A 55,691-nucleotide genomic window follows, 5' to 3' on the forward strand; every position below is an offset into this window, starting at 1 on the left:
TTCGAGGATGGGCAGGTACTCATTGATGGTTTCAACCAGTACCAGAACGGTTACAGGCATGCTTGGCTACCTGTGGGAGCGAGCTTGCTCGCGATGGGGCCAGCACTAACACCAAAAAACTCAACCCGGCGTCAGACACTCCGGCCCATTGAGCTTCGGATCATTCACCATGTTCGCCAACACCCGCTCACGCAACGCGGCGGGTTCACTGGCCAGCAAGGCTTGCAAGGCATGTAGCGGCGTGTCCGGATCCAGCCATGCCGCCTGCCCCGCCTCATCGAGAATCAACGGTCGGCGCTGACTGGCGGCTGGCTGGGTAATGACCGCCGTGCTCAGCCACACCTGCTCCTGTACCGGATACGCCTCCCAGATCGCAGCAAAAAATAATGACGAGCCCTCCCCTGGTGTCAGCCAATACGGGCGCTTGCGCGTCGTGCCGCGCCATTCGTAGAAACCATTGGCCGGCAACAGGCAGCGGCGCTCGCGCAAGGCTTGGCGAAACATTGGCTGCTCGGCAACGGTTTCGGCGCGGGCGTGGGCCGGGGTGCGGGACAGATCGGTCAGCCAGGGTGGCGTCAGGCCCCAGCGGGCGCGGGCCAGCGTGCGCTGGCCGTCTGGCTCGGCCCGTAGCATCAACACCGAATCATTGGGGGAAATGTTCCACTGCGCCTGCTGGTCGGCGGGAAAACCGGGCAGCGCCGCGAAGGCGGGGTTCCAGCGAAACAGGGCATAACGTCCACACATGGGGCAACACGACTCTTGATCAAACGAACGCCAGCCTAACAGACCAGCGTGCCGGGGAAGCTGTCCGGTTCATCGCCGGACAGCGGCAGCGCGGCATTGTACGCGGTGATCAACTCGCGGGCGTATTCGGCCTGGTCGTTATCCACTGCCAAACCCAGCAAACCGAAAATCGGCAACTCACCGGTGGCTCCCACCAGATCGCGTCCCACCAGATGCGCCTCGATGCCCTCGCTGGCGAGCATGCCTTGCAGCAACTCGCCTTCCATCAGGTTTTCCGGGTCGTAGATGCGCTGCATACACGCTCCTCACTCGTTTTCGCTGAACACTTCGAGATGCCATTCCTCTTCATGAACCTGCAACACGAAGGTTATTGGCCGACAGCACACCTGGCAGTCCTCAATATAGGTCTGATCGCCACCGGACAAATCCAGCGTCGTCTCGACTTCCTCACCACAATACGGACATTCATACAGCGCAGTTTCCAGCATCGCGGTCTCCCAAGTGACTTGTGCGTATAATCGCCGGTCTATTTGCAGGGCTATTTTTGTCTGGCTACTTTTTCAGACCGTGCCCCGCCGGTTTTCGATCAAAACCTTTACTTACCCTAGCCGTTTCTAACAAGAGAGCATGATGGGCGAATTCGATGCCATCCGACCTTACGACGACAGCGAAGTCCCAGCGGTGCTGGACCGGCTGCTCGGCGACAAGGCGTTTCTAGATATCCTCACCCACTTCCGCTTCCCGCGTTTCGCCGGCGCTTTAGGCTGGGCACTCAAACCACTTATAGCCCATCGGCTGCGCCGTGAGTTTGCCGGCATTACCTCAGTGGCCACGCTGCAGGATAAAGTCGAGGTTTACGTCGACCACACCATTGAGCGTGCCACCGACGGTGTCACCTATACAGGAGTGGAGCAATTCAAGTCCGGCAGTGCCTATCTGTTCATCGCCAACCACCGCGACATCGTGATGGACCCGGCCTTCGTCAACTATGCCGTGTACCACGCCGGCCTGCCGACGCCACGCATCGCCATTGGCGATAACCTGCTGCAAAAGCCTTTCGTCAGCGACCTGATGCGCCTGAACAAGAGCTTCATCGTGCACCGCTCGATCAGCGGACGTCGGGAAAAAATGGCGGCTTATCAGCTGTTGTCGGCGTACATCAATCATTCGATCCGCAACGATTGCGCCTCGATCTGGATCGCCCAGGCCGAAGGACGAGCCAAGGACGGTGACGACCGTACCGAATCGGCAATCCTCAAGATGTTCCACATGAGCCGCAAGGACGAGCCGTTCGGCGAAGTCATTAAATCGCTGAACCTGACCCCGGTGTCGATCAGCTACGAGTACGACCCCTGCGATCAGGCCAAGGCCCGCGAGCTTTACATCCGCGCCACCACCGGCAGCTACACCAAGGTGCCAGGTGAGGATGACGTGAGCATCGCCAAGGGCATCACCGGCTACAAGGGCCGGGTGCATGTGAACTTTGCCGCGCCGATCACCGAACTGTTCGAAGACACCAAGCAATTGGCGGTCGAGATGGACCGGCAAATCCTCAGCGGATACCGCTTGTTCCCTGTGCACTACCTGGCTTACGCGCAGTGGAAGGACACCGATCCGCAGTTGCAGGTGCCAAAAGCCGCCGAAGTGTTCCCGGCCGAGGAACTGGCCAAGGCCCAGGAAGAATGGCAACGCCGCCTGGACGCCTGCCCTGAAGAGCATCGTCCATTCCTGGTGCTGCAATATGCGACGCCGGTGCGCAATCAGTACCGGGTCAAGGCAGGGTTGCCGCTGTAAGCGGTATCGGCCTGACGGCGCTTTTGTGGCGAGGGGCTTGCCCCCTCGCCACAGGGTTTACTTCAGCCTCAGACCTGCGTGCTTATCCACGACACCAGCAGTGCCATCCCCATGCAGGCAAAGCCGAAGATGTAGAAAAACCGGTTCTTGCGCAACGTCGCCCAGTCCAGCGTGGGCTCTACGTTGGGGCTGCTCTGGCGCTGCGCCTGCAAACTGGCCATCGCGCGCAGTTCGCGACGACGGGTGGCGTGCAACAACCAGCCGCCCGGGAAGGCAAAGAACAAGGCCAGCAGATTGATCAATTTGGCGGGATGGGCGGTAAACAGCGTCATCAAGTGCAGCGACATCACAAACCTCAAGTAACACAGGTGGCAGGTGCCGGACCGGCGACCGCGGCGCGGATTCTACCGAAAGCCTGCGCGCCTGCCCTCTGTTTCCGACAAACAACGGAGCTTTTGGATCAATAGCTGTCCTGAGTCACGGCTTCGTCATCTGTATCGGCGAACATGCGCACCTTGAAACCGACAGGGACCACGTCATGCTCCACGCCGAAAACCAGGATCGTCTTTACCTCATCACCCCCAGCGAAGAACAACAAGCCCTCGTCGGCAGCCTCGCCTTCAACGTTCAGGACCGCCACTGGCTGGTGTATTGCGCACTCGGTGGCCACCAGCATGCGGACTTGCCGGAGGCGGATTTGCTGACGGGCGTGAGCGTTCTGGATTTTTACTCGCAAGCCGCGTGATACCGGTCTGTAGGAGCGAGCTTGCTCGCGATGGACTTTAGGGTGCCGCGGGGAATCGGATTTCCCGCGTAATCGTTAACGACCATCGCGAGCAGGCTCGCTCCTACAGTGGGCTCGCATTACTCGCCGAGAACCTGCCCCACAGTCGGGTCTTTGAACAGGCGGGTCAACGCATCACTGAGCACATCGCTGACCAGCTTGGTGTTGGTTTCCTGGTTTGGCGCCATACCGAAGCGCTGGTCCAGGGAAGCACCATAACGGCCGCTGTAGCGACGGTTGGCGTTCTGCACATCCGAGCGGAAGGTCGCGCCGATGGTCGCTTCGGTCACGTACATGCCTTCTTTAGGCGACTGATACTTCAGCTCGGCCAGGGTCACAGTGATTTGCGGTGCGTTCGCCGCATTGGCGGTCGGGGTGAAACCCAACAGACGCACGGCAGCTTCGGCCTGAGCCTGCAGTTTCGGCAGGATCTGCGCGCCTTGTACGGTAATCGCGCTGGTCTCCGGGTACAGGCCACCACGGGTGCCGAGGGTTGGCGACGGACGTCCATCCACCACACGCACCACAACAGGCTGACCGTGGCCGACGGGCGCCAGTTGAGCCGTCAGCTTGGGTTCCGGGCTCAGTTGTTGCGGGCTGTGGGCGCAGCCAACCAGGGTCAAACTGGTCACAGTGATCAAACCGAACAACAGGCGTTGCAACATGCTCTTCTCTCCAGAATCAGGCACAAACAGGCCGGCAGTATAGCGGTGCGCCACTGCGGGTAACCAGCACCTCACAGTGTTTGATGAAATCTCTGACAAGCCCTTGGCAACGCGGTTCCTGTCATGCAGATGTCACCCCCCATACACTTGCACGTAATGGCCTGCAGGCAATCTTCTCGGCAGACACCCAAACGGTATATCGCCATGCGCCATCTGATCTCTCTGTTCGCGCCACGCCCACTGCATCGCTGCTTCGCCCTGCTCGACCGCAACGGCCGTTGCCAGGCCTTCAAACAGTGCAGCCTCCAGCCCATGGGCGATGGCTGGGTTGAAATCGAAGAGATCCGCTTGAACTGGCTGAATCAGCCGCTGCCTGCAGGGGCCCGCGTCGTTTCGCAGCAGCACCAGCCACGCTCGCGTGCACAGCAAATGATAACGACCTGACCAAACACCTAATAAAAGTCATTAAACACGACCATTTCCCTGCGTTTCTTAGATACAATCTCCCCCCGATTATAAGGACGTCTCCTGATCGGGCCTCGCAGCATCGTCAATGCGCTTGTATTGACACCCCCGCACCGCCCACAGAGAGCCGCCCACACAGATCGAGTGAAGCTGGCGCGCTTGCTGTTTTGTTGAGCAAAACCTCCACTTTTCGCGAATCTGCAGAGCTGTCATTACGCTCGGTCACTGAGCTGTTTGCCCGTTTTGCCTGCCCTGTATCCCATGGCGGCAATCCATCCGGGCACGGTGCCAGGCTGGGACAGCCCTTTTTGAGGTTCACGTCTTCAAAAGAGCGTGAAAAAAACGGGTTTTCACAACTTCACAAGAGTGTGGCGAGCAAATGAATAGTTTTGCGTCTGAACATGCACCATTAGCGTCTACAACAGCCCAACGACACAGGACCGAGTATTCCTCGAACACCGGAGCCTGAAGCCTGTCCGCTACGGATTTGGTTGCACAAACGGATGTATCGACCATAAGTCGAATTGCCTCCCGCGCGCTGAAATGAGTTCATATGGCTCATTAGGCCTGGCAGGTAGCGTCCGTCGAAGTTGCGATAAATTGCGAAGATTCGGACATGGCGATCCTGCCATGGGTACCTGGGGCAACACTGACACGCCCCGGAACGCCTGGCAGCCATGCCGACAATTTGGTGCTGCAGATTTTGGAGACGCGTTAAATGGCGCATAACGAAGCAGTCGACGTAGTACTGGTTGGGGCCGGCATCATGAGTGCCACCCTTGCAGTACTGCTCAAAGAGCTCGACCCCGCGATCAAGCTGGAAGTCGTCGAGCTGATGGATTCCGGTGCCGCGGAGAGTTCCAACCCGTGGAACAACGCCGGTACCGGTCACGCCGGGCTGTGTGAGCTCAACTACACGCCGCAGGCCGCCGATGGCGCCGTCGACATCAAGAAAGCCGTGCACATCAACACCCAGTTCGAGGTGTCGAAGCAATTCTGGTCGTATCTGACCAAAAAAGGCACGTTCGGCTCGTGCAAATCGTTTATCAGCCCGGTGCCACACCTGAGTTTCGTACAGGGCGACAGCGGCGTGTCCTTCCTCAAGGAACGCTTCAAGGTGCTGAGCAAGCACCACGCCTTCGCCGACATGGAGTACACCGAAGACAAGGCCAAAATGGCCGAGTGGATGCCGCTGATGATGCCTGGTCGCGATCCTGGTGAAACCCTCGCCGCGACCCGCGTGATCAATGGCACCGACGTCAACTTCGGCGCCCTGACCAACCAGTTGCTCAAGCACCTGACCAGCGCACCCGATGCCCAGGTCAAGTACTGCAAGCGCGTGACCGGCCTCAAGCGCAACAACGGCGGCTGGACTGTCAGCATCAAGGACGTCAATAACGGCAACACCCGCGAAGTCGACGCCAAGTTCGTTTTCCTCGGCGCGGGCGGTGCGGCATTGCCGCTGCTGCAGGCCTCGGGCATCGAAGAGAGCAAAGGCTTCGGCGGCTTCCCGATCAGCGGCCAATGGCTGCGTTGCGACAACCCGGAAGTGGTCAAGCACCACCAGGCCAAGGTCTACAGCCAGGCTGCCGTGGGTTCCCCGCCAATGTCCGTTCCGCACCTGGACACCCGCGTCGTTGAAGGCAAAAAATCCCTGCTGTTCGGACCGTACGCCGGCTTCACCACCAAGTTCCTCAAGCACGGCTCCTTCATGGACCTGCCGATGTCGGTTCGCGCCGGCAACATCGGGCCGATGCTGTCCGTGGCAAAAAACAACATGGACCTGACCAAGTACCTGGTCAGCGAAGTGATGCAGTCGATGGAGCAGCGCCTGGAGTCCCTGCGTCGCTTCTACCCTGAGGCGAAAGCTGAAGACTGGCGCCTGGAAGTGGCCGGTCAACGGGTGCAGATCATCAAGAAAGACCCGAAAAAAGGCGGCATCCTGCAATTCGGTACCGAACTGGTCGCGGCCAAGGACGGTTCCCTGGCAGCACTGCTCGGCGCTTCGCCAGGTGCCTCGGTGACCGTTTCGATCATGCTTGAGCTGATCGAAAAATGCTTCCCGAGCAAAGCCAAGGGCGAATGGGCCACCAAACTGGCCGAAATTTTCCCGGCCCGCGAAAAGGTCCTGGAAACCGACGCTGCGCTGTATCGCAAGATCAACACGCAGAACAACGTTGCCCTGGAACTGGTTGAAGCCAGCAGCGAGACCGAAAGCTACGCTTGATTCGGCCTTACAAAAAACGCCCCGTTCTCACTGAGAGCGGGGCGTTTTTTTATGGCTGAAATTTACTCAGCCGCGAACTTTTTCGATCAGCTCAATGTAGTCCTGCGCGTTGCGCTGATCCTTGATCAGGGCGACAAAGTCATTGCCGTGCTCATCCTTGCCATTCACGTCGTAACCCGCTTCGACGAAGAACGTCAGGAAACGCTCAAAATCGTCGATGCGCAGGCCACGGTAGGCCTTGACCAGTTTGTGCAGGGACGGAGAAGTCGCGTCGACCGGCTCGAAATCGAGGAACAACTTGATCTGCTCATCGCCGATCTCGTCACCAATCACTTGTTTTTTATCTTTACGCATTGCCGACTCCAGCTCGCAGACATTTCACGGGGCGGGCAGTTTACCCCTGCGCGGGCTAAAGGCTCAACGCGGACGAGTGCTGCCGGTGTGCAGATCGGCCCAGACATGACCATTGCCGTAGCTGAGAAACTGGCAATACACCGTGTCGTTGCGCAACAAGTCGATCACCACCCGGTATTGAGCGAGCGGGTAATAGAGGGTCAGGGTTTTGCTCTTATCGTCGTAGACCGGCTTCTTCAGGCTTTTGCTTTCACCATCGAAGTTGACCAGCACCTGACTGATGGTGGCGCCTTTGTTCAGGGATTTGCCCTTGAGCCGAATCATCAGCGACGAAGTGACCGGAATCGGCTGTTGATTGGATTGACGCTGAGCGCCGACCACCACCGAATAATCGGTGACCTGCATCAGTTGCTGCTGCTCGGGATCGCTATCACGCAGGGTCAAGTCATCGGGAGGCAGGAACTGTGCGTGCATGGGCGCCGGCGCGGCGGCCAGAGGCAGGCTGAGGGTCAACAACAGGGCGGCGCAACTGCGGATCAAAAGGCTCATGACAGGCTCCGGAGGGCGGGTGTAGGAGCGAGCTTGCTCGCGATGGTGTGTCAGAGCACGCCAATGTACCTGACCAACCATCGCGAGCAAGCTCGCTCCTACAAAAAGCGCATCAGTCGAACTGAGCGCGCATCCAGGCCTGATATTCGGCAACACCCGGCTCGCCTTCGCGCGGCGCCCAATGCGCCAGCTCACCCTCACCGACCGGGCGGTAAGGACCGGCCTTGCATTCGAACATCAGGCTGTCGGCCTCCAGCACCACCAAACCGTGGAACACACCGGTTGGCAGGTCCACGCCAACACAGTCCCCACCGGCCTGCAGCACTGTCTTGCTCAACACCACACCGGCCTCATCAAAGATCAACACACCCAGCCGCCCCTTGAGGACCAACAGGGTTTCGGCCTTGTTGTCACCCAAATGCCGATGAGGCGGGATATACGTGGACGGCTGCAGCCCCACCGCCATGCGATGACAGGCGTCTTCCATCTGATGGAAATTGTGGTGCTGGCGCCCACGAGGATTGGCCGCGGCTTTCCCGGCCAGTTCGGCGAACAAGGTCTGATCCAGAAAGCGAGGCGTATCCATGTCTTACATTCCTTTAACGGCGAAAATCCCGTTGGCGTTACGCCAGTAACCTTTGTAGTCCATGCCATAACCGAAGATGTAGCGGTCAACGCACGGCAAACCGACGAAATCGGCCTTGAGGTCCGGGCGGGCCTTGCGGTCGTGGTCTTTGTCGATCAGTACAGCGGTGTGCACTTTGCGGGCACCGGCGTGCTTGCAGAAGTCGATGATCGCGCCCAGGGTGTGACCTTCGTCGAGGATGTCGTCGATGATCAGTACGTCACGGTCGATGAAAGAAACTTCCGGCTTGGCTTTCCAGAACAGATCGCCGCCGCTGGTTTCGTTGCGATAGCGGGTGGCGTGCAGGTAGGACGCTTCCAGCGGGAAGTGCAGATAGGTCAGCAGCTTGCCGGAGAAAATCAGTCCGCCGTTCATCACGCAGAACACCACTGGGTTGGAATCCGCCAGTTGATCGTTGATTTGTGCACCGACGCGGGCGATGGCCGCCTCGACTTCAGCTTCGGTGTACAGGCAGTCAGCCTCTCGCATGATTTGACGGATATGCTCGAGATCAGCAGACATGGCGCTCTCCAAAGGGGTGGCGGAATCAGGAAAAGCGGGCAAAGGTACGCATCAAGCGAGGCCAGATCAAGCGTTTGTGGACTAACGTACTGTATGTCTATAGGACAACACCCTCGGATAGATTAATCTAGGCCGGTTTTTTTGCCCGCCGCCGGAGCCTTTCCCCATGCCCATCCATGAGATCCGCCACCCGCTGATCCGTCATAAACTTGGCCTTATGCGCCGCGCAGACATCAGCACCAAGAATTTCCGTGAGCTCGCTCAGGAAGTCGGCGCGCTGCTGACCTATGAAGCCACCAAAGACCTGCCGCTGGAATCCTACGATATCGAAGGCTGGTGCGGCACAGTGTCGGTCGAGAAAATCGCCGGCAAGAAGATTACCGTCGTCCCGATCCTGCGCGCCGGCATAGGCATGCTTGAGGGGGTGCTCAGCCTGATCCCGGGCGCCAAGGTCAGCGCCGTCGGCGTGGCCCGCAACGAAGAAACCCTCGAAGCCCACACCTACCTGGAAAAACTGGTACCGGAAATCGACGAACGCCTGGCGATGATCATCGACCCGATGCTCGCCACCGGTGGCTCGATGGTTGCCACCATCGACCTGCTGAAAAAAGCCGGCTGCAAGGACATCCGCGCCATGGTGCTGGTCGCCGCGCCAGAAGGCATCGCTGTGGTCGAGAAAGCTCACCCGGACGTGATCATCTACACCGCTTCCATTGATCAAAAATTGAACGAACATGGCTACATCATCCCAGGGCTGGGCGATGCCGGTGACAAGATCTTCGGCACCAAGCAGAAGGACGCGTGACCATGCAGCAAGAGTTCAACGATCCGCTCTGGCGCACGGTGCTGTCGGGTGCACAGATGCTGTTCGTGGCCTTCGGCGCCCTGGTGTTGATGCCGCTGATTACTGGTCTCGACCCGAACGTAGCGCTGTTCACGGCCGGCCTGGGGACGATCCTGTTCCAGATCGTCACCGGGCGTCAGGTGCCGGTGTTCCTGGCATCGAGTTTTGCGTTCATCACCCCGATCATTCTCGCCAAGGGCCAATTCGGCCTGGCCGCGACCATGGGCGGCGTGATGGCGGCAGGTTTCGTCTACACCTTCCTCGGCCTCGCGGTGAAGATCAAAGGCACCGGTTTCATCGACCGCCTGCTGCCACCGGTGGTGATCGGGCCGGTGATCATTTCGATCGGCCTGGCCATGGCGCCGATTGCCGCCAACATGGCCATGGGCAAGGCCGGCGACGGCAGTGAGTTGATTCATTACCAGACGGCAATGATGATTTCGATGCCCGCACTGCTGACCACACTGATCGTCGCGGTTTTCGGCAAGGGTATCTTTCGCCTGGTGCCAATCATCTCCGGCGTGCTGGTGGGTTTTGGCATGGCGTTCTACTTCGGTGTGGTCGACACCGCAAAGATTGCGGCGGCACCGTGGTTCGCCATCCCGCACTTCACCGCACCGGAATTCAACTGGCAGGCGATTCTGTTCATCGTTCCGGTGGCCCTGGCCCCGGCCATCGAACACATCGGCGGCGTGATTGCCGTGGGTAGCGTGACCGGTCGCGATTACCTGAAGAAGCCCGGCCTGCACCGCACCCTGCTCGGCGACGGCATCGCCACTACGGCAGCCGGCTTGTTCGGCGGCCCGCCCAACACCACCTACGCCGAAGTGACCGGCGCGGTCATGCTGACCAAGAACTACAACCCGAAAATCATGACCTGGGCGGCTATCTTCGCCATCAGCCTGGCGTTCATCGGTAAATTCGGCGCACTGCTGCAAAGCATTCCGGTGCCGGTGATGGGCGGGATTCTGTGCCTGCTGTTCGGTTCGATTGCGGCGGTGGGGATGAATACGCTGATCCGCCACAAGATCGATCTGGGCGAGGCGCGCAATCTGGTGATTGTTTCGGTGACCCTGGTGTTCGGGATCGGCGGCGTGTTGATCGGCACCGGTACCGGGCCGGACGACTTCGGCCTCAAGGGTATCGCGCTGTGCGCGGTGGTGGCGATCGGCTTGAACCTGATCCTGCCGGGCAATGACAGCTGGAAGCACAAGAAGGCGAATGAGCCGCTGATCTGACAGCTTGAGATATTTGTAGTCTGCCAGACAGCTATCGCGAGCAAGCTCGCTCCCACAATTTGGAATGCATTTCCCTGTGGGAGCGAGCTTGCTCGCGAAGCTTTTAAAGCGCCAGAGGCGCTCGCTCGCACAACACACTCAACGCCCGCGCCCAGTGCGGATCATCGTTGAGGCACGGCACCAGCACCAGGTCCTCTCCCCCCGCTGCGCGGAATTGTTCCTTGCCGCGATCACCGATCTCTTCCAGGGTCTCGATGCAATCGGCTACGAACGCCGGGCACATCACCAGAATCTTTTTCACGCCGCTTTTGGCCAACTCATCGAGGCGCGCTTCGGTGTAGGGTTCGATCCATTTGGCGCGCCCCAGACGCGACTGAAACGACACCGACCACTTGCCTTCCGGCAAACCCATGCGCTTGGCAAACTCTGCCGCTGTACGCAGGCACTGGCCGCGATAACAAGTGGCGACCACCTCCGGCGGCGCCCCGGCGCAGCAATCACCGCCCCCCTCGAAACTGTGACCGGGGTTGAGCTTCTTCAGATGCCGTTCCGGCAAGCCATGAAAGCTCATCAGCAAGTGATCGAAATCCTGCTGCAAATGCGGCCGGGTCGTGGCCACCAGCGCATCGAGGTATTCCGGTTGGTCGTAGAACGGCTGGAGCACCGACAACTGCACGTCGAGGTTTTTCTCGCGTACCACGCGTTTGGCCTCTTCTATGACCGTAGTCGTGGTGCTGTCGGCAAACTGTGGATAAAGCGGCGCCAGGGTGATTCGCTTGTGTCCCGCCGCGACCAGCCGCACCAGCGTCGATTCGATCGATGGCTCACCATAACGCATCGCCAGTTCGACCGGGCCGTGTTGCCACTGACTGGTCATCGCTTGTTGCAGGCGACGGCTGAGCACCACCAGTGGCGAGCCCTCGTCCCACCAGATCGAGGCATAAGCATGGGCCGACTGCTCGGGACGCTTGATCAGGATCAGCGATACCAGCAGCCGTCGAACCGGCCATGGCAGGTCGATCACGTACGGGTCCATCAGAAATTGATTGAGGTAACTGCGCACATCCGCCACCGAGGTGGAGGCAGGTGAACCCAGGTTGACCAGAAGCAACGCGTGATCGGTCATGCAACGTCCTATTTCAAAGGCGACTGGACAGATCGTCCAAAGCCGCGCGCAAATCCGTGAACTTAAAAGTGAAACCAGCCTGCAACAAACGCACTGGAGTGGCGCGCTGCCCCCCCAGCAACAACGAAGACAATTCGCCCAGACCTGCTTTCAAGACAAGGGTCGGTATCGGCATGAAAGCCGGGCGATGCAGCACGCTACCCAGTGTTTTGGCAAACTCGCGATTACGCACGGGTTCGGGCGCGCACGCATTATAGGGACCGCTGGCCTCGTTGCGATGCAGAAGAAAATCAATCAGAGCGATTTGATCGTCGATATGAATCCACGGCATCCACTGCCGGCCGCTGCCTATCGGCCCTCCCAGGCCCAGTTTGAACGGCAGTAACAGCCGCGACAAAAAGCCGCCCTCTGCCGACAGCACCAACCCGGTTCGAATAAGGATGACGCGAATACCCAGCACCTCAGCTCGCTGTGCGGTCTCTTCCCAGGCGATGCATAACTGACTGGCAAAATCATCGATGACCGGTGGCGACTCTTCGGTCAACTCACGTTCGCCACCATCGCCATACCATCCGATTGCTGAACCGGAGATCAGCACCTGCGGTTTCTGTACGCGCCCTTCAAGCCAGGCCAGAAGGGTTTCAGTCAGCGTGATGCGGCTACTCCACAACAGGGCTTTGCGTTTGTGCGTCCAGAGTCGGTCGGCAATCGGTGCCCCGGCAAGATTGATAATCGCATCGACAGGTTCTTGCCCCAGATCCTCCAGCCGTGCAATTCCACGCACTTGGGCACCACATATTTTCGCGACATTTTCAGGTTGGCGACTCCAGACCGTCAGGCGATATCCCTGACCCGCCCAGTGCCGGCAAAGCTGACGTCCTATCAAACCAGTACCGCCGGTCAGCAATATGTGCATGACTTCTTCCTCGCGTGGCGTTTTACCTTGTCCATTAGTCTATTTTTATAAACAGGGATCTTTGGCATCAAGCAGGCTCTATGTTTAACAATAGGCCAAGCTGTCAGATCGAGAACGCTAAAAGTTATACTAAAAAACAATATTGTACAGGTTTGAACCCCGGCGTAGTCTGTACAGAAAGGTAAACGAGGCCCCTATGACTGTACCTATCGCAATCATCGGCACCGGCATTGCCGGACTCTCCGCCGCCCAGGCCCTGACGGACTTCGGGCACGTGGTTCAACTATTCGATAAAAGCCGCGGCAGTGGCGGGCGCATGTCGAGCAAGCGCAGTGATGCGGGTGCTCTGGACATGGGCACGCAATACTTCACCGCCCGCGACCGCCGCTTTGTCACGGAAGTCCAACGCTGGCAGGCCAAGGGCTGGGTCGCCGAGTGGACGCCGCAGCTGTACACCTACCATGGTGGCCAACTCAACCTGTCGCCGGACGAGCAGACCCGCTGGGTCGGCACGCCTCACATGAGCGCCATCACCCGCGCCCTGCTCGGTGACCTCGAAGTGCATTTCGCCTGCCGGATCACTGAGGTCTATCGCGGTGAAGAACACTGGCACCTGCAGGATGCCGAAGGCTTCACACACGGACCGTTCAGCCACGTGGTCATCGCTACGCCGGCCCCACAGGCCACGGCGCTGCTGGCATCGGCGCCGAAACTCGCCGGGGCCGCCGCCGGGGTGAAAATGGACCCGACCTGGGCTATCGCCCTGGCCTTCGAAACGCCGCTGGAAACGCCCATGGAAGGCTGCTTCGTACAGGACAGCCCCCTCGACTGGCTGGCCCGAAACCGCAGCAAACCCGGACGCGACAACTCCCTCGACACCTGGGTCTTGCATGCCACCAGCGCCTGGAGTCGCCAGCATATCGACCTGTCCAAGGAAGCGGTGATCGAACAGTTGCACGGCGCATTTGCCGAACTGCTGCACGATTCAATGCCCGCGCCGAGCTTCAGCCTCGCCCACCGCTGGCTCTACGCCCGCCCCGCCAGCACTCACGAATGGGGCACCTTGGCCGATGCTGACCTGGGGCTGTACGCCTGTGGCGACTGGTGCCTGTCCGGACGCGTCGAAGGGGCCTGGCTCAGCGGTCAGGAGGCCGCCCGCCGCTTGCATGAGCACCTGCAGTAAAGAGCATCAATCCGAGCAAATCGCTGCTGTCGCCCTGACAGCAGCCCGCCAAAAACCTATACAAAAAATTTGACTTGTACAACTTTGAATCTATGATGAAGTTATCTTGTACAGACCCGAATGTTTGTACAGGTTCAGATTCGAGGTGCTCCGATGTTCCAATCCCCCGCCAAACCGAAAATCGCCATCAGTGCCTGCCTGATGGGGCTCGACGTTCGCTACAACGGCGGACACAAGGAATCGCGGTTGTGCAGCCGCACCCTCACTGACTACTTCGATTTCATCCCGGTCTGCCCGGAAGTGGCCATCGGCCTGGGTGTTCCCCGCCAACCGATTCGGCTGGTGGGCAGTGCAGTTCAACCCGAAGCCGTGGGCACCCTCGATCACACCCTTAACGTGACACAACCGCTGACCACCTACGGCCAGGAAATGGCAGCGCAGCTGGGGGAAATTTGCGGCTACATTTTCATGCAAAACTCTCCGTCCTGTGGCTTGGAGCGGGTCAAGGTCTACCACGCCAACGGCGCACGGGCGGACAGTGGCGGGCGCGGGATCTACGCTCGGGCTTTCTGCCTGCGGCATCCGGACTTGCCGGTGGAGGAAGACGGCCGGCTCAACGATCCGGTGCTACGGGAAAACTTCCTCACCCGGGTGTTCGCCTACAGCGCCTGGCAGCAGCTACGCCAAGAAGGATTGACCCGGCGCAGTCTCACGGACTTTCATTCGCGCTACAAATACCTGCTGATGGCCCACAACCCGGTGCAATACAAAACCCTGGGCAACCTGCTGGGCAACATGGGCAATAGCGATCCGCAGGAACTGGGTCCCCGATATTTCAGCGAACTGATGGCGGCGCTGAAAAAATGCGCCACACGCAGCACTCACACCAACGTCCTGCAACACCTCAGTGGCTACCTGAAACAAGCCATCAGCGGCGAAGACAAGCGGGAAGTGCAGCATGTGATCGGCCAGTACCGTCTGGGCATCGTGCCGCTGGTGGTGCCGCTGACACTGCTCAAGCATCACTTTCGCCAACACCCCGATCCGTACATCGCACAGCAGGTTTACCTGCAACCGCACCCGGAAAACCTCAGCCTGCGAAACGCCATTTGATGAAAAAAGCACTCGACACCAGCGCCCGCGAAGACCTCGGCGATGACTTTAAAAAGGCGCTGGACGAAGGCTGGCTGCCGATCCGTGAAGTAGCGCGGCAAACCGGAGTCAATGCCGTGACCTTGCGTGCCTGGGAGCGGCGCTACGGTCTGATCGTGCCGCTACGCACGCCCAAGGGCCATCGATTGTTCTCGGCCGACCACGTACAACGCATCCAGACCATCCTCACCTGGCTCAACCGTGGCGTTGCCGTCAGCCAGGTCAAACCATTGCTCGACACGCCGCAAGCCTTCAGCGAGTCCGTCGACAACGATTGGCACACCTTGCTGCAAACGTTGCTGCAGGCAGTCAGCCGATTGCAGGAACGCGCCCTGGATGACAGCGTCAATCAAGCGATGGCGCTGTATCCGCCGCGAACCCTGTGCGAGCAATTGCTGATGCCCTTGCTGGCCGCGCTGGAGCAACGCTGGCAAGGCCAGTTCGGGGCGCAGATGGAGCGGGGATTTTTTTGTGCCTGGCTGCGCAGCAAGTTCGGTGCGCGCATCTACCATAACAATCGTCAGTTGCGCACCGCGCCGCTGCTGCTGGTCAACCACTCGGACCTGCCCGTGGAACCGCACCTGTGGCTTACGGCCTGGCTGATCAGCAGCTCGGATTGCCCGGTGGAGGTCTTCGACTGGCCGCTGCCTGTCGGAGAATTGGCATTGGCGGTCGAACTTCTGCAACCCCGAGGGATTGTGCTGTACTCAAGCAAAGCCCTGAATCCGGCGCAGCTGCCGAAACTTTTCAAAGGCGTCAGTTGCCCAAAAATGATTGCCGGACCAACGGTATGCATCCACCACGCCGAGTTGTCCGCAAATACTGCCGAGATCGCTGATTTGTACCTGGCCGAAGATCCGTTGTTGGCACATCAGGTACTCGTTCAGCGAGGACTGATTTAAATGAATCCCGTGGATACCAAAATGCAATTGATCTGGCTGCGCAGCGACTTGCGCCAACATGACAACACCGCCCTCTCGGCCGCCGCGGCTCGCGGCCCCTGCGTGGCGGTGTACCTGCTGAGTCCGGAGCAATGGCTGGAACACGACGATGCGCCCTGCAAAGTGGACTTCTGGCTGCGTAACCTGCGCGAGTTGAGCCGCGAACTCGGTCAACTGAACATTCCCCTGCTGATCCGCCAGGCCCCTCACTGGGATGACGCACCCAGCGTATTGCTGAACCTGTGCCGACAGTTGCAGGTCGATGCGTTGCACCTCAACGAGGAATACGGCATCCACGAGTCACGTCGCGATGCAGCGGTCGCCCGGACGCTACAGACTGAAGGGATCGAAGTTCACCGCTACCTCGATCAATTGCTGTTCAAGCCCGGGAGCGTACTGACCCGCACCGGCACTTACTTTCAGGTCTTCAGCCAGTTCCGCAAAGTCTGCTACGAACGACTGCACCACTCGCTGCCCAGCCTGGTACGCGCGCCGCACCAACAAGCGCCGCTGAACATTGCCAGCGATGCGATCCCCTTGAATGTCGACGGCTTCGCAACACCCGCTGATAACCTGCGCAACCTGTGGCCGGCGGGCGAAGCCGAAGCCCGGCGTCGCCTAGACAGCTTTAGCGATGTGCAGATCGAGCACTATCAAAGCGAACGGGATTTCCCGGCGAAGCCCGGCACCAGTCAGCTCTCGGCCTACCTTGCCGCCGGGGTGATTTCTGCGCGCCAATGCCTGCACGCCGCCTTGAACAGCAATCAAGGTGAATTCGAAAGCGGCAAGATCGGCGCCGTCACCTGGATCAACGAACTGCTATGGCGCGAGTTCTACAAACACATCCTGGTAGGCTACCCACGGGTTTCCCGGCACCGCGCGTTTCGTCCGGAAACCGAAGCGCTGGCCTGGCGCAACGCCCCCGAAGAACTAGCTGCCTGGCAACAGGCACGCACCGGCTTGCCGATCATCGACGCCGCCATGCGCCAACTGCTGGCAACCGGTTGGATGCACAACCGCCTGCGTATGGTGGTGGCGATGTTCCTGACCAAAAACCTGCTGATCGACTGGCGCGAAGGCGAACGCTTTTTCATGCGTCACCTGATTGATGGCGACCTGGCGGCGAACAATGGTGGCTGGCAGTGGAGTTCCTCCACCGGCACCGACTCGGCGCCTTACTTCCGGATTTTCAACCCGTTGAGCCAGTCTGAAAAATTCGACCCCGAAGGCGTGTTCATCAAGCAGTGGTTGCCAGAACTGGTCGGGCTGAATAAAAAAGACGTGCACAACCCCGCCAATCTCGGCGGCCTTTTCGGTGTTGTGGATTACCCCTCCCCGATCGTCGAGCTGGGTACTTCCCGTAAGCGTGCGTTGACGGCATTCAAAAATCTGCCCTCGCGGCAATACGCCGCCGTTGTGTCATGAATTACCGCCACCGGGATTACTTCGATTCCGAAGCTCTGCTTTATGAACGCTTACCCGTATTGAGCCGGGCAATTGCCTGGTTGAAAAGGAGATTGGGATGAGTCGCACACTCGCACGACGATACTGGCTGACCGGTACAAGCAGCGGTATCGGTGCCGCCCTGGCCGAAGAAATCCTGAAAACCGGTGCGCACCTGGCCGTCAGTTCGCGCACCGTGGCGCCCCTGAAAGAATTGTCGCTACGTTTTCCGGGACAAGTGCTAGTGGTCCCCGGAGACCTGACCAACAGCCAGACCGTACGCGAGATCGGCGAGCAGATTGCCGAGGACTGGGGTTCGCTGGACACCGTGATACTGAACGCTGGCACCTGCGAGTACGTGGATGCCAAGCAGTTCGATGCGTCGATTGTCGAGCATGTGGTGCGCACTAACCTGTTGGCCAGCAGCTATTGCATCGACGCCGCCCTGCCATTGCTGCGTGCCGGCACCGCACCGCATATGGTGGCCATGGCCAGTACGGTGACCTACCTGCCGCTGCCCAAGGCAGAGGCCTACGGCACTTCGAAGGCCGGGCTACGTTATCTGTTCGAATCCCTGCGCATCGAACTGGCCCCGGAAGGCATAGAACTCACGGTAATCAGCCCCGGGTTTGTCGAGACGCCGCTGACGGCAAAAAACGACTCGCCCATGGCCTTGAGCTGGCCGGTGGAGAAAGCCGCGCGGCACATCTTCGAAAAACTCAAGGACCGCCCGTTGGAAATCGCTTTCCCCGCAGCGTTCATGGCCGCCCTCTGGCCACTCTCCAAACGACCGGACCAAGTAAAACTGGAGATCGGCAAACGCATGGTGCGCAGCCAGCCACCGATCAAGGATAAACCCTGAAAGTCGTCATCAATGGCGGCGGTGTCTCGGACGCTCCGATATTTGAGCGTCCGTCAGACCTTTCACACAGTACCCGTTGACTGCCTTACACTGCGCGCCATGAAAACCATCCCCCATACGCAAATCGCGGAGCCCGCGGTCACCTGCTCGACCTGCGCAGCCTGCTGCTGCCAGCTCGAAGTCATGCTGATCACAGATACGGGCGTGCCTGAACGGTTCATCGATACCGATGACTGGGGCGGGGAAGTGATGTTGCGCCTGGATGACGGTTGGTGTGCCGCACTGGATCGCAACACGATGATGTGCACGATCTACGAAAAACGCCCGCTGATCTGCCGGGAGTTCGAGATGGGCGCTCCGGAGTGCATCGACGAACGCCAGGGGATTTCAACGGCGTATCGCTGAACTGGAAAACAACGTGCCCCTCTGTGGGAGCGAGCTTGCTCGCCCCCACAGAGGGATTTACAGCCCGCTGAAACCGTGGTGATTACAACGGCATCGTGTAATGCAATGCGTAACTTTCTACACCATCGTTCGGAGTGGTGATCCCGGCGTTGGAATAGTGCGTCGCACGAACCCCGACTTCATGTCCGCCGGCAAAGCGCAAACCGAAACCAAAGCGGTCTTCGAACTGGAGGGCGCTGCCCAGATCGTTGCTTTCGACTTCGGTGCTGGCAAACGCCGCCACGCCAACCCCAAACTCAATGTAGGGTTTGACATTCTGGCCGGCAAATTCATAAACAAGCACGGGTGAGAACGACAGGCTGTGGTTACTGGATTTCTCGTCACCCTCCCAATAGGTATAGGCGCCGTCCCAGTAACCGGTCAGACGACCAACGTCGCTCTGCCACCAGCTCTGGTCCCAATCGAATTGCATCCCCAATCGATAGGTCATGGTCGACTCGCCGGTTTGCCCCACGGCAAATTCCACACCTGCCGCCTGCGCGGTAAAAGTGTGCCCCAAAAGTGCGGTCGCAATCGCGGCCAAGCAGAATAGTCGCTTCACTTGAAACTTCCTTTTCCGAACGATTTCGTATGGTTTTTTTGTTACCAAGCCCTGCAAAACTATAGAAGTCAGCGATTTATCAGAAGTTTACCCCGACTCTTCGTATCCCCCCGGACAGCCATCTACCTGTTGAAGCTTCGCACAACACCAGAGGTATTCCACAGTATCGGCAAGATATTTCTGAAATGAAGCGGATCGGCGCTGGTCCAGAACTGTGCCTCACGGGCAGGCCCCTGGGCGAGCAGCTCGCCTTCGGCCAGCAGACGCTGAAGTTGTCGCGCGACGGCGGCGCCGGTGTCGATCAGGCTGATGTCCTCGGGGATCATCTGCCGCAGCATCGGCTTGAGAAAGGGGTAATGGGTGCAGCCGAGAATCAGAGTGTCCGCGCCGGCAGCCAGCAGTGGCTCGACATACCCGGCCAACAGCTGGCGCAACTCGGGGCTGCGCAGGTCGCCGTTTTCAATCAGCTCCACAAGCCCTGGACAGGGCTGGGTGATCACCTTCACGTCCGTGGCGAAGCGGTCGAGCAACGCGGCGAACTTGGCGCTCTGCAAAGTGCCTGTGGTGGCCAGCACTCCCACCACGCCGGAACGGGTTGCGGCGGCGGCCGGCTTGACTGCCGGCTCCATGCCAACGATGGGCCATTCCGGATAGTCGCGACGCAGGTCGGCGACCCCGGCAACCGTCGCCGTGTTGCACGCCAGCACCAAAGCCTTGGCGCCCTGCTGCCGAAAGAAGTCGGCCATCACGCTGCAACGTTGCTGGATAAATGCCGGGGATTTTTCGCCGTAGGGAACATTTCCGCAGTCGGCGACGTACAACAGAGACTCATTGGGCAGCAAACGCTGGATCTCGGCCAGTACCGAGAGCCCACCGACACCGGAGTCGAACACGCCAATCGGCGCTTCACGCATGTTTCGGCCCACAGACGCTGCAGCCCGGATCGCGCTTGACCCGCAGTTCACGGAAGCGCGTGCCCAAGGCATCGATCAACAGCAGGCGCCCCATCAGCGGTTCGCCGAATCCGGCCAGCAACTTCAACGCTTCAAGCGCTTGCAAACTGCCGACCAGCCCCACCAGCGGACCGACCACGCCGGCCTCGCTACAGGTCAATTCGGCTTCGCTGCCGTGCCCGTATAAACAGTGGTAGCACGGACTCTCCGGTCGACGCGGATCGAACACCGACAGCTGCCCCTCGAGGCGAATCGCCGCGCCGCTGACCAGCGGTTTGCCGGCCGCCACGCAAGCGGCGTTGACCGCTTCACGGGTGGAAAAATTGTCAGAACAATCGAGGACCAGATCCACTCTGGCCACTACGGCGGCCAGGGAGTCTTCGTCCAGCGCCGCACGATGGGCGATCAGTTGAATCTCGGGGTTGATCGCCGTCAGGCGCTTCATTGCCGAATCGACCTTGGTCATGCCGACGCTGTCGGTGTCGTGAATGATCTGGCGTTGCAGGTTGGTCAGGTCGACCGTATCGAAGTCCGCCAGGTGCAACTCACCAACGCCGGCGGCCGCCAGATACAGCGCCACTGGTGCGCCAAGGCCGCCAAGACCAACGATCAATACGCGGCTTTCCTTGAGCCGCAACTGGCCGTCTATATCGATGTGTTGCAGCAGAATCTGCCGGCTGTAGCGCAGCAATTCCCGATCATTCAGCACGGCAGGCGCCCCAGACTGATGCGTTGATGACCGCCCAGATCGGTGCGGCTGTGGACTTCTTCAAAACCCCGGGTCAGCAGCAAATCGCGAACCGACTCGGCCTGATCATAGCCGTGTTCGAGCATCAGCCAACCGCCGGCGTCCAGATGGTCCGGTGCCTGGGCAACGATCAAGCGCAGATCGTCGAGCCCGTCGCCCCCCGCCACCAGGGCGCTGGCAGGTTCAAAGCGCACATCGCCCTCGACCAGATGCGGATCGGACGCTGCGATGTAGGGTGGATTGCTGATGATCAGTTGAAAACGCTGACCTTCCAGGGCGCTGAACCAATGGCTGCTCAGCACGGTGGCGTTGTCCAGGTGCAGGCGCTGGCGATTGCGTTCGGCCAGGGCTACGGCTTCCAGGACACGATCCACGGCAGTGACGCTCCAGACCGGACGCTCGCTGGCCAAGGCCAGGGCAATCGCGCCGCTGCCCGTGCCTAGGTCAAGTACCTTGGCCGGTGTGGCCGGCAACAGTTCCAGCGCGGTTTCCACCAGCAGTTCGGTGTCGGGACGCGGGATCAGCGTGTGCGGTGCCACTTCCAGGTCCAGCTTCCAGAAACCCTGCTGGCCGAGGATATAGGCCACCGGTTCACCGCTGCGGCGGCGCTGCAAATACTCGGCGAACGTCAGCGCCGCTTCGCTCGGCACGATGCGCTCCGGCCAGGTGTGCAGGAAGCTGCGGGACTTGCCCAACGCCGCCGCCAGCAACAATTCGGCATCCAGACGCGCCGTCGGCGAGTCGGGTAAATCGGCAGCTCGCAACAAACTGGCAATGATCGTCATTTACTCACCTATCGCTGCCAGTTGATCGGCCTGGTACTCGGCCAGCAACGGCTCGATCACCGCCTCAACGCCACCGGCAAGGATCTCGTCGAGGGAATACAGGGTCAGGTTGACCCGGTGGTCGGTGACCCGGCCCTGGGCAAAGTTATAGGTGCGGATGCGTTCGGAGCGATCACCGGAACCGACCAGCAACTTGCGCTCGCTGGCGATGGCGTTGGCTGCGGCGGAGGTCTGCTGATCGTTCAGCTTGGCCGACAACCAGGACATCGCCCGGGCACGGTTCTTGTGCTGTGAGCGTTCTTCCTGGCACTCGACCACGATGCCGGACGGCAAGTGCGTGATACGGATCGCCGAGTCGGTCTTGTTGACGTGCTGGCCACCGGCGCCGGAGGAGCGATAGGTATCGATGCGCAGATCGGCCGGGTTGATCTCGATGGCTTCCTGCTCGTCCGGCTCGGGCAATACCGCCACGGTGCAGGCCGACGTGTGAATGCGGCCTTGGGACTCGGTCGCCGGAACCCGCTGCACGCGGTGCGCGCCGGACTCGAACTTCAGCTTGCCGTAGACGTTGTCGCCCTCGACCCGGGCAATTACCTCTTTATAGCCGCCGTGTTCACCCTCGTTCTCCGAAAGGATCTCCACCCGCCAGCCACGACGCTCGGCGTAACGCGAATACATGCGGAACAGGTCGCCGGAGAAAATCGCCGCTTCGTCACCACCGGTACCGGCACGGATCTCGAGGAACACGTTGCGGCCGTCATTCGGATCCTTGGGCAGCAGCATGCGCTGCAGATCGGCTTCGAGCGTGACCAGGCGTTCCTTGGCCTCGCGAACTTCTTCCACGGCCATTTCCCGCATGTCCGGGTCGCTGTCCTTGAGCAGTGCCTGGGCGCCTTCGAGGTCGTCCTGCACTTTCAGCAGTTCTTTATAGGCGCCCACGATCGGTTCAACTTCCGCGTACTCCTTGGAATAGGTGCGGAACTTGTTCTGATCGGAAATGACCTCGCCGTCGCCCAGCAGGGCGGTCAATTCCTCGAAACGGTCCTGGAGGATATCCAGCTTATTGAGCAGTGACGCTTTCATTGCGGTTTTTTATCCGAAAAGCTATCCGATGAGCCCTCACCGAGGGCAAAGAGTTCCTGGGCCATCGCCAGCGCATCCAGGCGACCTTCGGCAGAAAGCTTTTTCAACTGCACGCTTGGTGCGTGCAACAGTTTGTTGGTCAGCCCGCGAGCCAGTTGCACCAGCACCTCTTCGGCACTGGTGCCGTTGGCCAGCAGGCGCTGGGCCTTTTGCAATTCTTCGTCGCGCAGGCGTTCACTCTGTTGACGATAGGCCTTAAGCACGTCCACCGCCGCCAACTCGCGCAGGCGGACCATGAAATCTTCGGCACCGATCGAGACCATTTCTTCGGCGGCCTGGGCTGCGCCCTGGCGGCTCTTGAGGTTCTCGGCAACCACTTCGTGGAGGTCGTCGACGCTATAAAGGTAAACGTCGTCCAGTTCGCCGACTTCTGGCTCGATGTCGCGGGGAACAGCGATATCCACCATGAAAATCGGTTTGTGCTTGCGCAGTTTCAAGGCACTTTCCACCGCACCCTTGCCCAGAATCGGCAACTGGCTGGCGGTGGAACTGATGACGATATCGCTGCGCACAAGCTCTGCCGGAATATCCGACAGCAGCACCGCATGGGCACCAAACTGTTCAGCCAGGATGCTCGCGCGCTCCAGGGTGCGGTTGGCGACCACTATGCGCTTTACACCCAGATCATGCAGATGGCGGGCAACCAGGGTGATGGTCTCACCGGCGCCGATCAACAAGGCCTGGCTGCGTTGCAGGTCGCTGAAAATCTGCTTGGCAAGGCTCACCGCGGCAAACGCTACCGACACCGGGTTCTCGCCGATGGCCGTGTCGGTGCGCACCTGCTTGGCCGCATTGAACGTGGCCTGGAACAGCCTACCGAGCAAAGGCCCGATGGTGCCGGCCTCGCGGGCCACGGCATAGGCCGATTTCATCTGGCCAAGAATCTGCGGTTCGCCCAGCACCAGCGAGTCGAGCCCGGAAGCCACCCGCATCATGTGACGAACTGCCGCATCATCTTCATGCACATAGGCGCTTTCGCACAGCTCGTCGTAGCTCAAATGATGATATTCGGCAAGCCAGCGCAGCACGACGTCCGCCGACAGGTGATCCTGTTCTATATAGAGTTCACTGCGATTGCAGGTGGAGAGGATCGCAGCTTCGCGGCTGTCGGTGAGTCGGCAGAGCTGCTGCAAGGCCTCAACCAGCTGTTCAGGGGTAAAAGCCACGCGCTCGCGGACGTCTACTGAAGCAGTCTTGTGGTTAATACCGAGTGCAAGGAAGGCCATTCAAAGTCGCTGATGGTGACGTGAAGCCGGCAATTGTCCTACTTCGACGGAATCAGAACAACTACTCGATATCTATCGCGCCATCAGGCGCTGCCGCGGGTTGCGAGCAGTTCTCGTTTACACAAGCATCAGAGCGATGCGAATCGGGTTGGCAGGTAAATTGCCGGGCCGGTTATGTTTGGTCGAAAGCTTGTGTCATGATGAGCCGACCGCAGGTTAGTCGTCCTCTTCCTATATGAATAGATCCTCCGCGTTGCTCCTCGCTCTTGTCTTCCTCAGCGGCTGCCAGGCCTTGGCACCCGTCTCGTCGGACGGTGCGCCGCCGGTTGAAGACAGCACCCCGGCCCCTGAAAAGCCCAAGGTCTACAGCCCATTCAGCGAGGAAACCATCTTCAGCCTGTTGAGCGCCGAACTGGCTGGCCAGCGCAATCGTTTTGACATTGCCTTGGACAACTATGTGACCCAGGCCATCAACACCCAGGATCCGGGCATCTCCGAGCGGGCATTTCGTATCGCCGAATATCTGGGCGCCGACCAGGCAGCCCTCGATACTGCGCTGATCTGGGCCAGGAACGCCCCCGACGACCTCGAAGCGCAACGCGCCGCCGCCGTGCAACTGGCACGCGCCGGGCGTTATGACGACTCCATGGCCTATATGGAGAAAGTCCTGCAAGGCAAAGGCGACACCCATTTCGACTTCCTTGCGCTGTCCGCGGCCGACACCGACCAGGACACCCGCAACGGCTTGATGAAAAGCTTCGACCGTTTGTTGCAGCGACATCCGGACAACGGCCAGCTGATTTTCGGCAAGGCCTTGCTGATGCAACAGGATGGCGACGCCAAGGGCGCGCTGAAGCTGCTGGAAGACAATCCACCGGACGAAGGCGAAGTTGCGCCGATCCTGCTGCGCGCACGCCTGCTGCAAACCTTGAATCGCGGTGACGAAGCCCTGCCGCTGCTGCAGAAAAGCATCAAGAAATACCCGGACGACAAGCGCCTGCGCCTGACTTACGCGCGGATGCTGGTTGAACAGGACCGCATGGACGACGCCAAGGCCGAGTTCTCGAGCCTGGTCCAGCAATACCCGGAAGACGACGAACTGCGTTACTCCCTGGCGCTGGTGTGCCTGGAAGCCAAGGACTGGAACGAGGCCAAGGGTCATCTTGAAGACCTGATCGCCCGGGAAAGCCATGTCGACTCGGCGCACCTGAACCTCGGCCGCATCGCCGAAGAACAAAACGACCCGCAAGGCGCATTGATCGAATACGCCAAGGTTGGCCCGGGCAACGACTTCCTGCCGGCGCAATTGCGTCAGGCCGACATCCTGATCAACAACGGCAAGACCGCCGAAGCGCAACGCAAGCTGGCGGCAGAGCGCGATGAGCAGCCGGATTACGCCATCCAGTTGTACCTGATCGAAGTCGAAACCCTGTCCGCCAACAATCAGGGCGACAAGGCCTGGAATGCTCTGCAACAGGCCTTGCAGAAATATCCGGACGACCTGAACCTGCTCTACACCCGCGCCATGCAGGCGGAAAAACGCAATGACCTGGCGCAGATGGAAAAAGACCTTCGTACGATCATCAAGCGCGACCCGAACAATGCCATGGCGTTGAATGCCTTGGGCTACACACTGTCCGACCGCACCACGCGCTACGCCGAAGCCAAGGCCCTGATCGAACAGGCGCACCAGATCAGTCCGGAAGACCCGGCGGTACTCGACAGCCTTGGCTGGGTGAATTACCGCTTGGGCAATCTCGACGAAGCCGAGCGCCTGCTGCGCCAGGCCCTGGATCGCTTCCCCGATCAGGAAGTCGCCGCTCACCTGGGTGAAGTCCTGTGGGCCAACGGCAAACAGCGTGAAGCGAAACAAGTCTGGGGCAAGTTCCTCAAGGAACAGCCTGACAGCCCGACCCTGCGCGGCACCATCAAACGCCTGACCGGATCAGAGACTCTTTAAGATTATGTTTTTTCGCCACTTCATCGTTTTCAGCTTTATCGCCCTGCTCGCCGGTTGCGCGGGCCTGGGTCCCCGTGAGTCGGTCGAGGGCCATGGCAACGCCGCCCAATGGCGCGAGCACAAACAGCAACTGACCGGCCTCGATGGCTGGCAGATCGACGGCAAGATCGGCATCCGCGCCCCGAAAGACTCGGGCAGCGGCACGCTGTTCTGGTTGCAGCGCCAGGATTATTACGACATTCGCCTGTCGGGACCACTGGGCCGCGGTGCGGCTCGCCTGACCGGACGCCCGGGCAAGGTGTCACTGGAAGTCGCCAATCAGGGACGTTACGACGCGCCGAATCCGGAAGTGCTGCTCGAAGAACAGCTTGGCTGGAAGCTGCCCGTGTCCAACCTGGCCTGGTGGGTGCGCGGGCTCCCGGCTCCCGACAGCAAAAGTCGCCTGACCCTGGACGGCGACAGCCGCCTGGCGAGCCTTGAACAGGATGGCTGGAAGGTCGACTACACCGCCTACACCCAGCAAAACGGTTTCTGGTTACCCGAGCGCATCAAACTCAGCGGCACCGACCTTGATGTCACGCTGGTGATCAAGATCTGGCAACCGCGCAAACTGGGGTCATGACATGCCAGCCAATCGCCTGACACTGCCCTCGCCAGCCAAACTCAATTTGATGCTGCACATCCTGGGTCGCCGCGAAGACGGCTACCACGAACTGCAGACGATGTTTCAGTTTCTCGATTACGGTGACGAAATCACCTACGCCCTGCGCGATGACGGTGTCATTCATCTGCACACTGAGTTCGAAGGTGTTCCCCACGACAGCAACCTGATCGTCAAGGCCGCCAGAAAACTTCAGGAGCAATCTGCTTGCTCGCTGGGCGCCGATATCTGGATCGACAAGATCCTGCCCATGGGTGGCGGCATCGGTGGCGGCAGCTCGAATGCCGCAACAACATTGCTGGGTTTGAATCATCTGTGGCAATTGGGCTGGGATGAAGATCGCCTGGCCGGGCTGGGGTTGACGCTGGGCGCCGACGTCCCGGTTTTCGTACGTGGCCACGCGGCTTTCGCCGAGGGCGTGGGGGAGAAACTGACCCCTGTCGACCCGGAAGAACCGTGGTATCTGGTGCTGGTGCCGCAAGTCTCTGTTAGTACGGCAGAAATTTTTTCAGATCCGTTGTTGACACGTAACACTCCTCCCATTAAAGTGCGCCCCGTTCCCAAGGGAAACAGTCGAAATGACTGCTTGCCGGTGGTAACAAGGCGTTATCCAGAGGTACGTAACGCTTTGAATTTGTTAGGTAAATTTACCGAAGCAAAACTCACCGGAACTGGAAGTTGTGTGTTTGGGGGCTTCCCAAGCAAAGCTGAAGCTGATAAAGTCTCGGCCCTTCTGACAGAGACCCTTACAGGATTTGTAGCAAAAGGAAGCAACGTTTCGATGTTGCATCGCAAGCTGCAAAGTCTGCTCTAAAGGAACCGATTACTGGGTAATCGTTGCAACAGATACAGGGGCGTCGCCAAGCGGTAAGGCAGCAGGTTTTGATCCTGCCATGCGTTGGTTCGAATCCAGCCGCCCCTGCCATTTTCCTATACTCATCCAGGTTACCCTCAGCCTTCAGGTACTGCGCGTGTCCAAGATGATGGTCTTTACGGGGAACGCTAACCCCGATCTGGCTCGGCGTGTCGTACGTCAGCTGCATATCCCTCTCGGTGACATCTCTGTCGGTAAATTCTCCGACGGCGAAATTACAGCCGAGATCAATGAAAACGTTCGCGGTAAAGACGTCTTCATTATTCAGCCGACTTGCGCTCCGACCAACGATAACCTGATGGAACTGGTAGTGATGGCTGATGCCTTCCGCCGCTCCTCGGCTACTCGTATCACTGCTGTTATTCCTTACTTTGGTTATGCCCGTCAGGATCGCCGTCCGCGTTCCGCACGTGTGGCTATCAGCGCGAAAGTCGTGGCTGACATGCTTACCGTAGTCGGCATCGACCGTGTTCTCACGGTTGATCTGCATGCTGACCAAATCCAGGGTTTCTTCGATATTCCGGTAGATAACATCTACGGCTCCCCGGTTCTGGTGGATGACATCGAAGATCAGCGCTTCGAAAACCTGATGATCGTGTCCCCGGACATTGGCGGCGTCGTGCGTGCACGTGCCGTTGCCAAATCCCTGGGCGTGGATCTCGGGATCATCGACAAACGCCGTGAGAAAGCCAATCACTCTGAAGTGATGCATATCATCGGTGATGTCGAAGGGCGTACCTGTATTCTGGTCGATGACATGGTCGATACCGCCGGCACCCTGTGCCACGCGGCCAAGGCCCTGAAAGAGCATGGCGCTGCCAAGGTTTTCGCCTACTGCACGCACCCTGTGCTGTCGGGTCGGGCGATCGAAAACATCGAAAATTCCGTGCTGGACGAGTTGGTGGTGACTAACACCATTCCTCTGTCCGCTGCAGCACAAGCCTGTGCGCGTATCCGCCAACTGGATATCGCACCGGTAGTTGCCGAGGCGGTCCGCCGCATCAGCAATGAAGAATCGATCAGCGCGATGTTCCGCTAAGGGCCCTGCCCTTCTCGAAATGTCTCGTTGACGAAAAGCGCCCCGCCCCGGCATTCCTGTCGGGGCGGGGCTTTTTTGCCCATATCGCCTTTAGCGCTGGTCGCAAACGCTGGGGCGAGTGTGGTTATTTTGGAGATACAACATGAACGATTTTACTCTGAATGCTGAAGTGCGTTCCGACCTGGGGAAAGGTGCGAGCCGCCGCCTGCGTCGTCTCGCAAGCCTGGTTCCAGCTGTAGTTTACGGTGGCGACAAAGCCCCTGAATCCATCAGCATGCTGGCCAAAGAAGTTGCCAAACTGCTCGAAAACGAAGCGGCTTACAGCCACATCATCGAGCTGAATGTTGGTGGCACCAAGCAGAACGTCGTGATCAAAGCCCTGCAGCGTCACCCGGCCAAAGGCCACGTGATGCACGCTGACTTCGTACGCGTAGTAGCCGGCCAGAAACTGACCGCTATCGTTCCAGTGCACTTCATCAACGAAGAAGCACCGACCAAGAAAGGCGGCGAAATCTCGCACGTTGTTGCCGAGATCGAAGTTTCCTGCCTGCCGAAAGATCTGCCTGAGTTCATCGAAGTCGACCTGGCTAACGCTGAAATCGGTTCGATCATTCACCTGTCCGACCTCAAAGCTCCTAAAGGCGTTGAGTTCGTTGCTCTGGCACACGGTGATGACAAGGCTGTTGCCAACGTCCACGCTCCACGTGTTGCTCCAGAAGCTGCAGAAGGCGCTGCAGAGTAATTTTACTCTGTACGCCGGAGTGACCGGAAACATCGCGGACTAGAGCGTAGCGAGAAAGCGGGCGAGAACGCGGAGTTTACATCATGGTAAATGAGCAATTTTCGTCCACTTTCGCCGCACTCCCTGATTGCGGCGATGTTATCCACCACTCCAATGAAGGGCCCCTATCGTGACTGCCATCAAACTGATCGTTGGCCTGGGAAATCCAGGCGCTGAATACGAACAGACCCGGCATAACGCAGGGGCCCTTTTTGTTGAGCGCATCGCGAACGCACAAGGCGTGAACCTTGTGGCGGACCGCAAATATTTCGGCCTGACCGGGCGCTATTCGCATCAGGGTCAGGATGTTCGTCTGCTGATTCCCACCACGTACATGAACCGCAGCGGCCAGGCCGTGGCGGCCCTTGCAGGTTTCTTCCGCATCAAGCCTGAAGAAATCCTCGTGGCACACGACGAACTCGACCTGCCACCCGGCGTCGCCAAACTCAAAGTGGGCGGCGGCCATGGCGGTCACAACGGGTTGCGCGACATCATCGCGCAACTGGGCAATCAGAATACCTTTCATCGCCTGCGGCTTGGCATCGGTCACCCGGGCGTCGCCAGTATGGTTTCAAATTTCGTCCTGAGTCGTGCGCCACGCGCCGAACAGGAAAAACTCGATGCCAGCATCGACTTTGCCCTCGGCGTGCTGCCGGATATCCTCGCCGGGGAATGGAACCGCGCGATGAAAAACCTGCACAGCCAGAAGGCCTGACTCTTATCCGAGGGGAAACACCATGGGATTCAATTGCGGCATCGTCGGCCTGCCTAACGTCGGCAAGTCCACCCTGTTCAACGCCCTGACCAAATCCGGGATCGCGGCCGAGAACTTCCCCTTCTGCACCATCGAGCCGAACAGCGGTATCGTGCCGATGCCGGATCCGCGTCTGGACGCTCTGGCGGCCATCGTCAATCCAAAGCGCATCCTGCCGACCACCATGGAATTCGTCGACATCGCGGGCCTGGTTGCCGGCGCGTCGAAAGGTGAAGGCCTGGGCAACAAGTTCCTGGCCAACATCCGTGAGACCGATGCCATCGCCCACGTGGTCCGCTGCTTCGAAGACGAGAACGTGATTCACGTCTCCAACAGCGTCGACCCGAAACGCGACATCGAAATCATCGACCTGGAACTGATCTTCGCCGACCTCGACAGCTGCGAGAAGCAACTGCAGAAAGTCGCGCGCAACGCCAAGGGCGGTGACAAGGACGCAGTGGTCCAGAAAGGCCTGCTGGAGCAACTGATCGCTCACTTCACCGAAGGCAAGCCGGCGCGCAGCCTGATGAAGAACATGGGCACCGACGAGAAAGCGGTGATCAAGGGCTTCCACCTGCTGACCACCAAACCGGTCATGTACATCGCCAACGTCGCTGAAGACGGTTTCGAAAACAACCCGCACCTGGACGTTGTACGCGCCATCGCCGAAGAAGAAGGCGCCGTGGTTGTTCCTGTGTGCAACAAGATCGAAGCGGAAATTGCCGAGCTCGATGACGGCGAAGAAAAAGACATGTTCCTCGAAGCCCTGGGCCTCGAAGAGCCTGGCCTGAACCGCGTGATCCGCGCCGGCTACGAAATGCTGCACTTGCAGACCTACTTCACCGCCGGTGTAGAAGAAGTCCGCGCCTGGACCGTCCGCGTCGGTGCCACCGCACCACAAGCCGCTGGCGTGATCCACACCGACTTCGAAAAAGGCTTCATCCGCGCCGAAGTGATCGCCTACAACGACTTCATCCAGTACAAGGGCGAAGCCGGTACCAAGGAAGCCGGTAAATGGCGCCTGGAAGGCAAGGATTACATCGTTAAAGACGGCGACGTGATGCACTTCCGTTTCAACGTGTAAGCCATACGCCCCAAAAAAAGCCGCGTCTGATACGCGGCTTTTTTGTGCGTGAGATATTCACTGTTCACTGTAGGAGCGAGCTCGCGATGGTGTGTCAGTCAGCGCTTACTCGTCTGATACACCATCGCGAGCAAGCTCGCTCCTACAAGGGATGTGCGTAAATCAATTCCTTTTGGTTCGCGGCAGGAAGATTGCCAACACCCCAAACAGCGGCAGGAACGAACACAGGTAGTACACGTATTCGATGCCGTGGATATCCGCCAGATGGCCCAGCAACGCCGCGCCAATCCCGCCGAAGCCGAACATCAAACCGAAGAATATCCCGGCGATCATCCCGACATTACCCGGTACCAGTTCCTGGGCGTACACCACGATGGCCGAGAACGCCGAGGCGAGAATGAAGCCGATGACGACGCTGAGGATGCTGGTCCAGAACAGGTCGACATGGGGCAGCAGCAAGGTGAACGGCGCAACGCCGAGGATCGAGAACCAGATCACCGCCTTGCGCCCGATCCTGTCACCGATCGGCCCGCCAAAGAACGTCCCCGCCGCGACCGCGCCGAGAAACAGGAACAGGTGCAGTTGCGAGCTGGCCACCGACAGGTCGAACTTCTCGATCAGATAAAAGGTGAAGTAGCTGGTGAGGCTCGACATGTAGAAATACTTGGAGAACACCAGCAACCCGAGTACCACCAGCGCACTGGTCACTCGGCCCTTGGAGAGGCCGTGAGTCGCCGCCTGGCCCTGCTTGAGCTTGAACAGGTTCAAATGGTTGGCGTACCAGCGGCTGATCCGGTAGAGCACGAACAGCGCAAACACCGCGAACAGGCCGAACCAGGCCACCTGCCCTTGACCGTAGGGAATGATGATCGCCGCCGCCAGCAACGGGCCGAACGCCGAGCCTGCGTTACCGCCGACCTGGAAGGTCGATTGCGCCAGCCCGAAGCGTCCGCCCGAAGCCAGTCGCGCCACGCGGGACGCTTCCGGGTGGAAGGTCGATGAACCGATGCCGATCAGCCCCGCCGCCAACAGGATTAACGGGAAACTGCCGACCGCCGACATCATTAGAATCCCGACCAGGGTGCAGACCGTACCCGCCGGCAACAACCACGGTTTGGGATGGCGATCGGTGTAGTAACCGACCCACGGCTGCAGCAGCGAGGCCGTCAACTGGAACGTCAGGGTGATCAGGCCGACCTGGGTGAAGGTCAGACCATAGTTGGCCTTGAGCATCGGATAGATCGACGGCAGCACCGACTGGATCAGGTCATTGATCAAATGCGCCAGCGCTACCGCGCCGATGATGCGCATCACCAGGGGACTGCTTTGGGGCGTAGCGGACGCCGGCACTGAGCCGGTCTGGGCGTTGCTGATAGCCATGGGAATTTCCAGACAACAGGAGGTACGAACGTGCAGGTGCGCCAATGTGCCATTTTTCGGTGCGGCAACGCCATCCCCTTAGCCTGCTAACGACCTCGTTTTTCATCACCACAACTCTGATGGCGCAAAGCCATGGTCTGAATCTTGCCTTCCTTGTCTGCTTGAACGCGGCCTCCTTACAAAGGAGACCGACAATGGGAAGTTTCGCTACAGAGTCGGCCTACAGAGCGGACAAGGGTGAACTTTCGAGGCCTTTTTAGAGGGCACGAGTCGGAGGTGCGACAACCTCCGTCGCACGCCAATGGTGCGTGGTGTCCAGAGGAGTCATGGGGCATGCAGGCTTTTTTATCACCGGGGATCGGGCTGCTGGGGCGTTTTGGCTTCGCACGTAAATTCCAGCTGTTGTTTCTGCTGTTTATCCTGCCGCTGGCCGGCAGCCTGTGGATGATCGGCCAGGACTATCGCGACAAACTCAGCCTGATCTCCGGCGAACGCGCCGGGGTGCGGCAACTGCTTGCCCTCGATGCGCTGGATGACCTGCTCGCCGCCCAGCGTGATCGCGCCGCCAGGTGGCGCGCCACGGAAACCAATCGCCAGCCAACGCCGGCCACCCTCGCCGCGATGGCCGCCTTTGATGGGGTTCAGCCCGCCGTCAGCCAGGCCACTGCCGAATTGGGCAATGCCCTGCAAAAAGAAAGCGCCAAGGGCGAAACCCTGTCGCGTTATCAGGCCCTGCAAACCGCCCTCGATGGCCTCGACTCAAAAAGTCTGAGTGCTGTCGGTTGGTGGCCCGATGGCTACGATCGCTTCACCAACGCCTTGAGCGCCCTGCAAGCCTTGCGCGAGCAGATCGCCATGGACAATCGCCTGACACTGGCACCGTGGCTGGAGACTTATTTGCTGACGCAGATCTCCACCCAGCACGCACCAGACCTGATCGAACGGGTCGGCCGTCTGGCTGCTGTGGGCCAGGCCTCGGTGGTGTCCGGACAGTTCACCCTGCAAAGCCGCCTGCAACTGCGCGACCTGCGCAGCCGCATCGGCGATGCGCGAGAGCAGCTGGTGAAAACCGCTGGCCTGCTCGAAGCGCGCTTGCCCAGTGCCCTGCAAACCTGGGCCGGGCAATACCACGACAGCCTCAAGCGTCTCGATGCGGGCCTGAAGGTGCTGGATGACGGCGTGTTCGGTGGCAGCATCAACCTCAAGCCGGAGGACTTCGAACGCAGTCTCGACGCCCTGCTCTCTGACCTCGCCTCGTTGCGTCAGCAGTCGCTGGTGTCGCTGGATCAACGACTGGATTACTACCACGGCTCGGCGATCCGACAGTTTGTTGTTGTGGCCGCCGTGTTGGGCTGCCTGCTGTTGGCCGCGCTGTATCTGTTCATCTGTTTGCAGGCCTCGATCCGCCGCAGCGCCAGCGGCATCACGGTACTGGCCGAAGCCCTGCGCGATGGCAATCTGAGCCTGCAAGTGCCGGTTCAAGGCCGGGACGAACTGGCGGTCATCAGCACCGCGCTGAACGTCGCCGTGGTGCAACTGCGCACCAGTCTGCAAGGGGTGGATCACGAAACCCTGCAATTGAGCCACGCCGTGCAAACCCTCAACCATCACTCCAGCGACGCCTTGGGCGAAGTCGAAGCCCAGCAGTTGCAGATCAGCCAGATTGCCGCTGCCGCGACGCAACTGGCCGCCACCTCACAAGGGGTGGCCCACAGTTGCGAACAGGCGTCCGGCAGCGCTCAGCACACCCGGCGCATTGCCGCCGACAGCAGCCGTGACAGCCAGCGCACCACCGCGAGTATCCAGCAGCTCAATCAACGTCTGAACGAGACCGCTGCGGCGCTGGGCCGGGTCAGTGAACAAGGACAGCAGATTCAACTGGTGGTCGACACCATTCGCGGTGTCGCCGAGCAGACCAACCTGCTGGCACTCAACGCCGCCATCGAGGCGGCTCGGGCGGGCGAGCAAGGGCGTGGCTTCGCGGTGGTGGCCGATGAAGTGCGCAGCCTGTCGCAACGCACCCAGTCGTCGACCGCACAGATCGCCGGTACGGTCGACAGCCTGCGCAACACCGTGAATGAGGCCGTCAGCCTGATGCAAGCCGCGTGCAGTCAGGCAGAGAGCGATGCACAAGCGGTCACCGGCCTCGGTGAACGGCTCGGGGAAATCGCCAGTGCGGTGCAGAGCGTCACCGATACCCTGGCGCAAATCGCCACGGCGGTGGAGGAACAGGCCAGTACCGCCGACGAGGTCAGCGGCAATATCCAGCAGGTCGATCAAGCGGCGGTGCGCTTGCTCGAAGGGGCCCGCGCGGTTAACCAGGCCGCGGACACCCTGAGCCACGGCAGCAAAGCCTTAAGCGACAACACTGGGCGCTTCCGCTTGAGTTGAACCCGCCAGGCCTTCTCAGGCGCGGATCACCGCCTCCGGGAAGTCCTGCTCCAGTTCGCTCTTGAGCCAGTCGATGAACCACGCCACGTCCGCCGAGAGTTCGGCGGACGGCGTGAGCACCCGATAGCTTTCCAGCTTCACTTGCGCGTCCACCACCCGCACCAACTTGCCGCTGTGGAGTTCTTCGCGCACCAGCACTTCGTTAGCCAGCGCAATGCCCTGCCCGCTCTCGGCCACCGACAACGCGTGGTCGTTGTTGACGTAGAGCATGTCCGAATTGAGGTGCATGTCGAGGTCGTTGGCGGCGAACCACAGGTTCCACCACTCGCCGTCATCCACATGGATCAGGTTGTGTTTCACCAGATCTGCGGGGCTGTCGATGGGCCCGACGCTGGCCAGATAGTCGGGGGAACAGATCGGAAACACCCGAGGACAAATCAGGCTGGTGCGCGAGTGCGCATATTGGCCGTCCAACCCGTAGACGATACCCAGGTCAGCGCTTTTGCCATCCACTTCGGTGAAAGTGGAGTTGGGTTCGATGGCGAACTTCAAGCCCGGGCGCAGATGACGCATGGCCTCGATACGCGGCATCAGCCAACGCTTGGCGAACCCCGGCACCACCATGATGCGCAACCAGCGCTCGGCGTGTTTGGGCTGCGCCTCTTTTCCGGCCTCGATGATCAATTGCAGGGCGACGGCGATCTTGCGGTGGTACTTCTCCCCCGCCGTCGTCAGGTTGACCCCGCGAGAGGTGCGCTCGAACAGTTGGATGCCCAGCCAGTCCTCCAGCAACTTCACATGGCGGCCGATGGCCGGCTGGGTCACGTGCAGGGCTTTGGAGGCTTCGACATAGCTGCCCAACCGGGCCGCGGCATCAAAGGCACGCACCGCGTTGAGCGGCGGCAAACGGTGGTCAGGCATGGTGTTCGGACGCCTTGTGTTGTTAAATTTTTTAACAGCCCCTATGTTAAAATTGAAGTTTCGCCCCCCGCAACCCCTCGCTGATAATCGATCCACAGCAGAACAAAAAACAGCTGGTTACAACACCCGAACGCAATCTCGATCCTGCCCAGAAAAATAATATCCATGGCCCGACGACACAGCTGTTTTCAGCACGTGCGCAGGCGATGGGGGAATCGGAGGTAACGCATGAATGCCCTGCATTCGCTGCAAACGCTGGCGGTGTCCATCCGCTCAGTACGCAAAGTCTACGGTGATCCAAAGACTGGCCCGGTGGCGCTCAAAAGCATCGACCTGGACATTCGCGACAACGAGTTCTTCACCCTTCTCGGCCCTTCGGGCTGCGGCAAAACCACACTTCTGCGGATGATCGCCGGGTTCGAATTCCCGACCGAAGGCGAAATTCTGCTCTACGGCGAAAACATCGCCGACCGCCCGCCCTTCCAGCGCCCGGTCAACACGGTGTTCCAGCATTACGCGCTGTTCCCGCACATGACCATCGCCGAGAACCTGGCCTTCGGCCTTGAGTCCCACCCGATGGGCAAAGTCCTGAACAAAACGCAAATGGCCGAACGGGTGCGCGAGATGCTCGCCCTGGTGCAGATGGAGCGCTTTGCCAACCGCAAGCCGGCGCAACTGTCTGGCGGTCAGCAACAACGTGTCGCTCTCGCTCGTGCATTGGCGCCGCATCCCAAGGTCTTGCTGCTCGACGAACCGCTTTCGGCTCTGGACCTCAAGCTGCGCCAGGCCATGCGCGAAGAGCTGAAAACCATTCAGGCGCGCACCGGCATCACCTTCATCTTCGTCACCCACGACCAGGAAGAAGCCCTGACCATGTCCGACCGTATCGCCGTGTTGTCCGAAGGCGAAGTGCAGCAGGTCGGTCGTCCGGAAGACATCTACGAACGCCCGCGCAATCGCTTTGTGGCGGACTTCATCGGTGAAACCAACTTCATCGAAGGTACGGTCACCCGCGTTGAAGACGGCCTGGCCTGGTTCGCCGGTCCGGCCGGTCATCCATTGCCTGCACAGCCATGCAGCGATGTGCGAGTCGGTGCCAACGTCGCATTGTCCGTGCGCCCCGAGCGTTTGCATCTGGTGCCGGCCACCACTGAGAACGCTCTGCCGTGCCGGATCGAAGCGCAGATCTACCTCGGCACCGACCTGCAATACCAGGTCAGCCTGAGCGACAGCTCACGCCTCACCGTGCGCACCCCCAACTGCGTCGACCAGAGCAAACGCTTTGCCGTCGGCAGTCAGGCCGGTCTGTTGTTCGACCAGGGCAGCGCCAGCGTCCTGCACGATTGAGCACGAGGAATTGCCATGCACGCTTTAACGATTGCCAACACACTGGAACGTCGGCGGGCCTTCCAGAGCTTTCTTGGTGTCAGCCCCGCGCTGATCGCCATCGGCCTGTTTCTGATCGTGCCGATCCTGATCGTCATCGGTTACTCGTTGATGGAGGCCAACCCCTATGGCGGGGTGAACAAAGTATTCAGCAGTGACGCCTACACCTCGCTGTTGTTCGAGCGGCAACTGGACGACAGCCTGGCCTTCGCCGATTCCTACCTGATCATTGCCCTGCGCTCCATCGGCATCGCCGGGCTGACCACGCTCATCACCCTGTTGATCGGTTTTCCGGTGGCGGTATGGCTGGCCATGCAACCAGCCCATCGTCGTGGCTTGCTGATCTTCCTGATCACCGTGCCGTTCTGGGCCAACCTGTTGATCCGCACCTACGCCTGGATTCTGCTGCTGCGCAACACCGGGGTGATCAACAACAGCCTGATGGGCCTCGGGGTCATCGACCAGCCGCTACAACTGCTCTACACCGACGGCGCGGTGCTGCTGGGGCTGGTCTACACCTACGCGCCCTTCGTCGTGCTGCCGATCTACGCCACCCTGGAAAAAATGGACATCCGCCTGCTCGAGGCTGCCCAGGACCTCTACGCCGGGCGCGTGCGAACCTTGCGCAAGGTGGTGTTGCCTATCGCCAAACCGGGGATTCTTGCCGGCGCCATCCTCACCTTCGTGCCTTGCCTGGGAGCGATGATCGCCCCGGAACTGCTTGGCGGCGGCACGCGAATGATGCTCGGCAACCTGATCTTCCGGCAGTTCAGCGATGCCCGTAACTGGCCCTTCGGTGCAGCCCTGTCGCTGGTGCTGATGGCCGCGGTGATGTTGGTTCTGACGGTCTATGCCCTGCGTGCCGAACGCCAGCGCATCGCCAAAGGAGGTGCGTGATGATCGGCCTGTTCAAACGCAATACGCTGGGCGTGCAGGACTTCCCCGGTTTCGGCGGTTTCAGTTTCCTGTTCTACCTGTATCTCTACGCGCCGATCGTGGTGCTGGTGGCGTTCTCGTTCAACGCCAATCAGTCGGCAACGGTCTGGACCGGATTCAGCCTCGACTGGTATCGATCCGCATTCGCCAACCAGGCCCTGCGCCAGGCGGCCGGCAACAGCCTGTTGATCGCGGTCTGCGCCAGCATGGTCGCCACGGCCATCGCCACCCTCGCCGCCCTCGGCACATCACGGGGTGCGAAATTCAAAGGCCTGCAACTGTCCATGGGCGCAATCATGCTGCCCCTGGTATTGCCGGAAATCGTGGTCGGCGTCGCTACCCTCGCACTGTTTTCCACCATCGGTCTGTCCCTGGGTTACGGCAACCTGATCATCGCTCACACGGTGTTCTGCATTCCGTTTGCCTTTCTGCCGATACGGGCACGCCTGAACGACATGGACCTGTCCCTGGAGCAGGCCTCTGCCGACCTCTATGCCGGCCCGTGGCGAACCTTTCGCAAGGTCACGTTGCCGCTGCTGATGCCGGGGATTTTCTCCGGGCTGATGCTGGCCTTCATCGTGTCGCTGGATAATTTCGTGATCTCGATGATGGTCTCCCAGGCCGGCACCACCACCTTGCCGATCTTCATCTTCGGCCTGTTGCGCATGGGTGTGACACCGGACGTCAACGCTGTCTCGACCCTGATCCTGGGTGTCTCGGTACTGTTCGTCACGCTCTCTTATCTGCTGGGCAAAAAGAAAACCTGAACCTTCTACGCACTGTGGGGAAATAGCATGAGCAAGTGGATTGAAAGCATCGGCACTTCGTTGTTCCTGACTTTACCGCTGACCATGGTCGGCAGCGTTCAGGCCGCGGAAAAACTCAACGTGGTGAGCTGGAGCGGCTACTTTTCGCCGGAGATTCTCGCCAAGTTCCAGAAGCAGACCGGCATCGAAGTCACCGTCGACTCCTACGATTCCAACGAAACCCTGCTGGCCAAATTGAAACAGGGCGGTGCCGGTTATGACGTGGCGATCCCCTCGCACCAGTTCGTGCCGATCCTGATCAAGGAAAAACTGCTGGAGCGCTTCGACCCGGTCAACCAGCCCTACTACGCCAGCGTCGTCGACAACCTGAAAAAACCCACCTGGGACCCGGAAGGTGCCTATTCCGTGCCGTTCATCTGGGGCACCACCAGCGTGGTGCTCAACACCGAGCGCTACAAGGGCCCCACCGACAGCCTCAAGGTGCTTTACGAGCCACCGGCCGAGCTGCAAGGACGAATCAACATGTTCGACTCGGTCAGCGACGTGGTGGACATGGCCAGCCTGTATCTGAACATTCCACTGTGCAGCGAAGACCCGAAGCAGATGCAGCAGATTCTGACCTTGCTCAAGGCGCAGAAACCCTTCGTCAAAACCTACAGTTCCAAGGCCGGTTCGATCCGCGAAAACCTCGCCTCCGGTGAAATCGACATGTCGACCTTCTGGGGCGGTTCGTCGATGCGCGCCCGGGAGATGAAACCGAGCCTGAACTACCTGTACCCGAAAGAAGGCGTACTGGCCTGGGTCGACAACATGGTCATCCCGACCGGCAGCAAGAACCCGGCAAACGCCAAGGCGTTCATTGCGTTCCTCAGCCAGCCTGAAAACGCGGCGATGACCCAGAACTTCCTCAAGCACCAGAGCCCGATCAAGGGTGTGGAGCCGTTCCTCGACGCGGGCCTCAAGGATGCCCCGGAACTGCACATTCCCGAAGGCACCCAGGTGGTGTTCAGCAAGACCTGTGGCGAAGGCGCGATCCGCCTGGCCGATCGTCTCTGGACCAACCTGATGCGTTGATCACTACCGCCCCGACGCAATGGCGGGGCGTTTTTCCAGCCGTCTTAAAGGCCGCTTGCAATGAACTCTAATAACATCAGCGAACTGGTCCTGTTGCAGGCCCACGAGCTCGCCGAACGCATCCGCCTGCGCCAGGTTTCCTGCCGGGAAGTGATGCAGACTTATCTTGTCCATATCGAACGCTTCAACCCGAAGGTCAATGCACTGGTGAGCCTGCAAGCGCCGCAAGACCTGCTGACCCAGGCCGATATCCGCGACGCCGAATTGGCGAAAGGCCAATACCGTGGCTGGATGCACGGCCTGCCCCACGCCATCAAGGACTTGTCCCTGACCCGTGGCATCCGCACCACGCTGGGTTCGCCGCTGTACAAGGACTTCATCCCCGAGCGCGACGGCATCATGGTCGAGCGGATCAAGGCCGCCGGCGCGATCATCATCGGCAAGAGCAATACCCCGGAGTTCGGCCTCGGCTCGCAAAGCTACAACCCGCTGTTCGGCGCGACCGGTTGCGCCTACGACCCGAGCAAGACCGCTGGCGGCAGCAGCGGCGGCGCGGCGGCGGCGCTGGCCATGCACCTGGTGCCGGTGGCTGATGGCAGCGACATGATGGGCTCGCTGCGCAACCCGGCCGCGTTCAACAATATCTTCGGCTTCCGTCCATCCCAGGGCCGCGTGCCCTTCGATGACAGTGCCGACCTGTTTATCGACCAACTCGGCTACGAAGGCCCCATGGCTCGCAGCGTGCGCGATGCGGCGTTGCTGCTGTCAGTGCAGGCCGGGGCCGATGCACGGGCGCCGCTGTCCATTGCCGAACCCGGCAGCATCTTTGCGGCACCACTGGACCGGGACTTCAAAGGCACGCGCCTGGGCTGGCTCGGCGACTTCAACGGCTACCTGCCGATGGAACAAGGCATCCTCTCGCTGTGCGAAAAGGCCTTTGCCGATTTCGCCAGCCTGGGTTGCCATATCGAGCCCGTACAGCCGGAGTTCGCGCCAGAGAAGCTCTGGAGCAGTTGGCGGACATTGCGTCACTGGATGGTCGCCGGGTCGTTGGGCGCGACCTATGCCGACCCGCAAAAGTGTGCCCTGTTGAAACCGGAAGCCTGCTGGGAAGTCGAAAACGGCCTGAAACTCTCGGCAACTGAGGTGTTTGCCGCGTCGGTGATGCGCAGCGACTGGTATCGGGCGATCTCCAGGTTGTTCGAAAAATACGACTACCTGCTGCTGCCCAGCGCCCAGGTGTTCCCCTTCGATAAAACCCAGCCGTGGCCCACCACCATCGAAGGCGTGACCATGGACACCTATCACCGCTGGATGGAGGTGGTGATTCCCGGCACCTTGTCCGGCTGCCCGGTGGCTAACGTACAGGTCGGTTTCAACGCCAGCGGCCTGCCCATGGGCGTGCAAATCATCGGCAGACACCAGGCCGACTTCGCTGTCCTGCAACTGGCCCACGCGTACGAACAGGCCAGTCGCTGGTTCCAGCGCTGCCCTTCACCCTTGCTCAGAGGATAGATTTTGATAAACGGTTGAAAGCGCAGAGAAATATTTTAGATTTATGCTTGACGCATCCCCGTTACCGGTGAATAATGCGCGCCACTTGGCTACATAGCTCAGTTGGTTAGAGCATAGCATTCATAATGCTGGGGTCCGGGGTTCAAGTCCCTGTGTAGCCACCAAGTACTAAAAACGGCTTACCGCAAGGTAAGCCGTTTTTTTATGCCTTGAAAAAAATACGCTGCGGTCGCAGGAAATCCTCAACCGCATGCGCGCATCGATCAGACGCCAATGGTCGGCAATGCCGACAACGCCCGTTCCCAGATCTGCCACGTGCGCAACCAGACCATCGCCTGCCAGTCGCTGTCGGCCGGATAGAACTGCTCCAGCAGATTCAGCTTGATCTCGCGTCCTGCTGCGTCACTCGGATTGCCGTGCAGATGCAGCCAGTGATCATCGCGCAGATGCCGGTGAACGTCCGGCCCCGGGTAAGTCCCACACTCAATGACAAACGGCATCAGCCGTACCTGCGGCAGCGCATCGATCAATGCCTGCGAGGTATAGCCGGTGGCCGTTGCCGCCACGCCGGTTTCGCTCAGGGTGTCGGCACCGGTCTGCAGGCTGTAGAGCCACGGGCCATAAATCGCCTGCGCATCCGCCAGCGCCGGATAAGCGGACTCGGTGATGGTCAACAACATCGGATGACCGTATTCGCCAGCGCCCGTGTGCAAGTCGAAACACATGGCGACCTCGGCATGGGCTACGTGCATTTGCACGATCTTGTGCAACGTGCGGTTCGACCAGCTCGGCGCCAGCCCGCCGAAAAACAGACCGTCGGGGTGAGCATGCTGACCGCCCTCGACAATCGACATCACCGCCGGCCAGCCGTGCAGGCGAATCTGTCCGTCGAGCAAGGCATCGGCACGATCACGCTCCGGACCTTGCAACTGTGGGCAGGCATAGATTTCATGCAGGGCGTCATAGGCCTGGTTGTCCGGCAGCGGTCGCTGGAAATCCAGGTGATTGCGGTTCAGGTCGATGTTGTCTTCGTTGACCCGGCGCAACCACGCCATGCCCCAAGGGTTGATGGCATGGATCATGACCACGGCGACATCCGTTGGCAGGGAACGCTTGCCCAATTCCTGCAACCATTTGATCTGGCAGCCCGAGCCGTAGAAGCCTTCGACTCCGTGGGTGCCGCTCAGCGCGATCAACAGGCGCTTGGCGCCCGGATCACCCAATACCGCCACATCCGTGCTAAGGGACTCACCAAACGGCCCCTTGAGCGGGTGTGGATACTCCGTCAGCGTTGCGCCTGCCGTGGTCGCGGCGGCCAGGAACTGTTCACGCTGGGTGCGATAGCTGGACTGGGTGGGGAACTCGGTTTGCATGTCTGCCTCTTGTTGATTTTCCGGCCTGCCTGTTGGCAACGACCCTACAGAAAATCCCGCTATTGATGAAGGACAAAAACTTCAGCGCCATGGGACCCGGTTTGCGTCCCTCCCGGTCGGTCGATAAAGTCCACTGATCGTAGATCCAACGGACGGAGTACCCCACGTGTTCTCAACCTTTCCATTGCGCCGCTATCGCCTGCCAACCCTGGTTCTACTCGCCAGTACCCTGACCCTGGCTGCGTGCCACAACGCTTCGGTGCCGACATTACCGCTCGCTCCGGAAAGCGCTTCCGGGTTCCGTACCGACCTGCGCACCCAACACGCCGACAAATACATGGCAGCGGCGGCCAACCCGCTGGCGGCCGAAGCCGGGCGGGAGATGCTGCGCCGGGGCGGCTCGGCCATCGACGCGGCGATTGCGATGCAAGCCGTGTTGACGCTAGTCGAGCCACAGTCTTCGGGCATCGGCGGTGGCGCATTGATCGTCCTCTGGGATGGCAAGACCGTGCGCACCTACGACGGACGTGAAACCGCCCCGGCCGGCGCCACCGAAAAGCTTTTCCTGCAAGCCAACGGACAACCGATGGAGTTCACCCAGGCGCAGATTGGCGGTCGTTCGGTGGGCACACCCGGCGTGCTGCGCGCCCTGGAACTGGCCCATCAAGAACACGGACGCCTGCCCTGGGCGCAGCTGTTTGAACCAGCCATCCAGCTCGCCGAACAAGGCTTCGCCATTTCGCCACGGCTGCACCAGTTGATCACCGCGGATTCGTCCATGCCTCGCTCCCCGGAAATGATGGCTTACTTCCGCAACGCCGATGGCAGCCCAAAAGCCATCGGCACAAACTTGAAGAACCCGGCACTGGCCGCCGTGTTCAAACGCATCGCCCATGAAGGCCCGGATGCCCTGTACAAAGGCCCGATCGCCGAGGAAATCGCGGCCAAGGTGCAGGGGCACGCCAACCCCGGTAGCCTGTCCCTGACCGACCTCGCCAACTACCAGGCCAAGGAGCGCGCGCCGCTGTGCACCGACTACAAGCGCTGGCAGGTCTGCGGCATGCCGCCACCGTCGTCGGGCGGGATCGCCGTGGCGCAGATCCTCGGCACGCTGCAAGCTTTGGAGACCCGCGATAAACGCCTGGCGCTGGCACCGCTGCAACCGGTCAAGACCACGGCCCCGGCCGGCATCGAACCCGCCCCGCAAGCCGTGCACCTGATCTCGGAAGCCGAACGCCTGGCCTACGCCGACCGCGCACAATACGTAGCCGATACTGACTTCGTACCCGTGCCGGTCAAGGGCCTGGTGGACCCGGCCTACCTCGCCAGCCGCGCCGCCCTGATTGGTGAACGCAGCATGGGCACGGCCAAGCCCGGCACCCCGCCGGGCATTCAGGTGGCCTACGCGCCCGACCGTTCGCCGCTGCGGATTTCCACCTCGCAAGTGGTGGCCGTCGATGACGCAGGCGGCGCCGTATCGATGACCACCACCATCGAGTCGGCGTTCGGCTCCCACATCATGGTTCAGGGTTTCATGCTCAACAACGAGATGACCGACTTCTCGTTCATTCCCGAGGAGAACGGGCAGAAAGTCGCCAACCGCGTCGAACCCGGCAAACGCCCTCGCTCATCCATGGCCCCGACCCTGATCTTCGACCGCCAAAGCGGCGAGTTTCTCGCCACCGTCGGTTCCCCCGGCGGCTCGCAAATCATCGAATACGTGGCCAAATCCACCATCGGCCTGCTCGACTGGAACCTCGATGCACAAGCCGCCATCAACCTGCCCAACTTCGGCAGCCGCAATGGCCCGACCGAACTGGAACAGGGGCAGTTCAGCCCGACGCTGATTCAGGCGCTGAAAGACAAAGGGCACAACGTGAGCGAGATCGACATGACCAGCGGGACCCAGGCGATTGTCCGGGTCAAGGACGCCCAAGGCAAAGCGTCGCTGACAGGCGGAGCCGATCCGCGGCGTGAAGGGCAAGCGCTGGGGGATTGAGTCGTACGAGGGGATGAGAAAGGGCTTACCGGTGGGTAGGCCCTTTTTATTGGTAAAGAGTCCAGCTCGCCTCTCTCCCGCTGCTTTTTCCTACCCACAAACATTTGCGTCCTGGTTAGAGTTTCCACGCCACGTACATAAAATTTGTCGGCACTCACAAGCAGTACGACACGGTCGACGCTGATAACGTCGAAATGGAGTAACCCATGAACATTCATCCGATTCACACCGAAGAGGATTACCGCGCAGCTCTCAAGAGCGTCTCTGCACTGTTTGAGAATGAACCAGAAATTGGCACTGCCGAGGGAGATTACTTTGACATCATGATTACGCTGATCGAATCGTATGAGTCGAAGCACTTCCCGGTCGACTTACCCAACCCTATCGATGCGATCAAGTTCAGAATGGAGCAGTCCGGGTTGTCCGCCGCCGATCTTGCACCCGCCATCGGCCGCACAAATCATGTTTATGAAGTACTCAATGGCAAGCGAGCGTTGACGCTTCCAATGATCTGGAAACTGCACGAGCTGTTCGGGATACCCGCCCAGAGCCTGATCAAACCGGTCAAACACGCTTGATCAGGGTCGGCTCATGCAAGCATACCTACCGATAATACGGACGATGCAGAACTCCGCTTATCGACTGATTTTCAACCCCTGCCGAACCTGGTGCTTTTCCAGCGCCAGCTCGATCAGTCGCGTCACCAGCTCGCTGTAGGTCATGCCGGTGGCCTGCCACAGTTTCGGGTACATGCTGATGCGGGTGAAGCCGGGCAGTGAGTTGATTTCGTTGATCAGCACTTCGCCGCTGTCGGTCAGGAACACGTCGACGCGAGCCAGGCCGGAGCAGCCCAGTATCTGGAACGCTTCGACGGCCAGGGCGCGAATGCGCTCGCTGGCCTCGACGCTGATATTGGCCGGCACCACCACTTCAGCAGCCTTGTCGTCGATGTACTTGCTGTCGTAGGAATAGAACCCGCTGCGCACCACGATCTCGCCGCAGCCACTGGCGATGGCGTCCTCATTGCCGAGCACTGCGCATTCAATCTCGCGGCCGCTGACGGCAGATTCGATCAACACCTTGGTATCGAAACTCAAGGCCAGCTCCACCGCTGCACTGTACTCAGCCTCGTCGGTGACCTTACTCACGCCCACGGAAGAGCCCTGATTCGCCGGTTTGACGAACAGCGGCAAACCCAACTTGCCCTGCACCTCGGCAAACCTGGTGCGCGCCGCCGTGGCGCGGGTCAATGTCATGAACGGCGTCACGGCCAGGCCGGCATCGCGCAGCAGGCGCTTGCTGATGTCCTTGTCCATGCAGACGGCCGAGCCCAGCACATCGGAGCCGACAAACGGCAGATCGGCCATGCGCAGCAAGCCTTGCAGGCAACCGTCTTCACCGAGGGTACCGTGGACAATCGGGAAGATCACATCGACGTGGCCGAGCAGTTCCTGGCTGGAAGTTTCCACCAGTTGCTGACTGGCCTTACCCGGCACCACGGCCAGTTCACGGTTGGACTGGTTGAGGGCGATCAGCGCCGGATTTTCCTGATTCAGCAAAAAATTCGAAGGATCGTTGAGGTGCCAGTGGCCTTGTTTGTCGATGCCGATCAGCACCGGTTCGAAGCGTGAACGGTCCAGCGCATCGACGATGTTTTTCGCCGATTGCAGCGACACCTCATGCTCAGCCGAACGGCCCCCGAAAATGATCCCCACGCGCAGCTTGCTCATGACCTGGCCTCACCTGACGAATAGAAAAAAACGACCTGCAGAGAATGCGCCACACAGTGCAGTATTTGCCCTTGGTTTTCTAGCGTACCTGTCGCCTTGCGATCAGCAGACAGGGAGTCGCTGACTGGGTTACCGTGTTGCGCATCGAGCTCAAGACAATCATCACCATGGCCAAGTACCCGCCTCGCAATGACTGGTTCCATCGCGCGCCCGATGTCGGCGGACTACAGCGTTTCGAGGCGTTTTTTGCCGGCCATGGCTACGATCTTCACCGCCACGACACCTATGCCATCGGACACACCCTGGCCGGGGTGCAGAGCTTTCAGTATCGCGGTGGCTGGCGTCACAGCCAGCCAGGCGCAACGATCGTGCTGCACCCGGACGAAGCCCACGATGGCGAGGCCGGCACCGAGTCCGGTTTCCAGTACCGGATGATGTACATCGAACCGGCGCTGATCCAGCAGATGCTCGGCGGCCAACCGCTGCCGTTCATCAAGACCGGACTGTCGAACGACCCCCGCCTGTTTGCTGCCACGGGAGCCTTGCTGCGCAGCCTTGATTGCCCGCTCGATCCACTGGAAGAACAGGATGCGCTGTTCGATCTGGCGCAGGCCTTGAGCACGGTTTCCGGTGTGACAGCCAAACGCTCGGGTTTTGATTACGTGGCCGCGCAGCGCGCGCGTGAATACATCCACAGCGCCCTCGATCGCACCGTGACACTCGATGAGCTGGCGCAACACAGTGGCCGGGATCGCTGGAGCCTGTCCCGGGATTTTCGCCTGCTGTTCGGTACCAGTCCGTATCGCTACCTGACCATGCGACGCCTGGACATGGTCCGCACGCTGCTGACTCAGGGGCAGACACTGGTCAGCGCCGCGCTGATCGCTGGCTTCACCGACCAGAGCCACATGACTCGGCAATTCAGCAAAACCTACGGCTTGCCGCCGGCCCGCTGGCTGAACCTGCAGCGGCGCTGAGCCACGCACAATCGTTCAAGAATCGCGCCGGATTGCTGGCTATCGTGGCCCAGGATCAACCACGAGAGCCCCATGATGAACGCCTACGAAAGCCTGAACTTCGCGGAAAAACTCGCCCGGATCGATTCGCACTGGTCGCCCCGGGTCATCGCCGAAATGAACGACTACCAGTTCAAGGTGGTGAAGCTGCTGGGGGATTTCATCTGGCACGACCACTTCGATACCGACGAAACCTTCATCGTTCTGGAAGGCCAGTTACGCATCGACTTTCGCGATGGCCATGTGCTGGTGAACGCCGGGGAGATGTATGTGGTGCCCAAAGGCGTCGAGCACAAACCCAGCGCCGGGCAGGAGGTAAAACTCCTGCTGATCGAACCCAAGGGCGTGCTCAATACGGGCAGCGAAGGTGGCGAGCGCACGGCCGAGAATGATGTCTGGATTTGAGCGCTGGCCGCCTCACACCTGCAAGGTCTTGCCGTCCACTGGATCACCAATGGTCAAGAAGTGCCCGCCCGCCACGTGGTGCAAGGTGCGCAAGGCGTCTTGCCCTTCGAAGTGCCAGCGGCCTTCGCTGAACACGCGCTCGTCAGCCTGGGCGGCAATCACTTCGGCCAGGAACAGATCGTACTGCTGGTGGTTGTTCGGCTCCGGCAACAGGCGACATTCCAGCCAGGCCACGCAGCCTTCGAGCATCGGCGCATCAACCGACTGACCGGTGAACGTCTGCAGGTCATAGGTTTCAAATTTGTCGCGCCCCTGAGCCTGGGTCAATTCCAGGCCGGAGGTCGAACCGACGGTCTGCACAATGTCGGCCTGGGCAGCACAAGGAACGTTCAGCACAAAAGTGCCCGAAGCTTCCAGCAGCTGGCGAGTCCAGGTGGACTTGTCCAGCACCACGGCAATTTTCGGCGGTTCGAAATCCAGCGGCATGGCCCAGGCTGCCGCCATGATATTGCGCTGACCACCGTGGGCTGCGCTGACCAGCACCGTCGGGCCGTGGTTGAGCAGACGATAGGCCTTGGACAAGGGAACCGGACGGCGGTGGGAGACGCTCATGGAAGTCAGCTCCTGGGGGAAATGAGCCGATTGTAACGGCATCCCAAATGAAAAGATCACAGCCTGCGGTCGCTCCTTCAAAGTGGTCCATCACCCGAGCAGGTACCATTCAACCGCTTGTTCGTGTCGTGTGATCCTGTCGGAAAAGGGCCAAGTGCGCATCTGGTAGCGCTGGACCAGTTGTGTCGGCAAGATCTCGCCCTGTTCGAAATACCGAGCGACGCTCCTGTCTACTGAGTGGTGGCGGGGAAGCCAGCCCACCTTCCAGTATCCACTTACCGGACAGGCTTGGCCGCTATGGCAGTTCGGTGCCGACAAATGAGATTGGCTAAATGCAGGCGATCCCGGTAGCCCCTGTCCAGTGGCCGGATCCAGAAGCTTGGCTTTGGCCAGTTGGTTGATCAGCGCTTCGCTGGGTTTTTCAGGGGGGACATTGGCCAAGCGTTCTTCGAGCCATTTGAGTTTGCCGTCCCAGGATGGCAACGGCGCGGGTGGCAGTGGGACGATTTCGTTGATCTCGGGGACTTTGGGATTGGCGTAGGAGTAGCCCGAGAGGATTTTCCAGATTTTTTCGTAGCGATCGGCGCGTTCGAGGTCTTCCTGTTGACCGAGGTAGTGCAAGCGATTATCTGGCTTAGGGTCACGGAAGCCTTTTTCCAATCGGCCGGCAGCGCCGTCGTTACCAGCTACAACGCCCATCTGGAAGAGCTCGAGCGCTTCTTGGTACTCCCCTTTATTTTTAAGGTTGATACCCAGAGCAACGGCTGCCTTGCCATTGCCCTGTTCAGCCGCACAACGGCGCATTTGCCGAGCAACGTCCGGGGCAATGTTGATCGGCGCCAACTTGTCGGCGACATAGGTTTGAGCTAGCGCATTACCTTCATCGGCGGCTTTGCGGTAGTAACGCAACGCTATTTCGTGATCCTGCTGCAACCCAGCCGCGCCGTGCTGCAGGAAGATACCGACAAAGTAGTATCCCGCTGCCACTCCCGCGTTGATCAGTTGCTCACTCATGCGCAAATGCTCTTCACCACGGAGTTTGAAAGTACCGCGCATGGCACCGTTCTGCAGGTTGATATTGGCTTTGTAATGGCCGTTCTCACTGGCGATGCGGTACAAACGCGCTATCTCTGCATCAACAGTCTTGTCCTGCTTAAGCTGGTTGTTCTTTTGCAGCCAGCGCGCGTAATGGAACAGCACATCGGCCTCGGCGGAGGTCGCCGGAATTGTTTCGTGTTGGCAGGTGAAGGCGAGACTAATGTTGATATCGGTGAGCGGGTTTACAAAGTCCACCGACAAAGGCTCGGCATTGTTAGCGCCACAGCCGGTCAAGGCGATGAGTATCAAACAGCCCCATAAATGCTTAGGCCTCACCGAACAATATCCATTCGATGTTTTCCTCTTCGACGGTAATTCGGTCGGCGAGCAGGAAACGGCTATGGCTACGCCGGACGTTCAATGTCGGCATGATTTCGCCTTTATCGAAACGTCGGATCTCGTCGATGATGCCTTCCGCTCTCCAATAGCCGGATTGCGGGCAGGCTTGACCGCTTTTGCAGGTCAGCTTGCGGTAAGGCTCCCGGATGAAATCGGGAGATGCTGGCAGCGGTCGACCGGAAGTGGGGTCGAGGAGCTTGGCCTTGGCCAGTTGCTGGATCAGCGCTTCGCTGGGCTTTTCTGGCGGGGCGTTTGCCAGGCGCTCTTCTAGCCATTGCAGCTTGCCGTCCCAGGCGGGGAGTTTGGCTGGTGGCAGCGGGAGGATTTCGTTGATTTCGGGGACTTTGGGGTTGGCATAGGAATATCCCGCAAGTATCTTCCAGATTTTTTTGTAGCGGTCGGCGCGTTCGAGATCTTCTGTCTGACCGAAATAGTCCATTTTGTCTGTCTTAGGGGGGCCGCGAAAGGCGTCGTCCAAGCGACCAGCGGAATGCTCGTCTCCGCCGGCAACGCCCATCTGCAAGACTTCGATTGCTTCGCTGTACCTTTGATTTTTTCTTAAATGGAGCGAAAGCATGATTGCAGCTCTGCCATGCCCCTGTTCAGCAGCACAACGGCGCATTTGCCGAGCAACTTCTGGAGCGATGCTCTTTGGCGCCAGCTTGTCCCCCACATCGTATTGCGCTTGGGCGTTGCCTTTATCTGCGGCCTTGCGAAAATATCGTAACGCCATCTCCGGATCCTGCTGAAGCCCGGCCGCCCCCTGCTGAAGGAAGATCCCTACAAAGTAGTAACCTGTCGCCACACCGGCATCCATCAGTTGTTGACTCAAGCGCAGGTGTTCGGCGCCACGCAACTGGAACCGTTGCCGCATCGACCCGTTTTGCAGGTTGATGTTGGCTTTGTAATGACCATTTTCGGCGGCGATGCGGTACAACCGTTCGATTTCGACATCGACAGTTTTGTCCGGTATGAGCTGATTGTTTTTCTGCAACCAGCGGGCGTAACGAAACAGCACGTCAGATTCAGCACTGGCTTCTGGGATATTTTCGTGGGCACAGGTGAAAGCCAGATTGGCTTTGATTTCCGTCAGAGGTTTCACATGAGGATCCTTCTTCATATAGTTAAAAGTGCTACGGCTATCGCAAGCCGCCAACAGCAGGCAGGAGAACAAGAGAAAACGGCGCATCAGTCGAGGTCGCTCAGTTTGGCTTTTCCGTAGAAAAATTCGACGAGGGGGGCGTAAGGAGTTGTCTCGTCTTCTTGGCTCTCTTTGTTGTAATCGATGATTTTCTGCCAAGCTTCGAATGCATCACCCACCTCCTCCTGCACTCCCTTCCCATCCGTATGCAGATCCCACAACCGCCGCCGCATTGCCTGGGTCACACTCATCCACTCATGGGCAATGTTCAGCTCACTATCCACCTGCATGCTGCGGGTATTGATGTTGGCCGAACCGTGGGTGGTGAACACGTCATCGACGATCATCAGCTTGGAGTGGACGTACACCGGCATCCATTCCCTGCCCGCCGGTGAGTCCGGCGCGACCAGCGAACACAGGTGCACTTTCAGGCCGGGGATGTCCTCCGGGGTGACGGTGCTGTCCTGGATTTGCTTGATGTGCCAATCAAGTTCGGCCTGCCACTCGGCCAGTTCCCGGTGCCCGGCGCGGTCGCGGGGCTCGGGCATTGGCCGGGGGGATGCTTGCGCTTTTACCTGTTCGATGCGCCGCAGCTTGGTCACTTCGGGAATGGTCTCGGCCCGCCCGAGGCTTTCGAGCATGCGCTGGGTGTTGCGGGTGCCAGCGCCCACGCTGTCGTCGCCGGCGTTGGTAATGACGAACAGGTGCAGGGGGCCGTGCAGCCCGGGATCGCGACCACCTTCGGTTTGAGCGGCGGCGACTTTCTTGATCAGTTCAGCCAGGGGCGGCCAGCGAAAGTACTGGTTCTCGATGTAGATGAACTGGGTCGCGTTGTTCACCGCTTGCAGGTAGAGCGTCTCAATGTCGCGTTTGCCTTCCTGGGCCTGGGTGCGCAGGATCTGCGCGATTTGCTTCGTTGCGCCGGGATTGCATTGCAGCTGCAGCCCGAGCTGCTTGGCCTCGCGCGACGCCATCAGGTCCTCGCCAGTCTCCTTGAACCAGGCCGTGGCGAAGTTGTGGTGCAGGTGTTCGAGGATGGGGCCGCTGACCTGGCTGGAGATGTCTTGGCGTGGGGTATTGCCACGCGGGCCGGCGCAGGGTGCCGGCTTGCTGCCTTCGGCACGGTTCAACGCCGTGTGAGCACTGGTGTCCCAGTACTCGTCGAGCATGTTGTGACCCATGACGAAACCGACAGCGCTTTCGGGGGTTTCGTAGTCGACCAGCACGGTCTTCTGGTGGTGGGTGGCGGTGAGCTTCAGGGTTTGGCGCATCTTGCTGCTGATGTCCGGGTCGAGGCTTTCATACTTCACCCAGTGGGAAATTTCAGCCCTTTCCTCCCAACTGAAACCACGACTGACGAATGCTGGGAGGCCGTTCGCGACCTGTTGCGCCGCTTTGTTGCCTGCGACCGCACAGCGGGCAAACCACTCGCGGTCTTCGGTGTATTGCGCCTCGGTGGAGCGCTGCAGCGCCCGATCGGCAATACGCAGCGAGCCTTTGCCGGGCAGGTTGGCTTCGCCGCCCACCCCCGCCAGATTGAATGGCATTTCCCAGCCCAGTATGCGTACCTTTACCCTTGGCCGGACCTTGGCCTTGGCCAGAAGCAGTTCACCGATGCTCGGCGCCTTGCCATCGCGGATGAAATACATCGACGGTTGGAAACCCCAGCAGATGATGTCGATAGATTTTTTTGCCCCCGCGATGGCCTCGTACACGGCTTTGAAGGCTTCCTCGCCGTTGATCAACGCTTGATAGGTAGCGCCTACCGGATGGTATTCGGTGTTGCATACATACCAGGGCGCCGTGCAGGTGGCCGTGTTGGTGTGCTGCAGCGCGATGGGCACCACGCATTCGAATTGAGTCATCGGGTTTTCTCTCCTTGAGGGGCGATGTGCGCGGCGTACTGCCCGCGATGATCGGTGTGCGAAGCGGGCTGGTTGACGCTGGTATCGGTTTGCGAGGGGTGGTTGTGCAGACCCTGATTGGCGAGTACCGCCTGCTCGGCATTGCGGTAGTCGGTCGGTACCGGGATCTGGTAAACCGTGCCGTTGGCCAGGAAAACGCGGTAGCCTCGGGTCACCACCTGATGGTCAATCGATATGAGGCCGGTCTTGTCCAGCACGCCTTTCTTGAGTACCGCGCCGTCGGCCAACAGCGTGTAGGGCATGCCGGCCCAACCGTGACTGGAGGCGTTCGGAGCGGGCGCCAGGCTCAGGTTAATCATTTCTTTCGATAGGATTTTGGGGTAGTCCGGGTGCGTGGCCTTCATGTTCGCCGGGCCGCTGTAGTCGTAGTGCGCCGCCTTGACCTTGTGGTCGCCCGCCGTGCCGGACTCGATGCAGCACTCATCCAGGCTTAGGTAACTGCCGCCGCCGTTGAGGACGATTTTCTTCTTCGCGGTGATGTGGATTTCTTCTTCGGTACTGGTGATGTCCAGACCGTGCCGGGCGATTAGTTCCAGACGATCGTTTTGCGCCTGCACGCTGACAGGGCCCTGATTGGCGATCAGCTTGATCCCGAGCTTGCGCACGAACAGGCTCAGGCCTTGCCCCACGCCGATGAACAGCCGCTTGACCACGCTGAGGTCGGCTTCACCGCCAGCGTTGAGCATCAGGTTTTTCTCGGCGGCCAGTTGCAGATGCTGGCCGCTGGTCAGGGCGATGCCTTGCGGGGCGCTGAGCAGCAGGACCTGGGATTTGAGTTGTTCGAGGTCCTGGCGCAACAGGTTCAGTTGTGCCGCGACGTCGGCCGGATCGGCGTTGGCGGTTTGGGCGTCGACCGAGAGTTGTTGCAGTTGTTCGCCGGCCTGTTGCAGGCGGCCGAAGGCGGCGTCCATGTCGAGTTGCGCACCTTTGGCTTTCTCCTGTTTGTCCGCGCTGATGAAAAGACCCTTGCCGCCACGAATGGCGCCCCAATCATCCGTACGCAGCTCAAACCCTTCCCCACGTTTCTTCCGCTGGCCATCCACCAGATACCCCAGATTCAGCTGACTCTTGCCGCCATACTCGGTGCTGAGCTTGATGTGCTCCTGCCCCCGCGTGTCATCCAGGCGCAGCTTGTTGTTGGCCGGCGTGCGCAGCACGTTGCGGTGGTCGTTGCGCTGGGTCACCAGGTCGGGGTACTGGTCGTCGTGCAGGGCGTGGGCGATGTAGGGTTTGTCCGGGTCGCCTTGTTCGAAGGCGATCGCCACTTCGGTGCCAGCGATCAGCGGCAGGTGCAGGCCGTAGGTGTCGCCGGCGTAGGCGCGGGCCTGGCGCAGCCATTTGCTTTCGCGGCCGGCTGGCCAGGTGTCGCGGTCGAAGAGGAACTTGACCCGGTAGCGCCCGTGATCGTCGATTTCGGTGTACATCGGGTTGCTCTGGGGGTGGGTGATGCGCGCCGGCAGGGTGCCGGCGATCTGTGGTTTGGGCGGCACCTCGGGCCGGAAACACAGGCGCAACGCGTAGGGCATGGCCTCGAAATCGCAGGTCAGGCTGCGGTCGCGGGCGGCGCGCGTGGTGATCTTTGTGATCACCACGCGGGAGGCGAAGGCCTTGGGGGCGTCGCCGCTGATGGTCAGGACCTGACCCGGGGCCAGGGTGGCGCTGCTGCTGGTGCCGCTGAGGTGGGTCTGGTTGTTGAGGTAGCGTTCGTGGCGCAGGCGCGCATAGAAAAAGCCGCTTTCGCTTTGCAGGTCTTCGTCGCGCAGGTGGGACTTGCCGAGCACGCGGTAGGGTTCGGCGTAGTGGTAGGCGTCGCCGTAGGTGTTGTCGGCGACGCCGCGGGTCGTGGCCACGCCGTGGGTGGCGGGCTCGCCGAGGGTCTGGTCGACCTCGCCGTCGAGGTAGGCGCGGCTGTCGTCGGGGTGATAGGCGCGCACGCTAACTTGCTGTTCCACCACCTTATGCCGGGTTTGCAGGGCCCAGACGCTGTCCTCGACGCTGTTGCTGAAGCCCGAGGGCGAGCGCAGCGGCAGCTCGACGTCGAACTGGTAGCAGCGCTGATCGTCGCAGAACTCGACGACGTCGAAGGCGAGCTCTTCGTGCTGGATGCAGCGGTACCAGATGCCGACGTCGGCCAGGATCCGGCTGATGAAGGCCAGGTCGCTTTCCTGGTACTGCATGACCTGCTCGCGCTGCGGGTACTCGCGCTTGAGGTTGAAGCGAAAGTGCCCGGTGTCG

55 protein-coding genes, 2 tRNA genes and 2 pseudogenes (1 of these 59 running past the window's edge) are annotated in these 55,691 nt (G+C 60.0%); 33 read left to right on the forward strand and 26 right to left on the reverse strand.

Features of this window, described 5'->3' with window-relative positions:
* Positions 1–120: 120 nt before the first annotated feature.
* From AC3WTM_RS26475 to AC3WTM_RS26485, 3 genes are read right to left on the reverse strand one after another with little or no spacing between them, the layout of a single operon-like run.
* Positions 121–744 (reverse strand): SOS response-associated peptidase, encoded by a 624-nt coding sequence (locus tag AC3WTM_RS26475; RefSeq protein ID WP_102671696.1) that lies wholly within the window; start codon positions 742–744, stop codon positions 121–123.
* A gap of 35 nt (positions 745–779) precedes the next feature.
* Positions 780–1,040 carry a putative signal transducing protein gene (locus tag AC3WTM_RS26480; protein WP_057713336.1) on the reverse strand — a complete coding sequence of 87 codons (261 nt, stop codon included), beginning with the start codon at positions 1,038–1,040 and terminating at the stop codon, positions 780–782.
* Positions 1,041–1,049: 9 nt separating this feature from the next.
* A complete protein-coding gene (locus AC3WTM_RS26485; protein WP_102671697.1) occupies positions 1,050–1,232 on the reverse strand; it encodes a CPXCG motif-containing cysteine-rich protein in 183 nt (60 codons plus the stop codon).
* Between the two features lie 139 nt (positions 1,233–1,371).
* Here AC3WTM_RS26485 and AC3WTM_RS26490 point away from each other — a divergent pair, with 139 nt between their 5' ends.
* Positions 1,372–2,538 (forward strand): 1-acyl-sn-glycerol-3-phosphate acyltransferase, encoded by a 1,167-nt coding sequence (locus tag AC3WTM_RS26490; protein WP_102671698.1) that lies wholly within the window; start codon positions 1,372–1,374, stop codon positions 2,536–2,538.
* A gap of 68 nt (positions 2,539–2,606) precedes the next feature.
* Here AC3WTM_RS26490 and AC3WTM_RS26495 read toward each other — a convergent pair whose 3' ends face one another.
* Positions 2,607–2,885 carry a hypothetical protein gene (locus AC3WTM_RS26495; protein WP_102671699.1) on the reverse strand — a complete coding sequence of 93 codons (279 nt, stop codon included), beginning with the start codon at positions 2,883–2,885 and terminating at the stop codon, positions 2,607–2,609.
* A gap of 191 nt (positions 2,886–3,076) precedes the next feature.
* Between AC3WTM_RS26495 and AC3WTM_RS26500 the strand changes: the two genes are divergently transcribed.
* Entirely contained in the window at positions 3,077–3,283 is a 207-nt protein-coding gene (locus tag AC3WTM_RS26500) for a hypothetical protein (RefSeq protein ID WP_033052291.1), read from the forward strand.
* Between the two features lie 119 nt (positions 3,284–3,402).
* On the opposite strand, the gene AC3WTM_RS26505 is transcribed toward AC3WTM_RS26500, so the two are convergent.
* The gene (locus AC3WTM_RS26505) at positions 3,403–3,987 is read right to left on the reverse strand and encodes a YajG family lipoprotein (RefSeq protein ID WP_057713333.1); all 585 of its coding nucleotides are present in this window, start codon (positions 3,985–3,987) and stop codon (positions 3,403–3,405) included.
* A 204-nt stretch (positions 3,988–4,191) separates the two neighbouring features.
* Between AC3WTM_RS26505 and AC3WTM_RS26510 the strand changes: the two genes are divergently transcribed.
* Positions 4,192–4,431: a hypothetical protein gene (locus tag AC3WTM_RS26510; protein WP_102671700.1), complete on the forward strand. Its 240-nt coding sequence runs from the start codon at positions 4,192–4,194 to the stop codon at positions 4,429–4,431.
* 739 nt (positions 4,432–5,170) lie between these two features.
* Positions 5,171–6,679, forward strand: coding sequence for a malate dehydrogenase (quinone) (mqo, locus tag AC3WTM_RS26515; RefSeq protein WP_102671701.1), 1,509 nt, complete (start codon positions 5,171–5,173; stop codon positions 6,677–6,679).
* 66 nt (positions 6,680–6,745) lie between these two features.
* Here the strand turns inward: mqo and AC3WTM_RS26520 are convergent, their stop codons facing one another.
* The 4 genes from AC3WTM_RS26520 to AC3WTM_RS26535 all read right to left on the reverse strand — a co-directional run bounded on the left by AC3WTM_RS26520 (position 6,746) and on the right by AC3WTM_RS26535 (position 8,729).
* Positions 6,746–7,033 carry a PA4642 family protein gene (locus AC3WTM_RS26520; protein WP_102671702.1) on the reverse strand — a complete coding sequence of 96 codons (288 nt, stop codon included), beginning with the start codon at positions 7,031–7,033 and terminating at the stop codon, positions 6,746–6,748.
* Positions 7,034–7,096: 63 nt separating this feature from the next.
* Positions 7,097–7,582, reverse strand: coding sequence for a hypothetical protein (locus tag AC3WTM_RS26525; RefSeq protein ID WP_102671703.1), 486 nt, complete (start codon positions 7,580–7,582; stop codon positions 7,097–7,099).
* A 112-nt stretch (positions 7,583–7,694) separates the two neighbouring features.
* Complete coding sequence (locus tag AC3WTM_RS26530; protein ID WP_102671704.1) at positions 7,695–8,168, reverse strand: WbuC family cupin fold metalloprotein; 474 nt, start codon at positions 8,166–8,168, stop codon at positions 7,695–7,697.
* A gap of 3 nt (positions 8,169–8,171) precedes the next feature.
* Positions 8,172–8,729 carry a hypoxanthine-guanine phosphoribosyltransferase gene (locus AC3WTM_RS26535; RefSeq protein WP_007973854.1) on the reverse strand — a complete coding sequence of 186 codons (558 nt, stop codon included), beginning with the start codon at positions 8,727–8,729 and terminating at the stop codon, positions 8,172–8,174.
* A gap of 166 nt (positions 8,730–8,895) precedes the next feature.
* On the opposite strand from AC3WTM_RS26535, the gene upp reads away from it, so the two are divergent.
* Complete coding sequence (upp, locus tag AC3WTM_RS26540; protein WP_102671705.1) at positions 8,896–9,534, forward strand: uracil phosphoribosyltransferase; 639 nt, start codon at positions 8,896–8,898, stop codon at positions 9,532–9,534.
* Positions 9,535–9,536: 2 nt separating this feature from the next.
* Entirely contained in the window at positions 9,537–10,811 is a 1,275-nt protein-coding gene (locus tag AC3WTM_RS26545; protein WP_057713328.1) for a uracil-xanthine permease family protein, read from the forward strand.
* A 103-nt stretch (positions 10,812–10,914) separates the two neighbouring features.
* On the opposite strand, the gene hemH is transcribed toward AC3WTM_RS26545, so the two are convergent.
* Together hemH and AC3WTM_RS26555 are read right to left on the reverse strand one after the other, a co-directional pair.
* Positions 10,915–11,937 (reverse strand): ferrochelatase, encoded by a 1,023-nt coding sequence (gene hemH / locus AC3WTM_RS26550; RefSeq protein ID WP_102671706.1) that lies wholly within the window; start codon positions 11,935–11,937, stop codon positions 10,915–10,917.
* Positions 11,938–11,950: 13 nt separating this feature from the next.
* The gene (locus tag AC3WTM_RS26555; protein ID WP_102671707.1) at positions 11,951–12,853 is read right to left on the reverse strand and encodes a TIGR01777 family oxidoreductase; all 903 of its coding nucleotides are present in this window, start codon (positions 12,851–12,853) and stop codon (positions 11,951–11,953) included.
* Positions 12,854–13,049: 196 nt separating this feature from the next.
* On the opposite strand from AC3WTM_RS26555, the gene AC3WTM_RS26560 reads away from it, so the two are divergent.
* The 7 genes and pseudogenes from AC3WTM_RS26560 (at position 13,050) to AC3WTM_RS26590 (ending at position 18,839) form a co-directional block, all read left to right on the forward strand.
* Positions 13,050–14,036 (forward strand): NAD(P)/FAD-dependent oxidoreductase, encoded by a 987-nt coding sequence (locus AC3WTM_RS26560; protein WP_102671708.1) that lies wholly within the window; start codon positions 13,050–13,052, stop codon positions 14,034–14,036.
* 153 nt (positions 14,037–14,189) lie between these two features.
* The gene (locus tag AC3WTM_RS26565) at positions 14,190–15,149 is read left to right on the forward strand and encodes a 2-thiouracil desulfurase family protein (RefSeq protein ID WP_102671709.1); all 960 of its coding nucleotides are present in this window, start codon (positions 14,190–14,192) and stop codon (positions 15,147–15,149) included.
* Positions 15,149–16,090, forward strand: a complete 942-nt coding sequence (locus AC3WTM_RS26570) for a MerR family transcriptional regulator (RefSeq protein WP_102671710.1) — start codon at positions 15,149–15,151, stop codon at positions 16,088–16,090. The genes AC3WTM_RS26565 and AC3WTM_RS26570 overlap by 1 nt, the downstream gene beginning before the upstream one ends.
* A 21-nt stretch (positions 16,091–16,111) precedes the next feature.
* Complete coding sequence (gene phrB / locus AC3WTM_RS26575; RefSeq protein WP_102671750.1) at positions 16,112–17,554, forward strand: deoxyribodipyrimidine photo-lyase; 1,443 nt, start codon at positions 16,112–16,114, stop codon at positions 17,552–17,554.
* A 2-nt stretch (positions 17,555–17,556) separates the two neighbouring features.
* Positions 17,557–17,655 (forward strand): annotated as a pseudogene (locus AC3WTM_RS26580) (nuclear transport factor 2 family protein); the annotation flags it as partial.
* Positions 17,652–18,434, forward strand: coding sequence for an SDR family NAD(P)-dependent oxidoreductase (locus AC3WTM_RS26585; RefSeq protein WP_102671712.1), 783 nt, complete (start codon positions 17,652–17,654; stop codon positions 18,432–18,434). The pseudogene AC3WTM_RS26580 and the gene AC3WTM_RS26585, both read left to right, overlap by 4 nt.
* Before the next feature lie 99 nt (positions 18,435–18,533).
* Complete coding sequence (locus AC3WTM_RS26590; protein WP_007981864.1) at positions 18,534–18,839, forward strand: YkgJ family cysteine cluster protein; 306 nt, start codon at positions 18,534–18,536, stop codon at positions 18,837–18,839.
* 82 nt (positions 18,840–18,921) lie between these two features.
* On the opposite strand, the gene AC3WTM_RS26595 is transcribed toward AC3WTM_RS26590, so the two are convergent.
* From AC3WTM_RS26595 to hemA, 6 genes are all read right to left on the reverse strand, one after another.
* Positions 18,922–19,440, reverse strand: coding sequence for an acyloxyacyl hydrolase (locus tag AC3WTM_RS26595; protein ID WP_102671713.1), 519 nt, complete (start codon positions 19,438–19,440; stop codon positions 18,922–18,924).
* Between the two features lie 122 nt (positions 19,441–19,562).
* A complete protein-coding gene (gene murI / locus AC3WTM_RS26600) occupies positions 19,563–20,354 on the reverse strand; it encodes a glutamate racemase (RefSeq protein WP_102671714.1) in 792 nt (263 codons plus the stop codon).
* The gene (locus AC3WTM_RS26605; protein ID WP_102671715.1) at positions 20,347–21,102 is read right to left on the reverse strand and encodes a molybdopterin-synthase adenylyltransferase MoeB; all 756 of its coding nucleotides are present in this window, start codon (positions 21,100–21,102) and stop codon (positions 20,347–20,349) included. The genes murI and AC3WTM_RS26605 overlap by 8 nt, the downstream gene beginning before the upstream one ends.
* Complete coding sequence (gene prmC, locus AC3WTM_RS26610; protein ID WP_102671716.1) at positions 21,096–21,926, reverse strand: peptide chain release factor N(5)-glutamine methyltransferase; 831 nt, start codon at positions 21,924–21,926, stop codon at positions 21,096–21,098. The genes AC3WTM_RS26605 and prmC overlap by 7 nt, the downstream gene beginning before the upstream one ends.
* Positions 21,927–23,009, reverse strand: coding sequence for a peptide chain release factor 1 (prfA, locus tag AC3WTM_RS26615; protein WP_007981853.1), 1,083 nt, complete (start codon positions 23,007–23,009; stop codon positions 21,927–21,929).
* A complete protein-coding gene (gene hemA, locus AC3WTM_RS26620; protein WP_102671717.1) occupies positions 23,006–24,295 on the reverse strand; it encodes a glutamyl-tRNA reductase in 1,290 nt (429 codons plus the stop codon). Before hemA ends, prfA begins: the two co-directional genes overlap by 4 nt.
* 235 nt (positions 24,296–24,530) lie before the next feature.
* On the opposite strand from hemA, the gene AC3WTM_RS26625 reads away from it, so the two are divergent.
* From AC3WTM_RS26625 to ychF, 8 genes are all read left to right on the forward strand, one after another.
* Entirely contained in the window at positions 24,531–26,255 is a 1,725-nt protein-coding gene (locus AC3WTM_RS26625; protein ID WP_102671718.1) for a tetratricopeptide repeat protein, read from the forward strand.
* A gap of 4 nt (positions 26,256–26,259) precedes the next feature.
* Positions 26,260–26,877, forward strand: a complete 618-nt coding sequence (lolB, locus tag AC3WTM_RS26630; RefSeq protein WP_102671719.1) for a lipoprotein insertase outer membrane protein LolB — start codon at positions 26,260–26,262, stop codon at positions 26,875–26,877.
* Position 26,878: 1 nt separating this feature from the next.
* Positions 26,879–27,730: a 4-(cytidine 5'-diphospho)-2-C-methyl-D-erythritol kinase gene (gene ispE, locus AC3WTM_RS26635; protein ID WP_102671720.1), complete on the forward strand. Its 852-nt coding sequence runs from the start codon at positions 26,879–26,881 to the stop codon at positions 27,728–27,730.
* Positions 27,731–27,766: 36 nt separating this feature from the next.
* A tRNA-Gln gene (locus tag AC3WTM_RS26640) sits at positions 27,767–27,841 on the forward strand.
* A 46-nt stretch (positions 27,842–27,887) separates the two neighbouring features.
* On the forward strand, positions 27,888–28,829 hold the full coding sequence (locus tag AC3WTM_RS26645) for a ribose-phosphate pyrophosphokinase (protein ID WP_003171603.1): 942 nt from the start codon (positions 27,888–27,890) through the stop codon (positions 28,827–28,829).
* A gap of 142 nt (positions 28,830–28,971) precedes the next feature.
* Positions 28,972–29,571 (forward strand): 50S ribosomal protein L25/general stress protein Ctc, encoded by a 600-nt coding sequence (locus AC3WTM_RS26650; RefSeq protein WP_007973891.1) that lies wholly within the window; start codon positions 28,972–28,974, stop codon positions 29,569–29,571.
* A gap of 169 nt (positions 29,572–29,740) precedes the next feature.
* Positions 29,741–30,325: an aminoacyl-tRNA hydrolase gene (pth, locus tag AC3WTM_RS26655; protein WP_102671721.1), complete on the forward strand. Its 585-nt coding sequence runs from the start codon at positions 29,741–29,743 to the stop codon at positions 30,323–30,325.
* Between the two features lie 22 nt (positions 30,326–30,347).
* Positions 30,348–31,448, forward strand: coding sequence for a redox-regulated ATPase YchF (gene ychF, locus AC3WTM_RS26660; protein WP_057713313.1), 1,101 nt, complete (start codon positions 30,348–30,350; stop codon positions 31,446–31,448).
* Between the two features lie 162 nt (positions 31,449–31,610).
* Here the strand turns inward: ychF and AC3WTM_RS26665 are convergent, their stop codons facing one another.
* Positions 31,611–32,828, reverse strand: coding sequence for an MFS transporter (locus tag AC3WTM_RS26665; RefSeq protein WP_102671722.1), 1,218 nt, complete (start codon positions 32,826–32,828; stop codon positions 31,611–31,613).
* A gap of 333 nt (positions 32,829–33,161) precedes the next feature.
* Here AC3WTM_RS26665 and AC3WTM_RS26670 point away from each other — a divergent pair, with 333 nt between their 5' ends.
* On the forward strand, positions 33,162–35,219 hold the full coding sequence (locus tag AC3WTM_RS26670) for a methyl-accepting chemotaxis protein (RefSeq protein WP_102671723.1): 2,058 nt from the start codon (positions 33,162–33,164) through the stop codon (positions 35,217–35,219).
* Between the two features lie 15 nt (positions 35,220–35,234).
* On the opposite strand, the gene AC3WTM_RS26675 is transcribed toward AC3WTM_RS26670, so the two are convergent.
* Positions 35,235–36,140 carry a LysR substrate-binding domain-containing protein gene (locus tag AC3WTM_RS26675; protein ID WP_102671724.1) on the reverse strand — a complete coding sequence of 302 codons (906 nt, stop codon included), beginning with the start codon at positions 36,138–36,140 and terminating at the stop codon, positions 35,235–35,237.
* A gap of 228 nt (positions 36,141–36,368) precedes the next feature.
* On the opposite strand from AC3WTM_RS26675, the gene AC3WTM_RS26680 reads away from it, so the two are divergent.
* From AC3WTM_RS26680 to AC3WTM_RS26705, 6 genes are all read left to right on the forward strand, one after another.
* The gene (locus AC3WTM_RS26680; RefSeq protein ID WP_102671725.1) at positions 36,369–37,487 is read left to right on the forward strand and encodes an ABC transporter ATP-binding protein; all 1,119 of its coding nucleotides are present in this window, start codon (positions 36,369–36,371) and stop codon (positions 37,485–37,487) included.
* A 15-nt stretch (positions 37,488–37,502) separates the two neighbouring features.
* A complete protein-coding gene (locus AC3WTM_RS26685) occupies positions 37,503–38,423 on the forward strand; it encodes an ABC transporter permease (protein WP_102671726.1) in 921 nt (306 codons plus the stop codon).
* Complete coding sequence (locus tag AC3WTM_RS26690) at positions 38,423–39,229, forward strand: ABC transporter permease (RefSeq protein ID WP_102671727.1); 807 nt, start codon at positions 38,423–38,425, stop codon at positions 39,227–39,229. The genes AC3WTM_RS26685 and AC3WTM_RS26690 overlap by 1 nt, the downstream gene beginning before the upstream one ends.
* A 27-nt stretch (positions 39,230–39,256) precedes the next feature.
* Positions 39,257–40,303: an ABC transporter substrate-binding protein gene (locus AC3WTM_RS26695; RefSeq protein ID WP_102671728.1), complete on the forward strand. Its 1,047-nt coding sequence runs from the start codon at positions 39,257–39,259 to the stop codon at positions 40,301–40,303.
* A 60-nt stretch (positions 40,304–40,363) separates the two neighbouring features.
* Positions 40,364–41,818, forward strand: a complete 1,455-nt coding sequence (locus AC3WTM_RS26700; RefSeq protein WP_102671729.1) for an amidase — start codon at positions 40,364–40,366, stop codon at positions 41,816–41,818.
* Positions 41,819–41,905: 87 nt separating this feature from the next.
* A tRNA-Met gene (locus tag AC3WTM_RS26705) sits at positions 41,906–41,982 on the forward strand.
* A 99-nt stretch (positions 41,983–42,081) separates the two neighbouring features.
* Here the strand turns inward: AC3WTM_RS26705 and AC3WTM_RS26710 are convergent.
* Positions 42,082–43,191, reverse strand: coding sequence for a DUF2817 domain-containing protein (locus AC3WTM_RS26710; RefSeq protein WP_102671730.1), 1,110 nt, complete (start codon positions 43,189–43,191; stop codon positions 42,082–42,084).
* 166 nt (positions 43,192–43,357) lie between these two features.
* Between AC3WTM_RS26710 and ggt the strand changes: the two genes are divergently transcribed.
* From ggt to AC3WTM_RS26725, 3 genes and pseudogenes are all read left to right on the forward strand, one after another.
* Positions 43,358–45,190, forward strand: a complete 1,833-nt coding sequence (ggt, locus tag AC3WTM_RS26715; RefSeq protein WP_102671731.1) for a gamma-glutamyltransferase — start codon at positions 43,358–43,360, stop codon at positions 45,188–45,190.
* Between the two features lie 122 nt (positions 45,191–45,312).
* A pseudogene (locus AC3WTM_RS26720) lies at positions 45,313–45,393 on the forward strand (type II toxin-antitoxin system HigB family toxin); the annotation flags it as partial.
* 3 nt (positions 45,394–45,396) lie between these two features.
* Entirely contained in the window at positions 45,397–45,768 is a 372-nt protein-coding gene (locus tag AC3WTM_RS26725) for a helix-turn-helix domain-containing protein (protein WP_102671732.1), read from the forward strand.
* Positions 45,769–45,825: 57 nt separating this feature from the next.
* Here AC3WTM_RS26725 and ddlA read toward each other — a convergent pair whose 3' ends face one another.
* Entirely contained in the window at positions 45,826–46,920 is a 1,095-nt protein-coding gene (gene ddlA, locus AC3WTM_RS26730) for a D-alanine--D-alanine ligase (RefSeq protein WP_102671733.1), read from the reverse strand.
* A gap of 167 nt (positions 46,921–47,087) precedes the next feature.
* On the opposite strand from ddlA, the gene AC3WTM_RS26735 reads away from it, so the two are divergent.
* The gene (locus AC3WTM_RS26735; RefSeq protein ID WP_102671751.1) at positions 47,088–47,897 is read left to right on the forward strand and encodes an AraC family transcriptional regulator; all 810 of its coding nucleotides are present in this window, start codon (positions 47,088–47,090) and stop codon (positions 47,895–47,897) included.
* A gap of 75 nt (positions 47,898–47,972) precedes the next feature.
* Positions 47,973–48,341 carry a cupin domain-containing protein gene (locus tag AC3WTM_RS26740; protein ID WP_102671752.1) on the forward strand — a complete coding sequence of 123 codons (369 nt, stop codon included), beginning with the start codon at positions 47,973–47,975 and terminating at the stop codon, positions 48,339–48,341.
* Between the two features lie 12 nt (positions 48,342–48,353).
* On the opposite strand, the gene AC3WTM_RS26745 is transcribed toward AC3WTM_RS26740, so the two are convergent.
* The 5 genes from AC3WTM_RS26745 to AC3WTM_RS26765 all read right to left on the reverse strand — a co-directional run.
* On the reverse strand, positions 48,354–48,953 hold the full coding sequence (locus tag AC3WTM_RS26745) for a flavin reductase family protein (protein WP_102671734.1): 600 nt from the start codon (positions 48,951–48,953) through the stop codon (positions 48,354–48,356).
* Between the two features lie 90 nt (positions 48,954–49,043).
* Complete coding sequence (locus AC3WTM_RS26750) at positions 49,044–50,300, reverse strand: SEL1-like repeat protein (protein ID WP_371918589.1); 1,257 nt, start codon at positions 50,298–50,300, stop codon at positions 49,044–49,046.
* A gap of 16 nt (positions 50,301–50,316) precedes the next feature.
* Positions 50,317–51,579, reverse strand: a complete 1,263-nt coding sequence (locus AC3WTM_RS26755; protein ID WP_102671735.1) for an SEL1-like repeat protein — start codon at positions 51,577–51,579, stop codon at positions 50,317–50,319.
* Complete coding sequence (locus AC3WTM_RS26760) at positions 51,579–53,396, reverse strand: phospholipase D-like domain-containing protein (protein ID WP_102671736.1); 1,818 nt, start codon at positions 53,394–53,396, stop codon at positions 51,579–51,581. The genes AC3WTM_RS26755 and AC3WTM_RS26760 overlap by 1 nt, the downstream gene beginning before the upstream one ends.
* Positions 53,393–55,691, reverse strand: the 3' portion of a protein-coding gene (locus AC3WTM_RS26765) for a type VI secretion system Vgr family protein (protein ID WP_102671737.1). 467 nt of this gene lie beyond the right edge of the window; only the last 2,299 of its 2,766 coding nucleotides appear in the window; its start codon lies beyond the right edge, outside the window — the gene reads right to left on this strand; its stop codon occupies positions 53,393–53,395. Before AC3WTM_RS26765 ends, AC3WTM_RS26760 begins: the two co-directional genes overlap by 4 nt.

The organism is Pseudomonas sp. EU05-FHT14B02 (genome assembly GCF_058791055.1).

Coding starts and splice junctions, on each gene's coding strand:
- prmC (WP_102671716.1), bottom strand. CDS start 21,926: ATGACGATCATTGCCAGTTTGTTGCGAGCTGCCGATTTACCCGACTCG.
- AC3WTM_RS26625 (WP_102671718.1), top strand. CDS start 24,531: ATGAATAGATCCTCCGCGTTGCTCCTCGCTCTTGTCTTCCTCAGCGGC.
- AC3WTM_RS26560 (WP_102671708.1), top strand. CDS start 13,050: ATGACTGTACCTATCGCAATCATCGGCACCGGCATTGCCGGACTCTCC.
- AC3WTM_RS26475 (WP_102671696.1), bottom strand. CDS start 744: ATGTGTGGACGTTATGCCCTGTTTCGCTGGAACCCCGCCTTCGCGGCG.
- AC3WTM_RS26505 (WP_057713333.1), bottom strand. CDS start 3,987: ATGTTGCAACGCCTGTTGTTCGGTTTGATCACTGTGACCAGTTTGACC.
- ddlA (WP_102671733.1), bottom strand. CDS start 46,920: ATGAGCAAGCTGCGCGTGGGGATCATTTTCGGGGGCCGTTCGGCTGAG.
- AC3WTM_RS26695 (WP_102671728.1), top strand. CDS start 39,257: ATGAGCAAGTGGATTGAAAGCATCGGCACTTCGTTGTTCCTGACTTTA.
- AC3WTM_RS26555 (WP_102671707.1), bottom strand. CDS start 12,853: ATGCACATATTGCTGACCGGCGGTACTGGTTTGATAGGACGTCAGCTT.
- AC3WTM_RS26675 (WP_102671724.1), bottom strand. CDS start 36,140: ATGCCTGACCACCGTTTGCCGCCGCTCAACGCGGTGCGTGCCTTTGAT.
- murI (WP_102671714.1), bottom strand. CDS start 20,354: ATGCGTGAAGCGCCGATTGGCGTGTTCGACTCCGGTGTCGGTGGGCTC.
- AC3WTM_RS26710 (WP_102671730.1), bottom strand. CDS start 43,191: ATGCAAACCGAGTTCCCCACCCAGTCCAGCTATCGCACCCAGCGTGAA.
- AC3WTM_RS26525 (WP_102671703.1), bottom strand. CDS start 7,582: ATGAGCCTTTTGATCCGCAGTTGCGCCGCCCTGTTGTTGACCCTCAGC.
- lolB (WP_102671719.1), top strand. CDS start 26,260: ATGTTTTTTCGCCACTTCATCGTTTTCAGCTTTATCGCCCTGCTCGCC.
- AC3WTM_RS26535 (WP_007973854.1), bottom strand. CDS start 8,729: ATGTCTGCTGATCTCGAGCATATCCGTCAAATCATGCGAGAGGCTGAC.
- mqo (WP_102671701.1), top strand. CDS start 5,171: ATGGCGCATAACGAAGCAGTCGACGTAGTACTGGTTGGGGCCGGCATC.
- hemA (WP_102671717.1), bottom strand. CDS start 24,295: ATGGCCTTCCTTGCACTCGGTATTAACCACAAGACTGCTTCAGTAGAC.
- AC3WTM_RS26530 (WP_102671704.1), bottom strand. CDS start 8,168: ATGGATACGCCTCGCTTTCTGGATCAGACCTTGTTCGCCGAACTGGCC.
- AC3WTM_RS26760 (WP_102671736.1), bottom strand. CDS start 53,396: ATGACTCAATTCGAATGCGTGGTGCCCATCGCGCTGCAGCACACCAAC.
- AC3WTM_RS26740 (WP_102671752.1), top strand. CDS start 47,973: ATGAACGCCTACGAAAGCCTGAACTTCGCGGAAAAACTCGCCCGGATC.
- AC3WTM_RS26585 (WP_102671712.1), top strand. CDS start 17,652: ATGAGTCGCACACTCGCACGACGATACTGGCTGACCGGTACAAGCAGC.
- upp (WP_102671705.1), top strand. CDS start 8,896: ATGCCCATCCATGAGATCCGCCACCCGCTGATCCGTCATAAACTTGGC.
- AC3WTM_RS26685 (WP_102671726.1), top strand. CDS start 37,503: ATGCACGCTTTAACGATTGCCAACACACTGGAACGTCGGCGGGCCTTC.
- AC3WTM_RS26590 (WP_007981864.1), top strand. CDS start 18,534: ATGAAAACCATCCCCCATACGCAAATCGCGGAGCCCGCGGTCACCTGC.
- AC3WTM_RS26545 (WP_057713328.1), top strand. CDS start 9,537: ATGCAGCAAGAGTTCAACGATCCGCTCTGGCGCACGGTGCTGTCGGGT.
- AC3WTM_RS26670 (WP_102671723.1), top strand. CDS start 33,162: ATGCAGGCTTTTTTATCACCGGGGATCGGGCTGCTGGGGCGTTTTGGC.
- phrB (WP_102671750.1), top strand. CDS start 16,112: ATGCAATTGATCTGGCTGCGCAGCGACTTGCGCCAACATGACAACACC.
- ispE (WP_102671720.1), top strand. CDS start 26,879: ATGCCAGCCAATCGCCTGACACTGCCCTCGCCAGCCAAACTCAATTTG.
- AC3WTM_RS26565 (WP_102671709.1), top strand. CDS start 14,190: ATGTTCCAATCCCCCGCCAAACCGAAAATCGCCATCAGTGCCTGCCTG.
- AC3WTM_RS26570 (WP_102671710.1), top strand. CDS start 15,149: ATGAAAAAAGCACTCGACACCAGCGCCCGCGAAGACCTCGGCGATGAC.
- AC3WTM_RS26500 (WP_033052291.1), top strand. CDS start 3,077: ATGCTCCACGCCGAAAACCAGGATCGTCTTTACCTCATCACCCCCAGC.
- AC3WTM_RS26650 (WP_007973891.1), top strand. CDS start 28,972: ATGAACGATTTTACTCTGAATGCTGAAGTGCGTTCCGACCTGGGGAAA.
- AC3WTM_RS26665 (WP_102671722.1), bottom strand. CDS start 32,828: ATGGCTATCAGCAACGCCCAGACCGGCTCAGTGCCGGCGTCCGCTACG.
- AC3WTM_RS26520 (WP_102671702.1), bottom strand. CDS start 7,033: ATGCGTAAAGATAAAAAACAAGTGATTGGTGACGAGATCGGCGATGAG.
- AC3WTM_RS26480 (WP_057713336.1), bottom strand. CDS start 1,040: ATGCAGCGCATCTACGACCCGGAAAACCTGATGGAAGGCGAGTTGCTG.
- ychF (WP_057713313.1), top strand. CDS start 30,348: ATGGGATTCAATTGCGGCATCGTCGGCCTGCCTAACGTCGGCAAGTCC.
- AC3WTM_RS26690 (WP_102671727.1), top strand. CDS start 38,423: ATGATCGGCCTGTTCAAACGCAATACGCTGGGCGTGCAGGACTTCCCC.
- prfA (WP_007981853.1), bottom strand. CDS start 23,009: ATGAAAGCGTCACTGCTCAATAAGCTGGATATCCTCCAGGACCGTTTC.
- hemH (WP_102671706.1), bottom strand. CDS start 11,937: ATGACCGATCACGCGTTGCTTCTGGTCAACCTGGGTTCACCTGCCTCC.
- AC3WTM_RS26495 (WP_102671699.1), bottom strand. CDS start 2,885: ATGTCGCTGCACTTGATGACGCTGTTTACCGCCCATCCCGCCAAATTG.
- AC3WTM_RS26725 (WP_102671732.1), top strand. CDS start 45,397: ATGAACATTCATCCGATTCACACCGAAGAGGATTACCGCGCAGCTCTC.
- AC3WTM_RS26485 (WP_102671697.1), bottom strand. CDS start 1,232: ATGCTGGAAACTGCGCTGTATGAATGTCCGTATTGTGGTGAGGAAGTC.
- AC3WTM_RS26510 (WP_102671700.1), top strand. CDS start 4,192: ATGCGCCATCTGATCTCTCTGTTCGCGCCACGCCCACTGCATCGCTGC.
- AC3WTM_RS26745 (WP_102671734.1), bottom strand. CDS start 48,953: ATGAGCGTCTCCCACCGCCGTCCGGTTCCCTTGTCCAAGGCCTATCGT.
- AC3WTM_RS26700 (WP_102671729.1), top strand. CDS start 40,364: ATGAACTCTAATAACATCAGCGAACTGGTCCTGTTGCAGGCCCACGAG.
- AC3WTM_RS26755 (WP_102671735.1), bottom strand. CDS start 51,579: ATGCGCCGTTTTCTCTTGTTCTCCTGCCTGCTGTTGGCGGCTTGCGAT.
- AC3WTM_RS26735 (WP_102671751.1), top strand. CDS start 47,088: ATGGCCAAGTACCCGCCTCGCAATGACTGGTTCCATCGCGCGCCCGAT.
- AC3WTM_RS26490 (WP_102671698.1), top strand. CDS start 1,372: ATGATGGGCGAATTCGATGCCATCCGACCTTACGACGACAGCGAAGTC.
- AC3WTM_RS26680 (WP_102671725.1), top strand. CDS start 36,369: ATGAATGCCCTGCATTCGCTGCAAACGCTGGCGGTGTCCATCCGCTCA.